Here is a 57,373-nt window from a genome sequence, read left to right as displayed (position 1 = left end):
TAAGTGGATGGAATCAAGTGCATGGGATACTTTACAAAGGAGATAATTTCTCTCCCACACTGACGTATCACTAATCTTATAGCATAGTACATATTACTTACATGTCTCGTATAAAAGGAAGCAGATGATGTCTTTTCACGCAGGATGGACCATGGGCTTTATGCGCCATCCGGCACACAGAGAAAGTATGAATTATGATCTTAACGGCAACATCCGAACCTTAAACCGTACCGGAGCTATGGCAGACGGACAGGTTTTGGATATGGACGAACTCGATTATACCTATAACGGCAATCAGCTGACCATGGTAAGAGACTATACCAACAACCCTGACGGATTTAAAGAAATCCCTTCTGAGGGTGCTGCCTATACTTATGATGGATCCGGAAACTTAATAACCGATACCAATAAACGGATTACTAAAATTACGTATAACCATCTGAATTTGTCGGTAGAAGTATTCCGGAGGAACCAGTACTTTGTCAAGAGAGTTCAAATCTAAAAAGGTGAAAAAATGAAAAAACTTAAACCATACCTTATCTTTTTCGGTATTGTAGCTTTTATTGTTCTAATGGTAAATATAATCAAAGAGGTTAGTTACAATTCTCTGATTAAAAAAGCTATTGAAGATAGTTATAAATCGACTATTATTGATATTTATAATCCAAGAGAGTGGATAAAAGAGCCTAACTATATGAAAGTCCTTAAAGATAATAACGAAGTATTAGATGTTTATCTTACGGAAGAATTGATTAAATACATTTCAGTAGGAGATAGTTTAATTAAAATAAAAGATGAAAATATCTGTCATGTAAAGAAGCCAAATGGAGATAAGAAAGAGTTTTATTATATAAGAATTCCTTTGGAAAATAGAAACCATTGGACATTTCCTAAAGAGTGGAAAAATAAGTGGATGGAATCAAGTGCATGGGATACTATACAAAGGAGATAATTTCTCTCCCACACTGACGTATCACTGATCTTATAGCATAGTACATATTTATTCCGGAGGAACCAGTACTTTGTCAAGAGAGTTCAAATCTAAAAAGGTGAAAAAATGAAAGCACTTAAACCATATCTTATCTTTTTCGGCATTATCTTTTTTATTTTTATGATAGTAACTATAATCCGAGAAGTGAATTATAACTCGTTAATAGAAAACGATATTAAAGATAATTATAGAGCTATTATAATTGAAAAATATAATAGGAGAAAAAGTATGGATGTCATGACTTCTGTATTAATAAAAAGAAACGATGGAATTGAAGAGGGATTTCCATTGCGTTCTGAAATCATGGATTACATTTCAGTGGGAGATAGTTTAATAAAAATAAAAGATGAAAATATCTGTTATGTAAAGAAGCCAAATGGAGATAAGAAAGAGTTTTATTATATAAGAATTCCTTTGAAAAATCGAAACCATTGGACATTTCCTAAAGAGTGGAAAGATAAGTGGATGGAATCAAGTGCATGGGATACTTTACAAAGGAAATAGTCCTGATTTAACTCAACATCAAAACACTCCATAAAAAACACAGTAAAAACCACAAAAGTTAGCGCATTTAGTAATGGCACTGAAAAAACAGCACCATTTGAGACTGCATAAATAGTAAGAGTCATTTTTTGCTTAATCGTTCCATACCGACCATTTAGGCAGCAGCACGTACTTAACAGATAACTTTGGAAGACCAAGTCATTACTATGACAACCTGCCTTTTGGGGAGAGTATGGTAGAACACAACCAAAGTCAGTATTATGGCAATCAGTATAAATTCAACGGAAAAGAGTTAGACAGCACTACCGGAATGTATTATTACGGCGCACGCTATTATGAGCCAAGATTTAGTATATTTGTTAGTGTTGATCCGTTGGCGGAGAAATATACTAACTATACGCCTTATAACTATACTTTAAATAATCCAATAATGTTTGTTGATCCTGATGGACGAGAACCAGAACATATAATAATTAGAAATACTAAAAATAAGGATGGAAGTATAAATATGTACATAACCATTGTCGGAAAAGTTATAGATCTAACTTCAAATAATAGTGTAAATGTGTCTTCATACATAGCCAGTGCAAAATCTAATTTAGAAAAGACTTTAAGTGGTAATTATAAAACTTCTGATGGAATAAAAGTAAATGTTAGTGTTCAAGTACAATTAACTCAAGCAAAAGATATAAGAGACATTGGAGATGATGATCATGTGATTGGAATTGTAGATTCTTTTAATACTGTGAAACAGTTTGGAGTTAGTTCAACTAATGCAGGAATAGCTTACATGGAAGGTAATGTAACATTATTAAAGGCACAATATTTAAATGGATATAATACTTTAGAAGAACATGAATTTGGGCATCTTTTTGGATTAGATCATAAATCTGGTACGTTTATGTCTTCAACTATTTCATCGAATAAAGTTAAAACTGAAGATCAGCAAAAACAAATGTTTGAGAGATTTAGAATGTTAGAAAATAAGAAGATGAGAAACATTGATGGTAATAATGGAAGTTCAAAAAATGATTTAAAGAATTTATTAAGAGAATCTAGAGCAAAATATGAGACCAATAAATTATAAATACTTAATATTTCTATTTTTATTTTTTTCATGTGAAAAAAATAAAGTTCAAAACTTCACCCTTACAGGGATAAACGTTGAAAATTATTACTTTTTCAATGAGATATTATTTGATGAGAATACTCAAATTGTTGTTGATTTAAAAAATCAAAATGTTAAAGTAATTAATGGAGATATTTCCAAGCAATATTCTTTTTATTATTATCCTAAAGAGAGAGAAATTAGTGTAATAAAGGAAGATATGATTATTAAATTTTATGACTTTCGTCTTCAAAAAGATACTGTATATCTAAAGACAAAATGGTTACCAAAAGAGTACAGTATAAATTGGAGAGAAGAATATTGGAATTATAAAGAAAATGGAGTCCAATTAATATTTGTGAAAAATGAGTAATCTTACAACAAGATATTTAAAAGCTCAATTAGCGATCGGACAATAGTGAATTAATTAAAACGCTACAAGAATATCAAGAGTCAGGAAAGATTGGAAACATTATACGTCATGATATTGAAGGAGATTATTTAACTAATCCAAGTTCTGAATCTGATTTTATTAGAGGAGGTATACAGTCTATGCCATACGTTGGAGAAGGAGATAAAGCACCTCATTTTGATTTAGCACGACCAGGAAAAACAGCAGATAAAAAAATTGAACAATTAGGAAATAAATTAAAGCAAAATGGTGTCAAATAAAAGAATAAGCTTAATTAATTTATTGATATTTATATTAGGTATACCACCTATTATTTTAATAAATACTATATCTAAAGGTAACTTTATAGCTGGACCATTTTTAACAATTATATTTATTTTATTAATGATGATTCAATTTATTTTGATAATTACATCATGTTTTAGTGTTAAAAACTGGTTTAAGAAATTAATTTTGATATTTAATATTGGTGTCATTATTTTTATGTATTGGATGCTTTATGGTTATATATACAATTTAAGTTAAATGACACATCACTCCATAAAAACCACAAAAGTTAGCGCATTTAGTAATGGCACTCAAAAAACAGCACTTTGTAAGACTGCATAAATAGTAAGAGTCATTTTTTGCTTAATCGTTCCATACCGACCATTTAGGCAGAAGTACGTACTTAACGGATAACTTTGGAAGACCAAGCCATTACTATGACAACCTGCCTTTTGGAGAGACCATGGTTGAACACAACCAAAGTCAGTATTATGGCAATCAGTATAAATTCAACGGAAAAGAGTTAGACAGCACTACCGGAATGTATTATTATGGCGCACGCTATTATGAGCCAAGATTTAGTATATTTGTTAGTGTGGATCCTTTGGCGGAGCAAACGATGACACCTTATCAATATGTTCATAACAACCCAATAAACCTTATAGATCCTACAGGAATGAATGCAGAGCCCCCTGTAAAAGGATTACAATATTTTAGAGATGATACAGGTGAATATTTCTGGAATAAAGAGAAAGATAAATATGAACATTATGTTAATGATAAGGATGGATCAAAAAGTTTTAAAGGATATTACGATGCGAGTAGTTTTAAAGAACCTGTTGGAGATTATTTTATAGATTTTAATTCTGCAGGAAGCCAAAAAGATACTTTTGATATAAGTAAAACGATTACGAGTATATCGGACCCTTTATACTCAGTTTTAAATTTAATGGGTCAAATAAAAAATATTAGCAATCCTGAAAAATATCCAGGAGTAGAGATTTATAGTTCACCACATATGAATGGAGCTTTAACAGCTGGAAATGTTATTTTTACTAATCCTGATATGCAAGATAAAAATACATTGGATCATGAGTATGGACATTATCTTGATTATAAGCACAATTTCGAATATAAGCAAAAAGAATATTTAAAAACCATTGCTATTCCCAGTATAATAAGTGCTACAAGATCTACAGTTTCTGATAAATATAAACATGAAAAATCTCAATCAGAAAAAAGAGCTAATAGATTAGGAGGGGCTTGGACTGGAAATAAAGATTTAAAAAATATATATAGAAATTAATTATGAAGAAATTATTAATAATATTATCGGTACTTATTTGTTTTGCTTGTGATCCAATGAATGGGAAAATGAGTTTTAAGAATGAATCTGATTCAGATATCTATATTCGAATTATATTTTTCAAAGATTCTACAGTAATTGGAACAATGGTGGGATTACGAAATATAAAAGCGTATGAAAATAGAAAAATAGGCAAACTCTATAGTTGGGAATCAGAATTCGAAAATGCTAATAAAGATAGTTTAAGTATTGTTATATATGACAACTATGATTTTTTAAGTAATTCAGATGAACAAAGTAATAAAATAAAAAGTGACAGTCTTTTGAAAGTAGGGGATTTTGAGTACAAAAATTATACTTTGAAAGATTTGAATAGATTAAAATGGCAAATTACTTATCCTGATGATGGATTTAAAAAAGGAGAAAAATTAAAGGAATAATTCTTCAATAAAATAGCATTATTCAGTAAACAGACAACTGCACCACTTTTTCAAACCTCCCATGATGGCTTTTAGAAACGGGAATCCGAATTCCTTTTTCATAAACAAACGGCAAACCATAACAATCTTTTTCAACTTTTTCAGAGCTGATCTCATAGATGTGTTGCAAATCCTTTGGTTGCGTTACAGCAAGTGTATGGACGAAGCCTCCATCAATAACAGTTGAAGTAAGATACTTTCTTCCTTTACAATATACCTTTCCTGAAAGGATAGTAGTATTGGTACTGATTTCACATTCCAACAAATGGGGAAAGAACCCTTTGTCAAGGGTTTGCCTGTTATAAATTTTATATACGGCCTCTTTCATTGTCCATAAAATCCATACCATCAACCCAGGTTCAGGATGATTTAAAATTGCTTGCTGTTCATCTGGGGTAAAAAGTTTTTGCAGAAAACCTTTGCGCTGCCAGTTGCTTTGTATCCGTGCTAAAGAAAGATCTACGATATCATTTCCGATCATCTGGTATGCTGCTTAGATTCAATAATATCAATAGCAGCAGCTACATTCAGCATGCGTTCCATTTCTGTATTATCAATGACAATCTCAAACTTTTCTTCAATATCCAGTACAATATCTACCAGATTGGCTGAATTAATGTTCAGGTCTTTGATAAAATCAGTTTTTTCGTTTAGCTGCTCAAGAGCTTCTGTGTTTTCAGTATAAGGCTTTACGATATTTTTTACTTTTTCAATAATTTCTTCTCTGTTCATAACGATTGATATTTTTTTAAAATAATACAGGCATTTACATCTCCAAAACCAAAACTTGCTTTAGCAATAGTTGTTACAGGAGTATATAATATTTTTTGAGGAATTTTTGCTGCGCTGATTAGCTGTGTAATATCCGGATGCAGGTCTTCGCAATTCAGATTCGGAAAAAGAAAATCCTGTTGTAATTGTAGCACAGTAGCAACAGTCTCGATACTTCCGGCACCGCTAAGACAGTGTCCGGTCATAGATTTTAAGGAATTGATAAACGGAAAATCAGTTCCTTTCCGGTTCAGTGCCTGTGTCCAGTTTTCAATTTCCAGTGCATCTTTGCTCGTCGCAGTGAGATGTCCGTTAATGGCATCAATATCCCGTGCCGTTATGCCGGCATTGTCTATTGCCTGTTTGATACAACGTTGCACCGCAGTGCTATTGGGAGCTGTCATCGTTCCACCGTTTCGCTGACCTCCGGAATTGATATGACCTCCCAAAACTTCGGCATAGATAGTAGCTTTTCTTTCCAGAGCACTTTCCAATTCTTCTAAAACCAAAGCTCCTGCGCCACTGCCCGGAACAAATCCGGATGCTGAGGCACTCATAGGGCGTGATCCATGTTGCGGATCTTTATTGTGCTTAAAAGTGCATACGCGCATAGCGTCAAATCCAGCCCAGATATAAGGACCGCTGTCACTGGTACTTCCGGCTAACATGCGTTTTGCCAAACCGTGTTTGATACGCTCGTAGGCCATTAAGATACTTTCTGTTCCGGTGACACAAGCAGAAGAATTTGTAGTTACCTGATTACCCAATCCTAATTTTCCGCCGAGATAGGCACTGATACCACTGTTCATCGTTTGTACGACTACATTGCTTCCGAGTCGCCGGGTTTGCAAATCATCGATCTTATAAATACTTTCCCGGAACTTATCTATGCCTGAGGTTCCCGAACCAAAAATAGTACCGCTGTCCCAATCCGTATCTGCATTTAGATCAACAGGTAAACCGGCATCTTTCCAGGCTTCCATTCCGGCAACGACACCATATAATATGCCACTGCTGTCAAAGCCACGTAACTCCAGATCTGTAAAACACGCTGTTTTCACAGCATTACTAATGTTTGGAGTGCCCGAAATCTGACAGGAAAACTGTAAATCAGCCAGGTGCTGATCATATTGAATCCCTGAAATGCCCTTTTGTAAGGCAGTAGTAAATTCCGGAATTCCCACTCCGTTTGGAGCAGCAACTCCCATTCCGGTAATCACAACGCGTCTGTTCATTTTTTTATAAGTATCATTCCGGCAATAGTACCTTTGCAAACCGTTTCGTCTGCGGTGTTCTTCATCAAAACCTTGCATTTGAGTTTTCCGAACCGAAAATATATTTTCTCCGATTCGATAAATACTTTTTCTGAAGGATAAACAGGTTTTAAAAATTCTATTTCCGTTGAGGTTAGGGCAATTTCTGGTGTTGTCTTCAGGCTGTCTCTCAACAAATAAATTCCGAGACAAACCAATCCGGCCTGAGCCATAGTCTCGGTAAGAATCACTCCGGGTGTAACAGGATGATTTTCAAAATGGCCTCTGTAAAAATCAAGATCTGCCGTATAGGTATAACTTGCTTTTGTGCCGTTTTCATCAACACTAAGCAATTCGTCAACAAACAGAAATGGTTTTTTATAGGGCAAAAGAGCCAGTATGTTTTTTGTTTCCATCGTTACCATTGTAATAAAATCGTCTGAGCAGAAAATCCGGGACCAAAACTCAGCATAAGTCCTTTTTCTCCTGATTCGGGATGCTCATTCATAATTTTTTCAAGAACGTATAATACAGTAGCACTGGACATATTTCCATATTGTTTCAATATTTCTTTCGTAGCATCTATATTCTTATTCAGACTACTAAAAATACCTTCTACCGTCTGTACAATCTTTTTGCCTCCAGGATGAAAGATGAGGTGATCCAGATCTTCGACAGCTATATTATTTTTTTCAAGAAAAGGAAAAATAATCTTTTCAAAGTTTGCCGAGATGGTATCGGGGACGGCTATATCCAGAATCATCTGTAAACCGTTATTGGTAAGTTTAAATCCCATAAGATGCGTAGCCTCATAAAAATGATACATCTGGTCATCGATAATTTCAGGTCCCATATCCTGTTCACACGAAGATAGCAGACAACAGGCAGCTCCATCACCAAAAATAGCGGCGCTCACAATATTAGGCATTGAAAAATCATCGAGCTGAAAAGTAGCGGTAGGCGATTCTACCGCAATAATGGCAGCTCTTTTTCCGGGATTGGCTTTCAGAAAATTACGGGCATAAATAATTCCTGATATCCCGGCAGCACAGCCCATTTCCGTTACGGGAAGTCTAATAATATCCTGACGTAAATGTAAGCGGTTAATGAGATAAGCATCCAGAGAGGGAATCATGATTCCGGTACAGCTCACTGTAATGATATAATCTAATGTCTGCGGATCCCACTGGGCTTTCTTCAAAGCCTTATCCAGTACTTTTTCACCTAAATCGGTAACTTCTCTTATGTATATATCGTTTTTATCTTCAAAAGAAGTAGCGGTAAAAACGTCTGTAGGTTCCATTATGGAATACCGTCTGTCCACCATGGCACCTTCAAAAATCTTTTTGACTTTACGTGCGAAACGTGCTTCCTGTCCCTGTAACCAATCATCCAGTAAAGGCATGATTTCCTCCGTTGATCTCGAATAGGGAGGTAGTTGTTTGACGGCAGTGATGATCTTTACATTCATTTTTTAAAAATTATCCATTCATATCTAAAAGCCCATTTCCAGGTAACATTGTATTTTCTGAATCCCAGTTTTTGAGAAAAATGTATAAGCTCTTGTTTTTTAAATCCTCTTAATATCGACAGTAATCCGTCTTCTCTAGACATGTGGTTCAATCCGAAAATAGTACACAATAGCTGAAAAAGGCGGTAAGCTGTTTTGCTTCTTTCCAAATCATTAATCACAATGCCTATGGTACTGTTTTTATAGAATGACCGCATTATTTCCAATATTTCTTCATCTTTAAAATGATGCAGCGTAAGCGTGCTCAATACCACATCATATTTTAGTTTTTTAAAGTCATCTTCAAAAAGATCCATACACTTATAGGAAATATTAGGATACGCTTCAGATAATTTTGCAGCATAGTCCACCGTATAGGCATTGGCATCAATACCAATGAGCAGAAACTTATAATGCTCTTTTTTGGCGTAGTCAGCCAACATTCTGAGCATATCACCATTTCCGCAACCGGCATCCACAATTGTAAAAGTGTGATTTTTATTTTCCTGCTTCAAAAGCCGTTTCAATCCGCTTAGTGTAACTTTATTACCACCTAATAGCCTGTTGATAGCAGCAATTTTATCCAAAGCATTGCGAAGTTCTTCACCCTTCAATAAAAAATCATCCATGATCTCCTGCTCTTCGCTTCTTTTCTCGGTTTGTATTTTTCTCATACTTTTACAAAAATCGGTTTACCATGTGTCTTTCTGATGATATGGCTGAGCAAGCCAGGAAATACATTTATCAATGAAAATAAAAAACGGGTAATATATTTATTCTGAAGGTTCAGTGCCAGAAAGCGACCTGTTTTTATCCGTTTGCCAAAATGTGATTTCCATTGTTTGGCATACTTCTTTTCCATTGTCGTCCTTGTTAAGTCTTCGTTTATATAATCTGTAATCAGTTCAGCCGCAATTTTGGCACTGTGTATGGCCATTGCCATTCCGTTACCGCATAGCGGATGTATAAGACCTGCAGTATCTCCGATCATAAGGATATGGTTGACTACAGGCTTTTTGGCTTCAAAACTGATCTGACTAATCGTGAGGGGCGCATTAAAAATCATATCGCTCTCATTTAGCACTTTTCCTAACAACGGATTTTTACTCAGCACATACTCCTGATATTCTTTAATGTTTTTATATTGTTTAAAACTACTGTAATCGGCGAGATAGCAGATGTTTATGGTATTGTTTTCAATGTTAGACACTCCGCAATACCCTCCGGGAAAATGATATAGTCCTACCATATCAGAGGGAAAGTCTCCTTTATAATGTGCTTTTACCGCGAGCCATGGTGATTTTTTACGAATAAATGTCCTGGACAGATACTGATCGATTCCTGATCGTTTTCCATAAGCTCCCAAAACAAGATCAGTCGTATACGTCTCCGTGTCTGTTTTTATCGTAAATTTTTCATTTTTAAAATCAACCTGTTTAACAGTTTCGAAAATAAATCTGCAACCATATGCCAATGCCGTTTCATAAAGCATATGATCCAGTTTGTACCGGCTGATTCCATAACCGCCGAGTGGCAGCTCAGCCTCTTTGTGATTTCCTGTAATCCCAGTAAAACGAAACCGACGGATAGGTATAGCACCATCTGTAAAATTAACACCGAGAAAAGCAAGGTAGGGGAATATTTCTGCTGAAAGATATTCACCACATACTTTATGTCTGGGATAGACCGATTTTTCAATTACCGTCGTGTGAATACCGTTTTTGCCTAAATGTATGGCACAGCATAAACCGGCAAGGCCGCCACCAATGATTATGATATCAGTCTGTTTTTGATGCATATAAATAAAATCTCCTTTTTCGCGAAACTTAATAAGCGTTTTTATTTAAAGATATTATTTATTTATCAATAATCAGCTTTTATTTTAACGTAAGTTGAAAAAAGATAACAAAAAAATATGAATTTTTTTATGATCACTTAGGGTAAAACTATTATGGTTAGTATTTATGTAATTACTTGATATAGTACTCATTTTGTGTGATATATTTTAATTTGAGTGTTAAAAAATTATTTTTATTACGAATAAGTATTGTTGTTTGTTTATAAATTCCTAAATTAGGGTAAATTTAAGTCATCAATTATGAATGACTTTGTTTGTTTGTTGTTTACTTGATTTTAAAAGCTACCGATTGGTAGCTTTTATTTTTTAGTACCTTTATAAAAAAATTATAAAATGGCAGATAATTCTTTTGGGACACGTTTTATATTGACTACGTTTGGAGAATCGCACGGAGAGAAAATAGGGGGTATTATTGACGGTTGTCCGCCTGATATTCTTCTCGATTTAGAAAAAATACAGGCTGAGTTAGACAGACGCAGACCCGGACAATCCGCTATAGTAAGTCAGCGTAAGGAAAAAGACCAGGTCATTTTTTTATCGGGAATATTTGAGGGACGAACCACTGGAACTCCTATTGCCTTTTTTATTGATAATGAAAATAAAAAATCTAAAGACTATGATCATCTGAAAGATTATTTCAGGCCGAGTCATGCAGATTATACGTACTTTAAAAAATATGGAAACCGAGATTACAGAGGTGGTGGCAGAAGCTCAGCAAGAGAAACGGCTTGTCGCGTAGTTGGCGGTGCTTTGGCTAAACAGCTTATCCGTCCTGTTGAAATATATGCGTATGTTTCTTCGGTTGGAGATATTGTTTTAGAAAAAAACTATAAAGAATTAGATTTATCTTCTATAGATGCCAATATAGTTCGTTGTCCTGATGAACCAACGGCAATAAGAATGCAGGAGCTTATCAAAGAAGTAAAAAAAGAAGGTGATACCATTGGAGGGGTGGTGAGCTGCGTCATCAAAAATGTACCTGTTGGTATAGGCAGCCCCGTTTTTAACCGTTTGGAAGCGCAATTGGCAAAAGCAATGCTCTCTATACCGGCAGTTAAAGGATTCGAGTTTGGTAGCGGATTTGAAGGCTCAAAAATGAGAGGCAGTGACCATAATGATTATTTCAACGAAGACGGTAGCACAAAAACGAATTATTCAGGAGGTATTCAGGGAGGTATCAGCAATGGAATGGATATTTATTTTCGAGTAGCTTTTAAGCCGGTTGCAACTTTACTAAAGCCTCAGGAAATGCTATCCGTTGATGGAACGCTCAAAATAGTAGAAGGCAGAGGACGGCATGATGCCTGTGTGCTGCCACGGGCAGTTCCGGTTGTAGATGCAATGGCAGCATTAGTGCTGGCAGACTTTATGCTTTAATCATTGCATTCCATCATCAGTAAATACCCTTTTTCATACCGTATGCTTACCGTACCGTCTTTGGTAACAGCATTACTGCTACCCGTTCGGAAGCCCAGTGTCAGAGATTCATTACAGAGAGGGTAATCGAGGTTCTCAGTATAAATGTTCTCCACATGCCCTATGGGTATCAGCGAAATAGTAGTACCGGCAGGATACCATTTTTTATAGTGCTTTGGCAAGAGAAACACTTTTGAATAATCATCCAGTAATACCACTTTGAGTTGTCCGGCATACTTTACCATATTGGTAAGATTGGTAAAAGTATGGTCCATTCTCCTTCCAGTAGCCCAAACAACATTTACAGCTGGAATTCCTTTCTCTATCAGGTAATTATATGCCTTATCCAGATCGGTAGAATTCTGATCTTCTATTTTAATAATTTCGATCGGGTATTGAAGCTCTTTATATCTATTATAATCAAAACCACGATCAAAATCTCCGATAAGCACATCAATTTTAATTCCTAATTCAAGGACGCGATCTACAGCAGAATCCAATACTACGACCAGAGGTGACCATTCCAGCAGCTGGTTGAGAAGTTCCCTGTTACAGCTTTCTCCGTTGGCAATGATTAAAGCGGGTTCCTGATCATCGCGTACGATATGATGTGAAGACATTTTTTATTTTCAAAAGTAAAAAAAATATCAGAATAGAAAAGATACATTTTTAAAGAATTGGATTAATGTTTATATTTGGAGCTATTAAAAAACAATACAATGGATTTACAACAGGACCAATGGTGGGAAAACTACCAAAAAGATGAAAATGCTGTTTTATTAGATGTTCGTTCTGAAGAAGAAGTAGAAGAAATAGCAATTCCGCAGGCAATTAATATTGATTTTTATAAAGGACAGGAGTTTCTAAATGAACTGGAGCAATTAGATAAAAATAAAAACTATTATGTGTACTGTCGTTCCGGAAACAGAAGCGGACAAACCTGTATGCTGATGAAGCAATTAGGCTTTGAAAACACGTTTAACCTGATCGGAGGAATGAACGAATGGGAGGGACCAACAAAATAGTAAAAGGCGCAAGCCTTTTTTTTATGTATGTGCTAAAAAGTGAAAAGCAATGATGGAACTAATAGATTTTATACTGCATGTAGACCAGCATTTGGTTGAATTTATAAATGATTACGGTATTTGGGTATATGCCATTTTATTCTTAATTATATTTGTTGAAACAGGTGTTGTGGTAATGCCTTTTTTACCGGGTGATTCTCTGTTATTTGCAGCAGGAATGCTTGCCGCTCAGCCCAATGAACTAAATGTTATACTCTTAATTGGTTTATTGCTCATTGCTGCTATTTTAGGTGATTCCTTAAACTATTCTATTGGTAAAAGGTTTGGAATGAAACTTACAAAAGTAAAACTGTTTGGTAAACAGCCTGTACAGGAAAAGCACATAGAAAAAACACATGATTTTTATGTGAAATACGGCAGTAAGACCATTGTTATTGCACGGTTTGTACCGATAATCAGAACCTTAGCTCCGTTTGTGGCAGGTATAGGAAAAATGCGTTATGCTACTTTTATTACCTATAATATAGTAGGGGCAGTTTTTTGGGTGGTAGGAATTACACTTGCCGGCTTTTTCCTTGGAAATATTCCCATTATAAGAGACAATTTTTCTAAAGTAGTTTTACTGATTATCATACTTTCGGTATTACCTATTATTTTTTCTGTAATTAAAGAGAAATACACTTCTAAAAAGAATTAAAAACTAAAATTTTATTAAAATAAGATTTTCTTATAATTAGTTTCTGTATTTTTTTTACTTTTGCTACATCAAAATTAAAATATGAATCACACCATGTGCTATACTACTAATTGCTTTTGCTGGATATCCGGACAGAGATTTCATGTAGTGTAACATTTTATAACCGCATAACAATACCATTGAGTCTCTGTAAAAATATTACAGAGACTTTTTTATTTAATACTTATGATAAACGATATTTTAACCAGAAACCAGTCATTAAACCGCCTTTCTATCAATAGAAAGGAGATCATACAATGGATAGATGAGATGTATCAATGGCTTTTTGCCACGGAAGAATCTCTGGCTGATGAAGAAGCATTTTCAAAAGCCTATACCCACTTGTATAAAAAATTAGATATAATTTTACAACAGTTGCCTGAGCAGGAAAGAGTATCAGTAGCTTTTTTTAGTGAATTGAATGAAACGCATAAAATACTTTTTTTAGATCTCGAAGCTATTTATGAATTTGATCCGGCTGCTAAGTCACGCGATGAAATCATCTTATCTTATCCCGGGTTTTATGCTATTGCAGTATATCGGTTGGCGCATATATTGTGGCAATTGAATGTTCCGGTTATTCCACGCATTATTTCAGAATATATACATGGGAAAACGGGAATTGATATTCATCCCGGAGCCACAATCGGTCATTCGTTTTTTATTGACCACGGAACCGGTATTGTCATCGGGCAAACGGCTATCATTGGTAACCATGTAAAAATCTATCAGGGAGTCACGCTGGGAGCACTTAATGTAAAGAAAGAAGAAGCAGAAACAAAAAGACATCCTACTATTAAAGATAATGTGATCATTTATGCCAATGCTACCATTCTGGGAGGAAAGACAGTTATAGGAACAGATACTGTGATAGGAGGTAATGTATGGATATCATCTTCTGTACCTGCAAATTCTCTGGTTTTTAATAAAAGCGAGATCGTTATTAAAAGCAATAAAATATTTCCCGAACCATTAAATTTTGTCATTTAACCTAAAACCATTATAAAATGAAAGCAAATAACATTCTGGAGTTAATAGGAAAAACGCCTATTGTCAAGATCAATACATTATATGCAGCACCGGATAAAGAAATCTGGATAAAACTGGAACGAACTAATCCGGGAGGAAGTATTAAAGACCGTATTGCATTAGCAATGATAGAAGATGCCGAGAAAAAAGGAATATTAAAACCGGGCAGCGTTATCATTGAACCAACATCGGGAAATACAGGAATCGGATTATCATTGGTAGGTGCTGTAAAAGGATATAAAGTGATTTTAGTAATGCCGGAATCCATGAGTATAGAACGTAGAAAACTGATGGAGGTTTATGGAGCAGAATTTGAACTGACTCCTCGTGAAAAAGGTATGAAAGGAGCTATTGAAAAAGCTCAGGAGTTAGTGAATACCATTGAAAATGCATGGACACCACAACAATTTGAAAATGAAGCCAATCCTGAAATACACAGTCATACTACTGCTCAGGAAATTTTAGCTGATTTTCCGGACGGATTAGATTATGTGATTACAGGTGTAGGAACAGGCGGACATATATCGGGTATTGCAGCCGTATTAAAACAAAAATACCCGGATATTAAGATCATAGCTGTTGAACCTGAACTATCGCCAGTATTAAGCGGTGGTGAACCCGGACCGCATCCTATTCAGGGAATCGGTGCAGGGTTTGTTCCTAAGGTTTTTAAAAAAGACCTTATTGATGAAATAATCACAGTAGGAAAAGAAGAAGCTTTTGACTTCACCAGAAAACTGGCACGAAATGAGGGGATTCTTACAGGAATTTCTACGGGAGCTTCACTTGCTGCTATTGCAAAAAAAATAGATCAACTACCATCGGGAAGTAAAGTACTCACCATTAATTATGACACAGGAGAACGTTATTTATCAGTAGAAGGTTTATTTTAGGGGTAAAAAATAAATTAATCCTTGAAATTTTGTTATTTTTATAAAAAACTGAAAAGAATGAGATATTTTAAAGGAATAGCAACGCTGATTTTATTGGGTACCCTGACACTTTCAGCATGTTCATCTGATAATGAAGCAGCTGATTGTGAAAGAGACCAGCATGCCTTAATTGCATCTGTAGAAAGTGAAACATTGACAGTTGCTGTTAATTATGATTTACCGTTAGACGTCATTTACGGAATAGAAAATTCCTGCGGTGCTTTTAAGAAATTTGAAATCGAAAAAAATGGATTTGACTGGAATATTAAAGTCATCAACCATTATACAGGATGCGAATGTTCTGAAGTATATAGAAATGAAACGCAAAAACTGTATTTCAGAGTTACTCAGCCCGGGACCTATACACTCACCTTTAACAGTCCGGATGGTTCTGCTATTCAAAAAGTAATCATTGTAACATAAAAAAGAGGTTTTCAACAAAACCTCTTTTTTAATGAGCTAAAAATTCTTTTAACCTGTTTTTTCCTTCATTTAGTAATGAATCGTGAGGATATTTTTCATTGATTTCAGCTGTATTGAGCAATGTATCCACATCATAAAAGTAGATTGCCTGCTCTTCAAGACGATCCTTATTATCTTTATTATTTATTATTTCTACAATCGCTGCAACTACTTTGTTTTTCTTGTAATAAAAAATTTTATTGGTAGATATCTCATCGTATTCCTGATAGATAACAGAAAAGAGTTGAGTGGCGTCAAAGGCAAAATAGCTGATGCTGTAATCAATATCTTTATTGTTTTTTTTCAGTGTTCCATTAATGTTTTCAACTTCAAACTGTTCATTCTCATTGATGTCTTCAATATACGTATTGATTTCACTAATCTTAAATTCAGTGTCGGGAATAGTCTGACTATATGCCGTAACCGACATAAATGTAATCAGTATAAAAAGGGTTTGTTTCATCTGTAATGATTGTTAATTATTTCGTTTAATAGGTTTGTTACTATTTGCTAATTCCCAAAGGGTTGCAAAAATGAGTTGTACACGGGGTAGCATTGCATCATACATGATCTTGTCTGAAGTATCAGTAGGTTTGTGATAATCTGCATGTGTACCGTTATAATAGAAAATAGCAGGTACATTGTTTTTTGCAAAATTGTAGTGATCGGATCGGTAATAAATCATCTCCCGATCGTTAGGATCATTATAGGTATAATCCAATATAAGATTGGTGTATTTTTTGTTGGTAGCCTCTGATAGGTTATGAAGATCTTTGCTAAGCCTGTCAGCACCTACCAGATATATATAATCACCAGTACCAATATGTTTATCATCAATGCGCCCAATCATATCAACATTGAGATTGGCAATTGTTTGCTCGAGAGGGTATAGGGGATATTGGGTATAAAATCTGGAACCGTGTAATCCGTATTCTTCTCCGGTACAATGCAGAAAAATAACAGAGCGCTTTGGACCTTTACCTTCCTTTACAGCTTTTTGAAACACACGTGCGATTTCCAATACCGCTGTTGTTCCAGAAGCATTATCATCAGCTCCGTTATATATTTCTCCGTTTGCCATGCCAATATGATCATAATGGGCAGATAATACAATGTATTGATCGGGAAACTCACTTCCTTTAATAAAGGCAATCACATTTTCACTGTCTGAGAGTGTAGGGCTAAATGGCCGTTGCATAAATTCTGACGGTACTTTTTGATAATAATTAGATGTTCCTTTGGCTGCAGAAATATTTTGTAACTCATAAAAATCACGGATATAGGCTGCTGCTTTTTTCTGACCTGTTTCTCCTGTTCTACGGCCTTCCATTTCATCAGCTGCAAGTGTGGTAACATGAGTTATTAGGTTTTCTTTCTCAATTTGTTTAAGATAATGAGTAAGATCGGTATTTTTTACGTTCTGGTTATTTTTTTGTCCAAAAGAACTTATTATGAAAAAGAAACTGATAAATATGTATATATTAGAATGTTTCATAATTATTTTTAATTCCAAATGTACATTTTTAAGCAATACAAAAAGAATTTTTAGGATCTTTTAAATTTTTGTTTATTTTTTTTATCAAATTTATATTGTAGTATTAAAAATATTAGTATATTCGTACTAAGTAGTGTTTTTATTATGTTTTATAAGAATTGGCTTGCCAAGAAATTGGCAGGCTTTTTTATTGTATTTTCTCACCTAAACAGGACACACTTTTCTTAAATATCATTTTTTAGTTGTCTGCATACTATTTTAAAGATATAAATTAGAAAGCTATTGTTATATTTGTGTGCAAATCATACAAATGAAAAAAGTAGTTTTGGTCACGGGAGGCTCATCGGGTATCGGAAAGTCAATCGGAGAATTCTTACAGGAAAAAGGCTTTATCGTCTATGGTACCAGTCGTAATCCGCAACAAATAACAACTTCTAAAATACAGTTACTTGCCTTGGATGTACGGCAGACAGATACAATTAAAAAAGCGGTAGAAACTATCATTGCAAAAGAAGGCAGACTGGATGTTGTAATTAATAATGCAGGTGTTGGCATCACGGGGCCAATTGAAGAAATCCCGGCAGAGGAAATAAAAAACAACTTTGAAACCAATGTATTCGGTCCGATTGAGGTTATGAAAGCTGTTCTGCCTCAGATGCGATTGCAAAAAGACGGATTGATCATTAATGTTACCTCTATTGCGGGATATATGGGATTACCGTTCCGGGGAATATATTCCTCTTCAAAAGGCGCATTAGAACTGATAACAGAATCTATTCGTATGGAAGTAAAACCTTTTGGTATTGATGTCGTGAACATAGCTCCTGGTGATTTTGCTACGGATATCGCTACCCGTAGATTTCATGCTCCGCTCATAAAAGGATCTCCTTATGAGAAAGTATATTCAGAACAATTGGCTACAATAAATACACATGTTGATGACGGATTAAATCCTAAAGAAATGGCTTTGGCTATTTATAAAATCATGCATACAGATCAGCCTCGGATCCATTACAAGGTGGGCGCTTTTATGCAGAAATTTTCAATTGTCTTGAAAAAGATTCTTCCGGACAGGATGTATGAAAAAATACTTATGAACCATTATAAATTAAAATAACCTTATTAAAACATGAAAAAAACTACTTTACTTTTATTATTTTTCGCAACCTTTAAAGGTTTTTCACAGATTATTGAACATCAGAGATTTATTGTTTCAGCTAATGTAGGGGTCGGTTTCACCCTTACAGATAACACTGATAACGATATTTCAGAGTATCTTCGGGCTTATAAAACGTATGAACTCAATGCCGGATATCGTTTGGCTTTTGATGGTAGGATTTTTATGGGTCTTACCTATAAGAAGATAGATTTCAATAAAAGGAACTATAACTCATATGAAAACATTTCCAGTCCTGTTGGTTTTGATGCAATTCCGAATCAATTAAAAAAAGACATCACTTTTACAGGAGTGAGTTTTATGTATAAAAGTAAATCATTCTTTAAAACAGCCGATGCAACGTTTGTACTGACCCCATCATATGCAACCCTGACGATGAAAAATTCTTCGCCTTTCAGAGAGCAAAAACTTACGTCAAATACGTTTGGAGTAATCGCAAGTGTGCAGAATAATTATTATCTTACAGAAAATCTTAGCATAGGACCTAAAATCAGCATTTCTTATGCTAAATTTGATGAACTGGAAAAGAATAATTCCGGAATAACAAAGTATACACATTTGGGAGCTGAAATTAATTTTAATGCATCATATCAATTTTAAAATACAACACAAATGAAGTTTTTTATAGACACGGCAAATTTAGAGCAAATTAAAGAGGCTCAGGCATTAGGCGTTTTGGATGGAGTAACCACCAATCCGTCTTTAATGGCTAAAGAAGGGATTACAGGTAAAAATAACATACTAAAGCATTATATCGATATTTGTAATATTGTAGATGGAGATGTTTCTGCAGAAGTAATTGCCATAGATTATGACGGAATGATTAAAGAAGGTGAGGAGCTTGCAGAATTGCATGAACAGATCGTGGTAAAAATTCCAATGACAAAAGAAGGGATCAAAGCGTGTAAATATTTTTCTGACAAAGGAATCAGAACAAATGTAACTCTCGTTTTTTCTGCAGGGCAGGCATTACTGGCTGCAAAAGCAGGAGCAACCTATGTTTCTCCTTTTTTGGGACGCCTTGATGATATCTCTACTGATGGTCTCAACCTTATTGATGAGATTCGTATGATTTATGATAATTATGCTTTTGAAACTCAAATTCTGGCAGCATCAATTCGGCATACCATGCATGTGGTCAATTGTGCTAAAATCGGAGCTGATGTTATGACAGGACCATTGTCTTCTATTTTAGGACTGCTCAAACATCCTTTAACCGACATTGGGTTGCAACAATTTCTCGATGATTATGCCAAAGGAAATAGTTAATAATAACTTAAAAAGCCAGTTGTCCGCTACGTGATATCTGGCTTTTTTTATTTTTTTTCTTATCTTTACAAACCACCGTATAATATAATATAAAGAGGATAAGGAAAAAATACTAAAAACATATATGCTTTTACCGATTATTTTAATTTTTGTAGTTGCCTTTGGAACATTGCTTTTAGGGCGATATACGCGTTCAAAATTTTTTAAATTAATCACCTTTGTCCCCTTTCTGTTATTTACTTATTTCCTGAGCTTTCTTATTAATGTAAGTGACGGTACCCATAGCATTTTATTTTCAAACGAATGGATTCCGTCATTGGGGATTTCACTTGATTTTAAGGTTGACGGCTTGTCACTGTTATTCAGTCTCATGATTACGGGTATTGGTACTTTAGTGTATCTGTATGCTTCCTCATATTTAAGGGGACATCAGTATCTGCACCGTTTTTATTGTTATCTCACACTGTTTATGGGAGCCATGTTAGGTCTGGTGCTGTCTGATAATCTGATTACTTTATTTGTGTTTTGGGAGCTTACCAGTATCAGTTCGTTTTTTCTTATCGGATTCAAAAATGAAGATGAAGCTTCCCGAAAAAGTTCACTTTGGGCTTTATCATTGACAGGATTAGGCGGATTTTTTCTTCTGGCTTCATTTGTGATAATAGGCTCATTGTCAGGAACCTATTCTATTCATGAACTTTTGACAAAATCGGATGTACTTGTTGACAGTACATTTTATTATATCATTATTTTTTTCATGTTTGCTGCTGCTTTTACAAAATCAGCACAGTTTCCGTTTCATTTTTGGCTTCCGGGCGCTATGAAGGCACCGACTCCTGTTTCTGCATATCTGCACTCTGCAACCATGGTAAAAGCAGGTATATATATTATTGCCAGATTTACGCCTATATTAAGTGATGGAAATGTATGGAATATGACCTTGATGATTGTTGGTGGTACTACTATGTTTTTTGGCGCTTTTAACAGCATCTTTAAAACAGACATGAAAAGTGTATTGGCTTACTCAACCATATCAGCTCTGGGAGTTTTGGTTTTCTTACTGGGTATGGGATCAGATATGGCGCTTTATGCAGCATGTACTTTCATGCTGGTTCATGCACTATATAAAGCAGCCTTGTTTTTGATTACTGGAATTGTGGACCATGAAACGCATACAAGAGATCTTACAGTACTTAGCGGTCTTAAAAAAGTGATGCCTATTATTGCTTTTGCGGGTATTATTGCTTCATTTTCAAGCGCGGGTATTCCGCTGACGTTTGGTTTTATAAGCAAAGAACTTATTTATGGCGCTACTATGGATGATAATATATGGACTCAGGGTTCCGTTATTTTTCTTACTTCGTTGGCAGTCCTTACTAATATTTTATTAGCGGCGTCAGGTTTTTTGGTAGGTATAAAACCTTTCTTTGGCAAATTACCGGCAAAACTTGAAAAAGCACATATGCCGGGTTTCTTGTTATGGCTACCTCCGGTATTATTGAGTATGGCAAGTTTGCTTTTCGGATTGCTGCCTGCTATCGCTGATAATACGGTTATTAAATCGGCCTCGCAAGCCGTAAGAGGCACATTTATAGATATGCCTTTAGAAGTTTGGCACGGGTTCAGTATAGTATTGCTATTGAGTATGGCAACTATTGTATTGGGAGTTTTACTTTATATGGTGATGAAACCGACAAAAGGAGCAGAGGTATTTATAGAAGAATTTGACAAAATATCATCTAAACGATTGGTTATTTTTGTTGTTCAGAATATAAAAACATTTGCTTTTAAATATACGCGTATCATGCACAATGGGTATTTACGCATTTATCTTCTTTTTATCATTGTTTTTTTTATCGGTATTGTCGGGTATAAGCTTTTTGCAGATGTACCGCTGAGAATTAATACAGAACAACTATCTCCGATTCGTATATATGAACTCGCCGTATTTATAATGATTATTGTGGCGATATTTTTTATCACATACACCTCTTCCAGATTAACCGCCATTGCAGCACTGGGTGTGGTGGGATATTCAATCTGTTTGATTTTTGTATTTTATGGAGCGCCGGATTTAGCAATGACGCAATTTGCTATTGATACATTGACAGTAGTTTTATTTGTACTCGTATTGTTTCGATTACCATCCTTTTTGAAATTCAGCAACCGAAAAATACAAATCCGTGATGCTATCATTGCTACAATTTTTGGAATTCTTATTTCATTAATTACTTTACAGGCACTTGTATATCCATCTGATAAAGAGGTGAGTAAATTTTATGCAGACAGTGCATACACACTCGCAAAAGGGAAGAATGTAGTAAATGTAATTTTGGTAGATTTCCGTGGTTTCGATACACTGATTGAAACTATTGTATTGTCTATAGCTGCCATTGGAGTTTACAGTATTTTAAAATATAAAACTAAAGATGGAGAAAAAACAGAATAATACGCATAGAAATATAGACTCAACCATATTGAGAACGGCAACAAACTATTTATTGCCTTTATTAATTTTGTTTTCAATATTTGTTTTATTAAGAGGCCATTACTTATCCGGAGGAGGATTTGTTGGCGGACTTATTGCTTCTATTGCTTTTGTACTTCATTCGTTTGCTTACAACACCCGTCGTACAATTGCTTTATTTAAATTTCCGCCTATGTTTCTCATTCCGCTCGGCTTGTTATTAGCATTTTGCAGCGGTTATTTACCTACTCTCTTTGGAGATCCTTTCATGACTGGTGTTTGGTTTGCAGATTCTGTAGTGGTAATCGGAGCGTTTGGTACAGCCCTGATATTTGATTTAGGAGTGTATTTAGTCGTAATTGGTGTGGTTTTGACAATTTTGTTTACCATATCAGAAAATGTGTAATAGAAAAATATAATGGAATTATTATTAGTAATATTAGTAGGAGTACTCTATTCATCAGGAATATACATGATGTTTAGAAGAAGTATGGTAAAATTGCTTTTGGGATTATTACTGTTAGGAAACGGAGCCAACATACTCATTTTTCTGATGGGAGGACTCACCAAAGGAAAAGCGCCGATTATTGACGCCAATCAGACTGAGTTTTTGGATGTGTATGCAGATCCTGTACCTCAGGCTTTAATATTAACGGCTATTGTCATCAGTTTTGCATTGACAGCCTTTGCGATTGTTTTATTAAATAAAGTTTACAGTACTACCGGGTCTGATGATCTGGATTCGCTAAACATCCAAGATTTAGATATATGACAACAAATTTTATACTTGCTCCAATTTTGATGCACATGCTTACGGCAATTATGCTGCTGTTTTTCTGGCAACGGGTACAGGCGCAAAAAGTCATAAGTATAATTGGAAACAGTGTAGCTTTTTTAATGTGCATACGTCTTTTCAATCTCACTATGGAGCATGGCCATTTGGTTCTACAGGTAGGAAACTGGCAGGCGCCATTCGGCATTACTTTTGTTTCCGATACTCTTAGTGCCGTTATGGTTCTTCTAACAGCGATCGTCTCTCTTGGAGTAGGTATTTATTCAACGGCAGGTATTAATGTCAGCAGAATAAAATTTGGCTATTTCTTTATTTATCATTTCCTTATTATGGGATTGTTGGGTTCATTTCTCACAGGTGATATTTTTAACCTTTATGTATGGTTTGAAGTAGTTATTATTTCTTCTTTTATTTTACTAACTGTAGGAGGGAAGAAGATGCAAATGGAAGGAGCGATCAAATATGTCACAATGAATATGTTGGCATCGGTTATTTTTCTTACTGCTATAGGAATTTTATATGGTATTACGGGAAGTTTGAATATTGCAGATCTTGCCGGAAAAGTTGCTGCTATAGAAAACAGAGGACTGGTAACAGTAACTTCATTACTCTTTTTTGTAGGATTCGGGATTAAGTCATCTGTGTTTCCATTGTACTTCTGGCTGCCGTCTTCTTATCACACACCGCCGTCTGCTATCGCGGCAATTTTTGGAGGATTGTTGACTAAAATGGGGGTATATGCGTTATTCAGAGTATTTACGGTAATTTTTCAACCCGATTATTTCACTCTTGTACTTTTTTCTGTAATTGCTATTCTTACGATGTTTACTGGAGCTTTGGGAACCATCAATAAAAGAAATATCAGACGTATTTTGTCATATCTTATAGTGTGCCATATTGGTTATCTTATTGCCGGATTAGGATTATATACAGAGCTGGCTTTTGCAGGAGTGGTATTCTATCTCATTCATGATGTAATTGTAAAGAGTAATGTATTTATGATTACAGGCGTTCTTTTCAAAATAAGAGAAACAGTAGATATGCAGCGTTTGGGTGGATTGTATAAAGACTATCCCAAACTCTCATTTGTGATTGCCATTGTGTTGTTTTCTCTGGTGGGTATACCGCCTTTGTCAGGATTCTGGCCTAAAATACTTCTTTTTCAGGAAGCATTTAAAGACGGACAATTTATTATGTTAGGCGCTCTTATCTTTGCAAGTTTTGTAACTTTATATGTGATTGCGAGATTGTGGGCAGAAATTTTCTGGAAAGATTCTCCTAAACCGTTGACAGAAGAGATCGATCATTTTGCACCTTTTTCTCTGAGCGGAAAAATTGCTTTAGTGCTGCCAATTGTAGCACTGGCCGGTGTTTCTCTTTTTATCGGATTAAATGCCAATGCTATAATGGAAGTGTCTAACCGAGCTGCCCATGAAATGATGAATCCGACTGTTTATATTAATGCGGTTTTAGGAACCAACAAATAAGAAACTTATGATACAGTATTTTTTACTAAATTTATTATTGACATTTGTATGGGTAGCCCTTACTGGGCAACTTAATTATGTCAATTTTATATTTGGGTTCATCTTAGGATTCTTGATTTTATGGATGCTCAAGAGAACTTCAAAACAGGATAAAGATTATTTTTTCAGAGTACCGAAAATCATATCTTTTATTTTGTATTTTTTTTACGATATGCTCAAAGCTAACTTTGAAGTAGCTATGGATGTTTTAACACCAAAATTTGACATGAAACCGGGTATTATCAAATATGAAATGGATGCACAAACCGATTTTGAGATTACCATGCTGGCGAACATGATTGCTCTGACGCCCGGAACTTTGGTCATTGATATTTCTAAAGACAAAAAATGCATTTATATCCATGGAATGTATCTGAGAGACAAAGAAAAATTTATCAAAAGACTTAAAGAAAGAACAGAAACTAAATTATTAGAAATATTGCGATAAGATGACAGTAGAAGAATATTTGATTTATGTAGTAATGCCTATTATCTGTCTATCACTGGCTTTTATATTTATACGATTTCTCAAAGGTCCTCAGGTAGTAGACCGTGTAGTGGCACTTGATTTATTGATTACGGTAGGGGTAGGATTTATTGGTTTATTCAGTATTATTACCAGCAATGCTATCTTTTTAGATGTGGCGATGATCCTTGCGCTTATTGCCTTTCTGAGTACCGTAGCTTTCTCATATTATATATACAGAAGAAAAAATGATGACTGATATTTTTATAATGGCTCTGAGTACAATAGGTGCTCTTTTTATATTAATTGCATCGTATGGAATTTACAGAATGCCTGATTTTTATGCCCGTTTATCTGTAACGATAAAAGCAGCAACTATGGGTATAGGTTGTATACTGGCTGCAGCTGCGTTGCATTTTTCTGAATTTTCAGTAACCACCAAAGCACTTGCCATTGTTTTCTTTTTGTTTCTTACTTCACCTGTAGCCGGTTTTCTTATCGGACGTGTGGCCTATTTTACGGGAACAAAATTGTGGAAGCACAGTATTATAGATGAAATGCGAAATGATCCGGAAAGTTCTTGTGCTGTTCATGAGAAAAAGAAAGAAGAACCTGTGAAAAAGCCACTACCTGAAAAGGAAGAATAAAAAGTGTTTTTCTATATGTGTGTAGTGACATCAATCGGTTTAGATGAAAATAGTACCAACAATATTATTGCACACCGCGGAGCATGGAAAGAGTTTAACCTTCCGCAGAACTCAATAGCAGCTTTGCAAAAAGCTATGGCACTTCATTGTTATGGAGTAGAGTGTGATGTACATATCACAAAAGACAGTATACTCGTGGTACATCATGATGATGATTTTTTTGATATGCCTATTATATCAGCTACCTACAGTGAGCTGAAACAGAAATCTTCAATAAGTCTTTCCGTTTTACCGTTATTATCAGAATTTTTAGAACTCATAAAACACCATTTACAAACCCATCTCATTATAGAACTTAAGATTCCTGAAATTTGTACTTCTGCTGATAAAAAACGATTTGTAATGGCACTTTCAGCATTAATGAAAGATTACCAACAACCATTTTTATTCTCTTTTATTACATTTGACTGGTATACAGCAATTCAACTAAAAAAAGAATTGCCACACTTTAAAATATCATACCTAAATGGAGATAAGACTCCTGAAGAAATAAAAGCAAGTGGCTTGGACGGTGTTGACTACCATTTTACAAGATTTTTGGAACACCCGGACTGGCTTGAAAAGAGTAGGCAATTGGAACTGATTACAAATACCTGGACACTAAATGATCCTTTGGTGTTTCAAGCATTCCAGCAACAGACAATTGACTATATTACCACTGATTATCCTGCTTTATTTTTAGAATTATAAACTTACTTTGTATTATCTTTTTCAGAAAGCAATATGGGATATAAGATGCGCAGACCTTCAGAAGCACTTTTTGCAATAACACTAAGATTTTTGAAATGGACTGCTTCTTTAGAAGGATTTTTATCAATATAAAATTTAGTTGCATGATCCGGAGCATAGTCAATAAGTCCGGCAGCCGGATACACCTGTAGTGAAGTGCCAATTACCAATACATAATCAGCATTTTTAAGTTCTGTAATGGCATTTTCTATCTTAGGAACCGCTTCGCCAAACCATACAATTGCGGGACGCATCTGGTGATTATCAGGACAGGTATGCTGAAGTGTAATGTCAGAAGACCATTCCACTTCATACGATTCATTCCCACTGCTTTTTGCTTTCAGTAGTTCTCCATGCAGATGAATAACTTTTGAACTGCCACTTCTTTCATGTAAATCATCTACATTCTGCGTAATGATTACTACATCAAAATTCTCTTCAAGCTTCTTTAAAATATGGTGAGCAGTATTAGGTTGGACTTCCTGTAACTGTTTTCTCCGTAAGTTATAAAAATCTAATACAAGCTTCGGGTTTCTCGCAAAACCCTCAGGAGTGGCAACTTCTGTTATATCATGTCCTTCCCATAATCCGTCTGAATCTCTGAATGTTTTAATACCGCTTTCTGCACTTATGCCGGCACCGGACAACACAACCAATTTTTTCATTATTTTTCTTTTTTTGTAAGTAATAGTATCTTTGCATAATAATAATTACGCCTTACATGAATCCTAATATACCTTCCCATCTTTTTAAAGATATTAATTATTTGAATTATTTGGAAAATATTCTTACCGAGAATCGTAAAAATAATTTCTTACAGGTTTTGCAAAACAGAACCAAACATTTTACCATTGCAGTAGAAGATATCTTTCAGTTGCACAATACCAGCGCTGTGATGCGCAGTTGTGAGGTCTTCGGAATACAGGAATTACATGTGATTGAACAAAAATATGGAAAAACAATTGATAAAGAGATTGCATTAGGAGCTGAGAAATGGGTAGATATTCACAGGTATAATTCTAATCAGTCCTGTGTAGATGAACTAAGAAAAAAAGGCTATCAGATTGTAGCTACAACTCCTCATACCGATGCACATTTTTTAGAAGATTTTGATATTACCAAACCTTCTGCTTTGTTTTTTGGAACGGAACGCTTAGGGTTATCAGAAGATATTATGAAGCAGGCAGATACTTTTATAAAAATTCCGATGGTAGGATTTACGGAAAGTCTTAATATATCAGTGTCAGCTGCTATCATCATTCAGGATCTTACAAATCGTTTGAGACGTTCAGATATTGCATGGCAATTATCAGAAGAGGAAAAAATTGAAAAAAGAATAGACTGGGCACGAAAATCTATAAAGGATATTGATTTTATTACGGATCGCTATATAAACCGTTGAGTTATTGTTTTTCATTTAAATATTTCCAATACCGTTTTGGTACATGTTGGATGTGCAATTTCATGTTTTTACGTTCTGTAATATTGGTACTTTTAAAATAATCTTTCCAGAGTTGATCAAAAAGGGATTCTTTTTCATCAGCTACTTCCAATGCTGGTAGAAGACTGTTGATCTCCTGTGGCATAAGCTCAATTTCATGTACCTGAATACCGTCATAAAAGATTCCGTATTTTCTTTGTTCGTCATATATAAGCCATTGCTGATCTGCATAACGGTTTTTAAAATGATGCTGAATTAGAGGGAGTACATTAAAATCAGGTTTTATAACAGTATAAAATAGTCCGTTTTGGGCTTTTTTAAAACGGATAAAAGCTTCCATCCGATGTTTCTCACGCGATACATTTTTAGCAATTTTTGAAACGCCCATAACATCAAAATTTCCATAGTCTCCAGAGATATCGGTTTTGGCTGTAAAAGCATAAACAGCCGCATTGAAAATGTGTTGAAAAGCCACAGGTTTTTCAGATAAGTACGCTTTGTATAAGCTATTTATGAATGTTTTGTTCAATTGTTTGTTTAAGCCTTTTAAAACCCGCTTTGCTTTTTCTTCATCTGAAAAAATAGTACTGCTTTCATCAAAAGCAGACGGTTGATGATAGATTGAAGATACAATTTCTACTTGTGAGTCTTTCATTTCAAACCGTTCAAAAATACAGCACATAAGACCTGTAAAACTTCCGTCAAAAACGTAAATCTTCATTAAAATAAAAGGCTTAACTGATCAGGATTATTTTTCAGGTATTTGGACTGGCTTTTTTCAAGAATCCTTTTTTTAATATACATAGGCTCCGGATCGTTTAGCTGAAACCTGCTGTCAGAACAGCGCATAAAATATTTTGCCCGGTTAAAGGCTACTCCTAAATTTTTGAGTTGATATTCATGTATTCTTCCAAATTGGCGTGCCTGAACTATCTTCTTAGCTGATTTAACGCCGATTCCTGGAATTCTTAAAATCATTTTATAATCAGCGGTATTAATATCTACAGGAAAATACTGCGGATTTCGTAATGCCCAGCTCAGTTTGGGATCTACCTGTATGTCGAGATTCGGATTTTCATCATTTAGGATTTCCTGAACTTCAAAACCGTAAAAGCGCATGAGCCAATCTGTCTGATACAGCCTGTTTTCACGTAATAATGGTGGCTGTGTACCGATAACAGGCATACGGCTATCTTCTGATATCGGGATGTATCCGGAGTAATAAACCCTTTTGAGTTGAAATTCTTTGTAATAATTACGGGCAGTATACATGATGTCTTTATCGGATTCATCTGAAGCTCCGATTACCATTTGTGTACTCTGACCTGCAGGAACAAATTTGGGTGTGCTTTTTATGATACTGCGTTCGTTATTAAATTTTACAAGGTTATCTCTGACTACACCTAAATCTCTTTTTACTTCTTCATGTGATTTTTCCGGTGCGAGCAGCTTCAGGCCTGTTTCAGTAGGCATTTCTAAATTAATGCTCATTCTGTCAGCATACAGACCGGCTTCTTTTATCAGTTCTTCACTTGCTCCGGGAATTGTTTTTAAATGGATATACCCATTGTAGCGCTGCTCAAGACGAAGCTTTTTAGCAATCCTTACCATACGCTCCATAGTATAATCTGCATTTTTAAAAATACCGGAACTTAAAAATAAACCTTCTATATAATTTCTGCGATAAAAGTTCATGGTTAATTCTACAACTTCATCTACTGTAAAAGCTGCTCTTTGTACATCATTACTTCTGCGTGAAACACAAAAAGCACAGTCAAAAATGCATACATTGGTCAAAAGTATTTTAAGCAGAGAAACGCATCTGCCATCCTCAGTATAGGTATGACAAATTCCTGCACCGGTATCTCCAACACCGTCTTTAGTATTTTTTCGGTTGCTTCCGCTTGATGAGCAGGAAACATCATATTTTGCCGCATCGGCAAGTATTTTTAATTTCTCTCTTATTCTTTCTGACATAATTCCTTGACAATTAGAGCTAAAAAAAGTAGTCTTTAAAGAAGACTACTTTCTGTAAAGATATTTATTTTTCGGTATTAATTTGACATGTTGTGTCCTTTTTGGTCATCATCTACAAAAGACTGTACCATTCTTACCACATTTCTCAACAATGTTTCTTTGTTTTTTGCATAGTCTTGTTGGTACAATGACATTTTATTGGCCAATGTTGAAGAATCGTCTGTTAATTGCTTATCACCAATATTAATTCTGATACCAATAACAGCATTATCCGGTACATCTTTAAATACAGATGTAAGATTACCTCTCCAGTCAAAATCTTTCAGATCGTTAAAACGATCCGCATTAATTGTCATCACCACTGTTCTCACAGTATCAACAATTTCAATTTCAGATTTTACTTCCTGCGCCTGTAGGCTTGAAAAGCCAAGAACTGCAAAAAAACATAGTACAAATTTTTTCATAATTAAATTTTTTAATGTTCTATTAAAGTTACGAATTTCTCTGTAAAAAAGAATGTGTTTTAGTTGCTTTTTTTCCGCATTTTCATATTTAAAAACTCTACCGCCAATGAAAATGCAATGGCAAAATAGAGATACCCTTTAGGTACAGCTCCTACTTTCTGTCCTGCTAATTCAGCCCCGGAGAGATGCATACTTTCTGTAGTAAGCATAAACCCGATCAGGATAAGAAAAGAAAGTGCAAGAATTTGTATGGAAGGATTTTTATTTACAAAGTTTCCTACAGGAACCGCAAATAGCATCATAACTCCAACCGATATGATTACAGCAGCAATCATGATATAAAGAGCTCCTTCAATACCATTGGTCATACCTACGGCAGTAAGAATACTGTCTACAGAAAAAATCAAATCAATCAATAAGATTTGCATGATGATGGAGCTAAATGATTTTACCGCTGTCTTTTTAGCATTGGTAGATTCTGTAACATGGTCAATATGGTTGACTTTTTCATGAATTTCTTTGGTGGATTTATAAATCAGAAAAATTCCTCCGGCAAGTAATATTATTGCTTGTCCATTGAAATCAGCTTTAAACCAGCTCCAGTCAACACTAAACCAGGGCGCTTTCATAGCAATAAGGAATGAAATTCCGAATAACATGGCAATTCTCATAAACATGGCCAGGAATAAACCTATTCTGGTTGCTTTTTTTCTTTGTTCTTCGGGTAATTTTCCTGTAACAATAGAAATGAAAATGATATTGTCTATTCCTAAAATAATTTCAAGAAAGGTGAGAGTCAAAAATGCAATCAGAGCATCAGCCGTTAATAAAGCTTCCATAGGTCAGATATTAGTCAATTTTTTTGATAGTGCCTTTTTGTTTGTTTACATCGCCTACAATGCCATACTCAAAGGTATACTCATTGTCTTTAGTGGTCAATATTCTCATAGAAACTCCTTTTTGCTCTGCACGGTTTTTCGGATGTAATTTTTGTAATACATATTCGCAATCATTTACCCATCGTATAGAAGCCGTGTCTGTTTTTCCATTATAGGTTTCTATCTCAATATTTTCTTTTCTGATAAAAGTTGAAGTATGTTTTACACCTTCAATCTCCTGTTCAAAAACAAAAGTACCGGTTCTGAAATCCTGACATTTTTTTTCCTGATTGTAACAGGAAACCAATACTATAGCTACAGGTAATAGTAAAAACTTTTTCATTATTTATTCGTATTAGGGTCGTTAAAAAATCCACTTACCATAGTAGTAAGTCCTTTAAAGAAAAAGAACATGGAAAACAAACAAATCAGAATTCCTAAAATTAATACCGGGTAGTAAAGTGGGTGTTCTGAATTCTTGAAAGAAGAATTGATGATTACCGGGCCAACAAACATTAACGGAATGGCAAAACCTATTTTTTGCAGGCCTTTGAATAATTTTGATCTGTTGGTATTATTTGTTGTCATGACTGTTGTATTTATCAATGGCATTACGGACATTTCCGTATGAGGTTATTAATTGTTCTGCTGTTGTAAAATCAACTTTTAGCTCTTGTTGTACCATTTTGATGGCTCTGTTTACTAATTTGTCATTAGATAGTTTCATATCTACCATTTTGTTTCCTTTTACATGACCAAGCTGAATCATGGTAGCGGTAGAAATCATATTGAGGATTAGTTTTTGTGCTGTCCCTGCTTTCATGCGTGAGCTCCCGGTTACAAATTCGGGACCTACAATTACTTCAACCGGAAAATCAGCTGTAATAGCAATCGGACTCCCTGCATTACATACAATACATCCGGTAGGAATTTGTTGCTTTTTACAGAATTCAAGTCCACCCAAGACGTAAGGTGTAGTTCCGGATGCTGCTATACCGATTACAAAATCTTTGGAAGTGATATGATGGTTTTCTAAATCTGTCTGTGCTTGTGCGGTATTATCCTCTGCATTTTCCACTGCTTTTCGGATGGCCTGATCGCCACCTGCTATAAGTCCGTTTACTAAATCAAAAGGAACTCCAAAAGTAGGCGGGCATTCAGAGGCATCTACAATCCCCAGTCTACCGGAAGTTCCTGCTCCTATATAAAAAAGACGTCCTCCGCTACGAAGCTGATTGATTACCTGCTCAGTAAGACGTTCGATTTGTGGAATCACTTTCTCTACAGCCAAAGGTACGGTCTGATCTTCCCGGTTGATGTTTGACAATAATTCGCCTATTGTCATTTTCTCCAAACCGTCATAATAAGAAGAGGATTCTGTTGTTTTTATAAAACTCATAGAAACATTAATTTGTAAACAAATTTAGTGAATTTTTGAGGTCTTTTTATATTAATTTTAGGGGCTTGATTACTTTTATTTACCTAACTTTGCGCTCATAGTAGACCGCCTTATCGCTGGTTTTAGATCAGAGGAAAGTCCGGGCACCACAGAGCAGTATAGCGGGTAACACCCGTCCGTCGGAAGATGAGGACAAGTGCAACAGAAAGTATGTACAGTTCGGCTGTAGTGAAACCAGGTAAACTCTATACGGTGAAATGCCATGTAAACTGATGTTTGAGAGCTGCTCGCTCAAGTCAGAGGGTAGGCAGATAGAACTCCCGGGTAATCGGGAGTGTAGATAAATGATAAGGGGAATTTTTCGTATGAATTATTTTACAGAACCCGGCTTACAGGTCTACTATTTTTATTCCTCTTCATTTGTATCTTCTTCTTCAGTAAATTCAAAAAATGAAAAAATAGAAGAACCGTATTTTCTACTGGATGAAAAATAGGGCAGATGTTCGAGTTTTGTCTGTGGTGAATGTTCTATAATCAGCATTCCTTCCTCATTTAGTAAGTCATTTTGAAAAACAAGTTCTGCAATTTTTTCAAATTGCTCCTGAGAAAAATCATACGGCGGATCGGCAAAAATAACATCATAAGAAGTTTTTGCTTTTTCAAGAAATTTATAAACATCAGATTTAACAGGGTTGATGTTCATATCAAATTCTTTAGCCGTTTGTTTGATAAAGTTGACACAGCCAAAATCAGTATCAACCGATGTAATTTCTTCTGAACCTCTGGAAGCAAATTCATAACTGATGTTTCCAGTTCCTGAAAATAGGTCAAGAATAGTCAATTCTGAAAAGTTGAAATGGTGGTTTAATATATTGAATAAAGATTCTTTACTCAAATCTGTTGTTGGACGTACAGGTAGTTTTTTGGGTGCAGTAATTCTGCGGCCTTTATATTTTCCGGAAATTATTCTCATGAGTTTAATAAAATAAAGTGTTTTTTGAGCTCATCTTCTGTAATGTTAAAGACACTCGCCTGTGTTTTATGATCGTATACAACAATATTTTTTATATAGGTATATGCCAAAGTGAATAATTCTGATCCGCTATCAATTTGTCCGAAAAGATGTAAAGTATGCTGATGAGTGTCGAGCTTAAGCTGTTCAAAAACAAACAGAATATAGTATATAAAATCCTGTGCAGTTTGGTATTCAAAACTATTAAAAAAGATAAACTCGTTTCCTTTCATCACAATTACTTCAAAATGATGTTCTGAAATACAACTGTAAACAGAAGAAACTCCTGAAGGGAAATCGGTTTGTAAAATATATTCTAGGAAGGCTGTGTTTACATTTTTGAAAGTAAAACCTCCGAATTGGTCAATAAAAAAATTATTGAATTGTACATAAGGAATGTAAATATTCTGTAATTGATGAGAAGAAATTTCATCATAATCAAAATAATCTGTAGGAAATATCTTTACGTTATATTGTAAATAACTCCCCAGATTATCTGCGTCAAATAAAGCACTTGGGACAAATGTATTTAGGGAATTGTCATGCAAAACCAATATATCATCGTAAGAAACCTGTAGGAGCTCATTTTTGCTGAAAATAACTTCTAACTGGTTTTCCAGGGGTGCCAGTTGATTGAGACTGATACTTTTTAAATGAGAGATTTCATTGTTTAATTTATTCTTGATTCCAAATGAAAATTCATTTAAAGAAACTTTAATGATCAATCGATTATATAGCTGGGTATTCATGCCTAAACAATTTCAGCAAATGTACGCTTTTATTGATTAACATTAAAAAGACACATTTCTTATTTATGATAAAAGCCGGCATTAAACCGGCTTTCAGATAAGTAAATCAATCGAATAATTATTTGATGATTAGTTTTTTAGAAAAAGATTTTCCGTTTACATTGAATTTCAGAAGGTAGATACCTGCCTGTACCTCTGATACATTGATGGTATTTTGTCCTTCTTCCAGACTAACTGAATTTCTTATTTTTTTACCTAAGATATTATAAATTTCAAAAGTAGTAGCTTCAGATAAACCGACATTTATAGTAAAGATTTTATCAATTGTTGGATTTGGATATACAGAAATGTTATTGTTGAATTCATTTTCACTTACAGCTGCACTTCTGTCACCAATACCCACTGCCCACCATGCTTCGCCTACTTGTTTTAATTCATTTGAATTAGCGCCGTATAAATCAGCAGCAGCAATTCTTGATGCATTATAAGCATCGATATATTGTGCGTTTGGAGTCAGCATATTAAGGGTTCTGTAAGCAATTTTTTCTGCTTTTTGTATGCTAATACCAGTTACATTATATTGATTATTAATATCATTGGTTCCTGAACCACCTACGCTAAGTAAATAGAACCAGTGATTTCCTACACCACTATTGATATGCACACCACCATCATCTACCGGTGAGGTTGTTGATGCCCAGTATGTTCCCTTATAGGTGTCTGGCTGTTGCAGCCCATACATTGCACTTCCTGATTTTGGAGCAGACATACTTCTCATATACCCTGGAGATGGTGTAAACACATCTTCACCTACAGTCCAGTTTGGCGATAAATTGGTGTAAAATTCAATAGCTGTTCCAAATATATCAGCAAAACTTTCATTTAATGCACCTGATTCACCCTGATAGGTCAAATCTCCATTATCACTTCTTGAAATTACTAAGTGAGAATATTCATGTCCGGCAACATCTAATCCTACTACCGGAGTCATAAAACCAGCTTCACCGCTTCCATAAACCATTCCTACAATAAAGTCCGGCTGATCGATTGCTCCTGCATTAGAATCTGTACCCATAATTGCTCCTGCATTATAGTAATTTCTTACGATAGCACCATTACCGTCAAAACTGTTTCTGTTGTGTATGTTTTTATAATAATCATACGTTTTACCCATTCCCCAATGAACCTCTACAGCCGGTCTTGCGGAAACTGAGTTAAAAGTAGTTGAAGAACTCGTGTATTCTGAAGTTCCTGTAAAGACTCCATTGTTTATTCCGTTAATGTTTGTTCCGTTTAAGGTATGAATGTTACGTCCGGTATCCTTTAATCGGTATTGTCCGTTGTAACTGTCAACTGTAATCGGCTGTGTATTTCTGTAATATGTAGTTCCTGTTCCCTGTACATCTGCGTGTTTGATTTTACTATATTCATTAATGACAGCACCAGACTGCGCGTCAATATATAATACCATACTTTTAAGTGGAAAGGCAGAAGAAAGGGTTATTTTTTTTATGAAAACCAATTGCGCATTTCCTTCTACAGGTATTTTTGCAATGACATTTTCTACAGCATTGATGGTAGCATTTTCAATACCAAAATGTCTTACTGAAGCTGCAATGGCATCTTCATCAGTAACAGAGGCAGTTGTATTTAATTCTTTAAATTGACTGATTTGTCCGTTTACTACCTGAACGATATTATTTTTTGAATGTACCAGAATGAATTCTCCATCTATTTTATGACCATCAAAAAGATGCTGATAGCTTTGATGATTAATACCTAATGCATCTGTATACTCTTTAACGAGTTCAAAAGTATGCTTAGCATCTAATGAAAACCATTCGTTGAAACTTCCTGTTAATTCGGTGGTAGGAATGGAATAGTTTTCTAACTCTGAGACAAAAGAACCGTATGTATTCAATACTACTACTTTAGGTAGTTTGTTGTCTGAAATTATCTGATGTGTACTGTTGAAATTTCCGGGTAATTTGTTTGCATATAAGGTGTTGGAAAATGTAAAAATCGAAGAAGTACCCAATAAAAATGACAGTACTTCTCTGTTAAATAAAATGTTGTTTCTCTCCATTTTTTCGTCTTTTAATTGAAAATGATTTCCCAAATTTAGAAAAAAGAAAGTTCAATTTGTTGTATTGAGATGTTTTAAGCATTAGTTTAACAGTACTACTCATAACTATTTTATTTAAGATTTAAATGAGTTTTTGATGTTTTTTATTTTGTATTATTTTTTCTATATTGATTTTAATTGTTAAAAAAATAATTCTTATTCAATATTTTAGGAGCCATTATAGACACATTGAGTTTCAGATCAAAATAAAAAAGAGTTTAATCTATTGTTTATGAGTGTTTTATTATTTTTTATCTTAAAAAGACTTACTGTTATTTTAAAGTTTTTAAAACCTTCCACAAATCTTATTCTGATTTAAAAACATCTTATCTTTGATAACTTAATTTATTAAAAGAATTACATTGATGACTCCTTCAGAATTTTATCATTTGGTTAAAAGTAAATTCCCTTTTGAGACTACTTTGAAACAGGATATTTTCTTACAAAAGGTAGTCCAGTTTGTTACAAATGATCAGCAAGATGAAATATTTGTTTTAAAAGGATATGCAGGTACTGGTAAAACGACATTGATTTCTACTCTTATTAATCAGCTTCGTCACATCAATAAAAAATATGTAATGCTGGCACCAACCGGTAGAGCTGCTAAGGTTATTGCTAACTACTCCAGTCAACCGGCATATACCATACACAAGCGTATTTATTATCCTAAAAAAGATAAGAATACTGGAATGGCATTTACCATGCAAGCTAATAAATTTAAAAATACCATTTTTATCGTCGATGAAGCTTCCATGATTTCTGATGTGAGTACAGATACTAATATGTACACTAATGGTTCGTTATTGGATGATTTATTGTATTATGTCTATTCAGGACAAAATTGTAAATTGATTTTAGTAGGAGATACGGCACAGTTACCACCCGTGCATCAGGAAGTAAGTCCGGCGCTCAATACTGATACACTTTCTCTCAATTATCAGATGGAAGTTACTCATATTGAGTTGGATGAAGTAATGCGCCAGGAGTTAGATTCCGGTATCTTATATAATGCTACTGAGTTAAGAGAACTTTTAGATTCTTATTTTTTAGATACTTTTCAGTTTGATGTAAAACCATTTAATGATATCGTTCCTCTGCAGGATGGGTATGAGATACTGGACGCTATTCAGGATGCCTACAGTAACCATGGAGTAGAAGAAACGGTTTTCATAGTTCGTTCCAATAAAAGAGCCAACCAGTACAATCAGCAGATCCGCTATAAAATATTAGATAAAGAAAGTGAAATATCAGTTGGTGATATGGTTATGGTTGTAAAGAATAATTATTTTTGGCTCAAAGACAACCAGACTGTTACCGACTTTATTGCAAATGGAGATATCATGGAAATTCTACAGATTTATAAAATAGTAGAATTATACGGGTTTAGATTTGCTTCGGTAAAAGTCCGTATGATCGATTATCCGGCACTTCAGCCATTTGATACGATTGTATTTCTGAGTACTTTAGAATCGGAATCTGCTTCTCTGTCTTACGACGAAACCAATAAATTGTATCAGGAAGTATTATTGGATTATGAAGATGAGCGAACAGCTTATAAAAAAATGCAAAAAGTAAAAGAAAATGAATATTTTAACGCTTTACAGATTAAATTTGCTTATGCGGTAACCTGTCATAAATCTCAGGGGGGACAGTGGAATACCGTATTTATAGAACAGCCATATTTACCAGATGGCATTTCCAAAGAATATATCCGATGGCTCTACACAGCAATGACACGTGCAAAAGAAAAATTATACCTTATTGGTTTTAAAGATAGTTTTTTTCAGGAATAATATATAGAAACATGAAAGTAATAGCAGTAATACCGGCACGATACGCATCTACGCGTTTTCCTGCTAAACTGATGCAGGATCTTGGTGGTAAAACAGTAATTTTAAGAACCTACGAGGCAGCTCTTGGCACACAATTATTTGATGATGTTTTTGTTGTCACAGATTCTGATCTTATTTTTAATGAGATCGTAAACAATGGAGGTAAAGCTGTAATGAGCATTAAAGAACATGAAAGCGGAAGTGATCGTATTGCTGAAGCCATAGAAAATATTACATGTGATATTGTGATTAATGTTCAGGGCGATGAGCCTTTTATAAACAAGAGTAATATAGAAAGTCTTATTAATATCTTTAATGAAGATAGAAACCATACTGTAGACTTAGCCTCTTTAATGTTTGAAATTTCAGATCAGGCCGCAATAGAAAATCCGAATAATGTAAAAGTAGTCGTAGATCAAAATAATTTTGCACTTTATTTTTCGCGTTCAGTGATACCGTATCCGAGGGATATCAATGTTGGTGTTCGTTATTTTCAACATGTAGGGGTGTATGCTTATCGAAAACAGGCACTTATTGATTTTTCAAATCTGCCGATGAAAACACTTGAAGCTTCAGAAAAACTGGAACAGCTGCGATACCTTGAATTTGGAAAACGAATCAAAATGGCGGAAACAAATCATACGAGCATAGGAATAGATACGCGTGAAGATTTGGAACAGGCCAGGCTATTATTAAAACAAAAAGGTTCGATATAAATCGAACCTTTTTGGTATTTAATAACGGGTTTTGAGCGCTATGTTCCCGAGATTTTTTATTTCATCCTGACTGGTAAATATTGCTTTACCGTTTTTATTGATTACTTCCCATGCAATAGTACTTGTAATATCATCTATCACACCTGTTTCAGAGGCATTTTCTGCGAGATCAAAGGTGCGTTCATCTTTCATTTTTACAGGTTGTGTGAAATTTTGATGGACAATAAGTAAGTCTGCATTTCCATCAAGAGCAGCCTGATAAATTTCCTGAAGATCCGTCAGAACTTCACCTTTTGAAACCGCCTGATTCATTTTTTCAATAAGTTCACTGCGTTCTTTTTTCTGTAAGTCGGTAACAATCTCCCACGCTCCATGACTCAGGTCTTTCTTTGTAAAACTGTTGAAATTCAGGGAAAAATGTCCGGAGTATAAATTAGGCCGGTCGGCAACCAATTTTAAAGTATTGAAATTATCATGTGTGGTCGCAACAACACATCTGAGATTAGAAGATCCAATTTCAGCAATAACGGCTTTATCAACAATATTAAAAAACTCCTTTACAAGATGTTCATTACTGTTCGCTTTTTTGTTTAAATGGATAAGGTTGTACTTTTCTTCATTAAACGGGAAATCATCTGTTTCTATTTCTCGTATGAGTACATCATTATTCGCTAAATATAAATGCACATTCTTTTGTGTAAGAAACAGAATATAGTATTCTTCTTCACGATTATAGTTTTTGATAAGAGAGCGTATGGCGAATGTCTCATCAATGAGTACCCCCTCATTCGTTACCGGCCAGTTTGATCGGATAATTTCAAGGGTATCATTGGAAATAAAAATATGAATACTTTCAATATTTTTATCGACTTCAAAACCACTTTTTACTTTCTCTAAGTTTGACAAAAGAGAAGCGATTTCTTTTTTGTTAAATTCAGATTCAAGTCTTTGTTCAGCTTCTTTTATATAGTTTTTTAATCGGATTTCATCCTGAAGATTATCAGGAATCGTTCTGTGTGTATTAAAAGAAATAGTTACACATGCTTTGTTTTTCTCCTTTGCTAATTTTAATAACTGTTCTTTAATTGCCATATAATAGATTTTAAATGTTAATAAATTTTTTAAGCATTTTTAACACTTAAATATAATCATTTGAAAGTTAACGATCAATTATATAACAGGCTTTTGCATTTCTTTAGCATTTAAAAAGGGTTATGCTTTACAAGCATATATTACGTGAAATGTTCTTCTTTATCAATAGCTTTGGTTGTATTGAATAAATACTTTCGAATATTCAAATGTCAATTGATAGGTCAGAATGCTCTTTCAGTAATTATAAACAAATTTGATGAAGTATTTAGTCAAATTAAAACAGGCTCAAAAAGTTGCATTTCTATTGGTTAGGATTGGTTAATAGATTTTGTACCATAATACTAACGAAATAGGTTGTTTATAATCGAAGAGGTAATCGGATGTTTCATTTTATTTATGAAACTTAGTTTAAAAATAGTACTGATACAGGACCGGTAAGAAATGCGGTAATCATTTCAGCGTCTCAAAAAAGTAAGCATTATGAAATTGCCTTCTTTGGTACTTTGGCTGACTTTGCAAAAACATTAGGAGAAACCAAAGTAGCCAAGCTTCTTGTGGAAACTCTGAATGAAGAAAAAGAGGCTGACGAAACTCTATCTAAATCAGCTTATAATAATATCAATTTTAAAGCTTCAAAAGAAGATTAAGAAGCATTACAGAAAAAGAAATACCGCAATCATAGCGGTATTTTTTATGATATCAATTGAGAGCTTTTTCAATTATCGACTGATTCCTTATTTCTTTTGGAGTCTTACCAGTATGCTTTTTAATAAAATGCCCAAAATTTCCTTCGTCATTAAAATCCAATTCGAATGATATTTCGCCGATGCTCACCTTTGAATGTTTTAAAAGCCTGATGCTTTCTTGTAATAAACGTTCAGTTATTATTTGTTTAGGAGTTTTACCTAAAACTTGCTCAGTCATTTCAGTTAATCTTCTGGGTGTTATATTTAATTTATCAGCATAATACTTCACAATTTTGTGTTGTTTGTAATTGGTGTGAAGCATAACACGGAATCTGTTAACGATGTCAATATTTTCAAAGTTACCGCGAGTAGCTTCAAGACTGTTATCTCCAATATTTAAAAAGCCATCCAAAATCAAAGCTTCAATAGTATTGTGTGCAATAGAATTATATAGTCCGCTATCTTTATCCTGATACAGTTCAAGTCGTTCAATAGCAAATCTTTTTATATCATGTTCGGTTGTCCGGGTAGGAGATATGAAAATATCTTCTGTGAGATTGTAAAATAATTCTGAGTTAAGAAACATGCTGTCTTTAGCTGACCTTTCATAAAATGAAGCAGAAAATGCAATTAAATAAGTGTTTTCTTCTTCAGTGTTTTCCTGATAGGTAATATTATTATGCGGACCAATATACACTATATTCGGACCTTTTATTTCATATTCTATTCCTTCAACAGTAATGATTGCATAATCAAAAACAATATAAATGCAATAATAGTCAAGTGTATTAAAATTTCTTTTACCTCCATTAAAGCTAATGATTTTTTTGAGTGTATTAATACTAAACCCATTTGTCTTCAATTGCTCTGTAAGTTGAAAATTTATCATAATAATATTTTAAAAGAAAATTATTGAATCAATATTATTATATACGATATAATAATTCTAATGGATTGAAATTGTTTGCAGTAAAGATAAATAAATAAGTATAGTATAAAAGTTATAGTATTATTAAACGCAACAAAATTTCATAACAGTCTTTTCTCTTAATTCAAAATATTGAATTTATCAGTTAATTGTTCCTGGATTATCCGATTCATGAATGAAAAAAACAATATCAGTTTAATATAAATTGTTTTGAATGGTTAAAGCTGACTGAGGATATTTATATCTTTGTAAGATACACATGGAATAGTTATTGGTTTTGCTGTATCATAACTAAAATACCACAGCCAGTGTACAACATTTTGAATTTTATTTAATAAAAGATTAAATTGATGTCATTATAAACAGAACATCAAAACGAAAGTCATAACGAAATGTAAAAAATAAGTAACAACGGGAGTAATCATATAAATTGAAATAAAAGGAGTTAAATAAAAATTTTGTAACGTTTATAAGAAACAAAAACCAAATACCGTAAATAAAAAGTACATATCATCATAAATTAAAAAAATGAGCGTAAAAACATTATTATTCATTTGTTTTTTATCAATCCAGTCATTATTTGCTCAGAAAGCAAAAGTAGTAGTACTTGGAGTTGGTCATTCTTCGCAGCTGATTAACTATAATCAGCAACCAGCAGCCATAAGAGCATTTATAAATAAAGTAAATCCATCGGCAATTTGCATTGAAAGATCCCCGGAAGAATTTTCAAAAAATAATTTTTATGAATTCACGTATGAACAGCAATATTTAATAGTGCCGTATGCAAAAGCAAACAAAATCCCCTTACATCCTATTGATTGGTTGCCTACAGAACAAGATTTAGATCTCAGTTTTGGAATAAAAGATTTGGAAGTTCCTAAATTAACAAGACAAAAAACGGGATTTCTTGGTTTTACTACTTTCACAGAAAAAGAAGATTTTGAAGATGGATTATATTTTGCAGATGGTAAAAATTACAGAGACAGTATTGCTGCCTGGTATACAAATCATCCTGAAAAAACGGCATTTGATTTTCCAAGACGATTATTCCTGTATCGGACTTATCTTCAATCGAAGAGAATACAAAAAGTGCTCGAAAATCATAGAAAATCAGATACTGTATTAGTAGTAATCGGAGCTTTTCATAAAGATGACATTGAGAAAAATTTAAAAGAAAACGGATATGAAATTATCCAACCCAATACTTTTGGAGTTGTAACTGATGAAGAAATAAGAAATCATTTTATGAAAGAAGATGCTTATGCTATTCTGTCGTTTAATCTGTTAGGCAGGCAAGAGCAACTTCAAAGAGTAAATAATAAGCTTATAGAATATGCTTTTGAATATTTACAAGATGATACTTCTATTGAAAAACAGTTTTTTGCGATAAAAAACTCTTTACTTACCAATACTATTACATCTAAAGAAAGTATTGATCAATATCTATCGCTTTTGACAAAAGTAAAAGAAGAGAAATTTACGTGGACGGGTGTAAAAGATTTCTCTCGCATAGATTCCTATTTCGACCCTTTTGGAAACATGAATTTAAAGCAGCGAATCAGACTTGAATTGGCAAGAGAATACCGGAAATTATCTAAAGAGAAAGAATTTAAGCAACAAATAAGTAGTGTTTTAGATGGATTAGATGAGTATAAAACCACAATGCTGAAGCTATACATTGAAAAATATCTGCTATAATCAGAATAAAAAATTATGAGTACAAACCATCGAGTTAGGCAGCTAACGTTTATAAAAAGAGTATAGTAAGTAGCAATACAATGCTTTGGAGTATAAATCCAATATGAAGTATTTTATGGTAAATGTAGGATAATAGAGGTATTTTATATATCTCTATTTTTTTGAAATCAACCGATTTATTATTAAAGATGTGAGAACTAATATAGTAACTATTAGAGATTATAAGAATTAAAGTATAAAAATCTTAAAATGTTTTTATTTTAAATAAATAATATTAATTTGCCATATTATTAAACAAAAAGCAGATATAAATATTAAACTACTACTCTAAAATGATAATTATTACATTAATCATAATTTTGTTAATCATTGGTTTTCAGATTACTAATACTGGTATGGAAAAAATAAAACCTCCGCGCTACAAACTCATCGGATACATATATTTAGCAATTGGCATTCTTTTGATGTCTTCGTCAATTACCTTAATGATTACCAATTTTATATTTTAACCGGAATCTAATCAATAATAAATAAAGTATAAAAATCAGGAAGATAACCATAACCGTTATTTACATACAACCCACCAGGTGTGAAGTAGTTTATAACGGTTTGTTATAAATGATATTTTTCATTAGGTACAACTATAGTATTGACATATTAATTAAATATCAATGCAAAATTTTTTAAAATTTAGCGTACACTATTGTTGATAACTTCTGTTATTAATGGATTTATAGCTGCCCTGCATACTTTCCTGTGGATGCTCTTTGCATAAGATAAAGGGTTGACTTGCAGATATATCTTTATAGTATAAATGAGCGGCATGTTTGGTAAATAATATTTTTATTTGTCCTTTTAAAGAATCATTAAGCGTTTGTAAATCTGTTTCAAGATTGTTTTCTTTATTGAGTTTTGCTTTGAACTCATATGAACAGTTCAGCAGACTATCCTGTTTAATTTGGTGCTCGAAACTAATGTTGAATTGCTGCTTAGCTATATTATTTATGACAAGTTTTTTGTATTCACCGAGGGTATCACCGATAATATAGGTGCCGATTATATTTTTTACATCAAAAGGATGTGCTTTAGTCAGTATATAATCTTTTGCCAGTTTACCTTCCACCTCTTTAAAATCAGAACCTACGCGAAGAATTACATTGCCGGATTTGATCTTATAAAATAATTTTTCACGGTCAAATGTCGTTTCAAAAATAGAGTCTTTAAGTTTCCACGTTCCGATTTTTGTTTCCGGTAATTGCTCTCTGCCCTGATAATAGGCAGTTCTCGATATGGTACTGTCACGGTATATGTGCACTATTGTTTCAATTCCGGGACAATCAGGACAGGGAATAGTACCTTCATAAGCATTGTTAAAAATGGTATCCAGTAAAGCTGGTTGAATAAATACAGGCGTTTTATCTTTGCTTTTCAAAGAGCACGAAGTCAAAATGATGCCACCTGTGATTGCTAAAACGCTATATTTTAATTTCATAGTAAGTGTAAATTAATAATTCTTTGTTTTAAAGAGTGCATCAAAAATAATTCCAATTTAAAGGTTGCGCAACTTTAATAATTTAAAATTTAAAATTATTTTTAATTTTTTAAGATTTGATTACTTTTGCATATGCAACACAATGTACTTATTTTAGATTTCGGATCGCAATACACACAACTTATTGCGCGTAGAGTTCGCGAATTAAATATCTTTTGCGAAATCTTACCTTACAACCAGATACCGGAAGATTTATCTTCTTTTAAAGCGGTCATTTTATCGGGTAGTCCTTTTTCAGTTCGCTCTGAAGATGCCCTTCACCCGGATTTGTCTAATATCAAAGGAAAACTGCCTTTATTAGCGGTTTGCTATGGTGCCCAATATCTCGCTCACTTCAATGGAGGTGAGGTAGCACCTTCAGACACGCGTGAATATGGCAGAGCTAATCTTGCTTTTATAAAACAAGACGAAGTTTTCTTTCAAAACATTCCTGCTAACAGTCAGGTATGGATGAGCCATTCAGATACTATTAAATCATTACCTGTAAATGGTGTGAAATTAGCGAGCACAAAAGATGTAGAAAATGCAGCTTACAGAATTGAAGGAGAAGATACGTATGCGATTCAATTTCATCCGGAAGTATATCATTCAACAGATGGTGCCCAATTGTTGAAAAACTTTTTAGTTCACATTGCTCATGTAAATCAGGATTTTACGCCTAATGCTTTTGTTGAAGAAACAGTAGCAGACTTACAGGATAAATTGAAAAATGACAAAGTTGTTCTTGGTTTATCAGGAGGGGTTGATTCAACTGTAGCAGCTGTACTTTTGCATAAAGCTATCGGACAGAATTTGTACTGTATTTTTGTAAACAACGGATTATTGCGTAAAAACGAGTTTGAGAATGTTTTAGCTCAATATCACGGAATGGGATTAAATGTGAAAGGAGTAGATGCTTCTGAACGCTTTTTATCTGAATTGGCTGGTATTGATGATCCGGAAACCAAACGAAAAATAATAGGACGTGTCTTTATAGATGTATTTGATGATGAATCTAAACTCCTCGAAGACGTTACCTGGCTGGCACAAGGAACGATATATCCTGATGTGATCGAATCGATTTCTGTAAAAGGACCTTCAGCTACCATCAAATCGCATCACAATGTGGGAGGTTTACCGGATTATATGAAATTAAAAATAGTAGAGCCACTACGCATGCTTTTTAAAGATGAAGTGCGCCGGGTGGGAGCTACTTTAGGCATTGATCCTGAACTATTGGGACGTCATCCGTTTCCGGGACCTGGATTGTCAATTCGTATATTAGGTGATATAACTCCGGAAAAAGTTAGTATCTTGCAGGAAGTTGATGCAATTTTCATCAACGGCTTAAAAGAACACGGATTATATGATCAGGTATGGCAGGCTGGTGCAATATTGCTGCCTGTAAATTCAGTTGGTGTCATGGGAGATGAGCGTACATACGAAAAAGTAGTAGCTTTACGTGCTGTGCAATCAACCGATGGTATGACTGCTGACTGGGTACATCTTCCTTATGATTTTTTAATGGAAATTTCCAATAAAATAATCAATAGAGTAAAAGGTGTCAATAGAGTTGTATATGATATAAGCTCAAAACCACCCGCAACAATTGAGTGGGAATAAATATTTTTAAGTCGTTGTTTTATTACAGCGACTTATTTGTTTAAACATCATGATTATGAAAAAGAATCTAATAATAGCCTTATCGGCATTTTTTACTACATGGGGATCTTTTGCACAGGAGAATTCTGAAAAGCATATTGTTGCCAAAGGAGAAACCGTGACACAGATTGCTAAAAAATACCAGACTACCAGTAATGCTATTTTTTTATTAAATCCTGAAGCCGTTAACGGTATCAGTGAAAATCAGGTTTTATTAATACCAAGTTCCGGAAATACCATGTTGCAACACGAGGTACTGGCAAAAGAAACCCTGTATGGTATTTCCAAAAAATACAATATTGCCATTGAACAGCTTTATAATCTAAATCCCGGATTAAGAGAAAATGGATTGCAAATAGGGCAGTTGTTAAATCTTTCAAAAAAGACAGAAACACCTAAGAAAACTCCTGCTGCTACAAATATTTCAACTGACAGTTTTCGTCTCATTGATGTAAAACCCGGAGAAACTATCTATGGCATTGCAGTAAAAAATCAAGTAACTGTTTCAGAGATTTATGAGTTAAATCCTGAACTGGCTTCAGGCGGGATTAAAGAAAACCAGAAAATAAAAATTCCGGTTTCTGGTAATCTGATGACAGAACCTTCTAAAACAAATGATAAAAAGCAAACTTCTAAAGCAGCCAATGCGAAAACCATTATAGTAGAACCTAAAGAAACGGTTTATAATATTTCTAAAAAATACGGTATTTCTCAGGAACAGCTTTTGCAGTGGAACCCTGAATTGAAAGATGGTTTGCGAATAGGAATGGAACTCATCGTAGGAAAACCCACCATCAAAAAATTTGATCTTGTAAAAGACGAACCGGTAATTACAGGAAAAACAGATAATATTAAAATAGCAGGCTTTAGAAATGATAAAGATATAAAAGAGCTTGTATTGCTTTTGCCGTTTAATTTAGATAAAAACAATCCGGATAATAAAACAGAAATCAATAAAATACTTAATAACGATGTGTTTTTAAATATGACGTTAGACTTTTATTCCGGAGCACTTATCGCAATTGATTCTGCAAGAGCAATGAATCTTCCGTTGGAAGTGAAAATATTTGATTCAAAAGAGTCTAATCGTTCAATGAATGTGGCACAGTTAAAGCAGCAATTCGATTTTTCGAATACAGATGTGGTCATCGGACCCTTTTTTCAAGCCAATGTAGATGCTATTTCTGAAGAGTTTAAAGACACCCCTACACTTATCGTTTCTCCTTTGTCTACAGACAAGGGAAAACCATATCCGAATCAGGTACATACCATGCCAAACACCGATATCGTTCGGAATGAAATGATGGAGTATTTACGGGCTCAAAATGGAAACATAATTGCTGTTTTAAACCCAAAAGCGGCAAGTTCGAGAAACTTTTTTGAAAGCAATTTCAAAGAAGTAAAGTTATTGGATGCAGCAGCTAACGGTGCAGTTACAAAAAGCCAAATAGAAGGCATGCTTGATAAAACAGGGGTAAACTATGTTATTCTGGAGTCAACAGCCTTACAAACAGCTATTGATTTGGTCAACGCCTTAAACAGTTTAAAAAACACTTATAGTATTCGTTTGGCAGTACTTGAAAAGCATGATGTATTAGATTCTACCGAAATAAATATTCAGACATTGGCAGATTTGCAAATGTTATTCCCGTCAGTCACCAGAGAGAATGACAATGCGAAATCAGATCGTTTTGCTGCAGCCTATGAGCAAGCAAATGGCAGTACACCCAATCGGTTTGTGACAAGAGGGTTTGATGTTACTTTTGATGTAATCAAGCGTATGTTTCAGTCTGAAGATGCAAATATATTTGATTATGGGACAGAGCAGGTAGAAAACAAATTTACCTATGTAAACGAAAACGGAGGAATTTACAATAATGCAGTTTACATTATGTATTACGATAAAAATCTAACGATAAAAGAAGCAAAATAATGTTGTCAAAAGTTATCTATTTAGGAGAGTTAAGAACACAATCTGTTCATTTGGCCTCTGGTTCGGAAATTATTAGTGATGCACCTGTTGATAACAATGGCAAAGGAGAAGCTTTCTCTCCAACCGATCTGTTAGCAAATTCACTGGCTACGTGTATGTTTACCATTATGGGAATCAAGGCAGCGGGTATGGCGATTGCTTTAGAAGGATCAACAGCAGAGGTGATCAAAGAGATGCAGTCAGAGCCTCGGAAAATAAGCAAAATTAAAATTGTTTTTCAGATGAATACACAGCTGGATGAGAAACAACAAACAATACTGGAACGGGTAGCCCTTAGTTGTCCTGTTTATTTAAGTTTGCATCCGGATATCGAAAAAGATATTACTTTTAACTGGAAATAGTTTGGAAGATCAACAAAAGCAACTCATTGAGCTGGCTCATACCAAAATGCCTTTCGGAAAATACGAAGGGCGTTTTCTTATTGATTTACCTGAGCACTACATCGTCTGGTATCATCAAAAGGGATTTCCTAAAGGCAAAATAGGAAATCAGCTGCAACTTATATATGAGTTAAAGCTAAATGGCTTGGAATATTTGATCCGTACGATTAAAGAAAAATATCCAAAACCTTAAATAAGCCCTAATCTTTTAAAATCTGTACTTTCTGCTTTAGAAACACAAATTATAATTGTATTTTTGCCAAGTTTAAATAATTGCAACAACACAACACACTATACAATCAATGAAACAAACAAAATATATTTTTGTTACGGGCGGTGTTACTTCTTCTTTAGGGAAAGGAATCATTGCAGCTTCTTTAGCAAAATTATTACAGGCGAGAGGGTATCGTACCACAATTCAGAAATTTGATCCCTATATCAATGTTGATCCGGGAACCCTTAATCCTTATGAACATGGAGAATGTTTTGTTACCAATGACGGAGCGGAAACGGATCTCGATCTTGGACATTACGAACGTTTTTTAAATGTACCTACATCTCAGGCAAATAATGTAACTACAGGAAGAGTATATTTATCTGTAATTGAAAAAGAAAGAAGAGGAGAGTTTTTAGGTAAAACCGTTCAGGTGGTACCTCATATTACCAATGAAATCAAAGAACGTATGCAATTGTTGGGTAATACCGGCGATTATGATATTGTGATTACAGAAATAGGAGGTACAGTTGGTGATATAGAATCGTTGCCTTATATAGAATCAGTGCGACAGTTATTATGGGATTTAGGAGACAATAATGCCATTGTAATACATTTGACATTAGTACCTTTTCTGGCTGCAGCGGGAGAATTAAAAACAAAACCGACCCAGCACTCTGTTAAAACGTTAATGGAAAGCGGAATAAAAGCCGATATATTAGTCTGTAGAACAGAACATGAGCTGTCAACTGAAATACGTCAGAAATTAGCGGCTTTCTGTAATGTAAAACCTGAAGCTGTAATCCAGTCCATAGATGCTTCTACTATTTATGAAGTTCCTAATAATATGTTAGAAGAAGGCTTAGATAAAGTAGCTCTTAAAAAACTGGATCTGCCTGAAAAATCATTACCGGATTTAGTAAAATGGAACGACTTTTTACATCGTTTAAAAAACCCTAAGCACACGGTAAACATTGGATTAGTAGGTAAATATGTAGAATTGCAGGACTCTTACAAATCGATACTGGAAGCATTTATCCATGCTGGTGCAGAAAACTATACGAAAGTAAATGTAGTAAGTATACATTCAGAATACCTTACCATGAAGAACGCAGAAGAGAAATTGCAAAATCTTGATGCTATCCTTGTTGCTCCGGGGTTTGGTGCTCGTGGTATAGAAGGTAAAATAGAAACGGTGCGTTACGCCAGAGAAAATAAAATTCCGTTTATGGGAATTTGTTTGGGAATGCAGATGGCAGTAATCGAATATGCCCGAAATGTTCTGAAACTTGAAAACGCTAATTCTACAGAAATAAATGATAATACACCTCATCCGGTCATTACATTTATGGAAGAGCAGAAAACAATTACCGATAAAGGAGGAACCATGCGTTTAGGAGGATGGGATTGTGAAATTAAAAAAGGTACCAGAGCATACGATATATATAAAAGTACCTTGATTAATGAACGCCATCGTCACCGCTATGAATTCAACTCTTACTATCAGGAAGATTTAGAGAAAGCAGGACTTATCGCATCGGGTATCAATCCTGAAACAAAATTAGTAGAGATTATTGAACTCAAAGACCATCCGTTTTTCGTAGCAGTTCAATACCATCCGGAATATAAAAGTACTGTTGCCAATCCACACCCGCTTTTTGTGAGTCTGATTAAGGCAGCTGTTGAAAAAAAAATAAAGGCATAATAAAAACAAAGCCTTTCATTTCTAAAAATTAAGTAAAATCATAATGGGAGAAAAAAAATTAGACAAAAGTAGTTTAATTGGAATGGGAGTTATCGCTGCTCTTTTATTTTGGATGATGTACAGTAGCAAAAGTACAGATACATCAAAAGAAACAGAAGAAAAAGCAAAAACCGAAACTGCTGCTACCAACAAAACATCAGATATTGATCATCTGGTAAAAAACGCGAATGACACTGCTGTTAATCCGCAATTAAAAGCAGCTCTCGGGGCTTTTGCTTACAGTGCTACATTGCCATCTGTGAAAGGTAAGGATGTTAAAGTTACGAATGATTTAATCACGATAACTTTCTCGAATAAAGGTGGTTATATAAAAGAAATTGAAGTCAATAACGTAAAGAGAATTTCAAAACATTCAGATGAATTGGTAAAAATCATCAAGGACAACAATTCTAAATTAAACCTTCAGTTTCAGTCAAAAGACAACCGTGTATATAATACCAATGATTTGTATTTTGAACCTACTTTGGCAAAAGAAGGAGAAAATCAGATCGTTTCCATGAAATTGAAAACTTCAGAAACGGCTTATCTGGAATACCGATATGTAATCAAGCCAAAAGAATATATGCTTGATTTCAGCATCAGAACGGTTGGTTTATCAAATATCGTTGACGGTTCTAAAACTGCAGAGCTGGAGTGGCAGTTAAAAGCCTACAGAAATGAGAAAAGTATCTCTTACGAAAACCGTTATGTAGAAATTGCATATGAGCATGATTCCGGAAAAGATGATTATCTGAGTGCTACAAGCAAATTTGAGGAAAAAACCATTTCAGAGGTATCCTATGTTGCTTTTAAACAACATTTTTTCTCTTCCATATTATTGACAGATACTCCTTTTAAAACAACAAGCTTAAAATCTCAGAATCTGGTTTCGGATGAAAAATTAGATACGGTTTTTACAAAAGATTTCAATGCTAAAATGCCTTTAGAATTCAAAGGAGGCGAATTGAGCTATAATATGAATTTATACTTCGGGCCTTCAGATTATGATATCCTTAAAGGCTATAAAAGAAATCTGGAGCAAACCATGCCTTTGGGGTGGGGAATCTTCGGATGGATAAATAAATTTCTCTTCATTCCTGTATTCGGGTTTTTAGTAAAATTCATCCCTCATGGTATCGCTATTATTGTTCTTACCATACTCGTACGCCTTGTAATGTCGCCTATTACATATAAATCGTATGTTTCTCAGGCAAAAATGAAAGTGATTCGTCCTGAAGTAGCAGAAATCAATGAGAAATTCAAGAACGATCCGATGAAGAAACAGCAGGAAACAATGAAATTGTATTCCAAAGCTGGAGTGAACCCAATGGCGGGTTGTATTCCGGGCTTATTACAGATTCCTATTTTCTACGCCTTGTTTCAGTTTTTCCCTTCAGCATTTGATTTACGTCAGAAATCATTCTTGTGGGCAGATGACTTATCGTCTTATGACAATGTACTGAACCTTCCTTTCTATATTCCTTTTTATGGAAACCACGTAAGTTTATTTCCGATTCTGGCATCTATTGCTATTTTCTTCTATATGAAAATGACAACAGGTGATCAGGCGCAAATGACTACACCACAGGAGGGTATGCCGGATATGAGCAAGATCATGAAAATCATGATTTATATCTCTCCGCTTATGATGTTGTTTTTCTTTAATAATTATGCTTCAGGTTTATCATTATACTATTTTATTTCCAACCTGATTACCATTGGAATTATGTATGTGATCAAAAATAAAATTGTAAAAGAAGATAAAATCAAAGCCAAAATTGAAGAGAATAAGACCAAAGAGCGTCCAAAAAGCAAATTTCAACGCAAGATGGAAGAAATGATGGAGCAGGCACAGCAACAAAAAGCAAATCAAAATAAAAAATAATTTGTATTTATTTACTAATTTTAGCAACCCGGATAATTTATTCGGGTTGTTTTTTTAGCAATATGAAGATATCGGCTTGCAAAGAAAATACAATAATATAAATAATAACAGCGTTTTATACAACAACATTTATAACAGAGAACAGCATGAAAAAAATCATCAATTCAATTTTGGTAATGGCTTTCTTTATCTCAGTAACCGCATCGGCTCAGGAAAACCGCAAAAATGCTCAGGGACAGAGAGAAGGAAAATGGACAGGATATTATGAAGGAACCAATAACCTGAAGTATGAAGGAACTTTTTCCAATGGAGTAGAACAGGGAGAGTTTATATTTTATGCAGATGAACCCGGAAAGGTAATTATTGCAACAAGAAATTTTTCGCAGGGCAACGGAAATGCTTATACAGTTTTTTACGATGGTAAGGGAAAAAAGATGACGGAAGGGAATTTTCTCAACAAAAAGAAAGATGGAAAGTGGATTACCTATCATCAGGGAGGTAAAAACATAATGAGCGAAGAATACTATGTAAATGGAGAACTTCATGGTTTGAAAAAAGTATTTTATCCCGACGGTAAAATGTCAGAAGAAATCAATTATCAAAACGGTATTCAAAACGGATATTCATACCAATATGCTGAAAATGGTGTAAAACTCCGTGAAGAATTCTATGTAAACGGTGCACAGCATGGTAAAGCAATTTACAGAGACGGTAGTGGAAAAGTGGTTTCTGAAGGTGAGTATGACAATGGTAAAAAAATTGGTCCTTGGGCAAAAAAACAAGCTGTTAAAGCTTCTGTAAAAAAATAAATTTCTGATTTATAAAATCGTAACTTTGCATTTCAGATTAAAATGAAATGAAAAAAAGAGTAGTAGTAGGTCTTTCCGGAGGGGTAGATTCAAGTGTAGCTGCCTACCTTCTTAAAGAACAAGGATATGAAGTTATTGGACTTTTTATGAAAAACTGGCACGATGATTCGGTCACTATTTCAAATGAATGTCCATGGCTTGAAGATAGCAATGATGCCTTAATGGTTGCTGATAAATTAGGAATACCTTTTCAAACAGTTGACTTAAGTGAACAATACAAAGAACGTATTGTTGACTATATGTTCAACGAATATGAAAACGGACGTACGCCAAATCCGGATGTATTGTGTAACAGAGAGATCAAATTTGATGTCTTTATGAAAATTGCTGTAGAGCTTGGGGCAGATTATGTGGCAACAGGACATTATTGCCGTAAGGAAGTAATACAGGTTACAGAAAACGGAGAAACAAAAGAAATACACAGACTTTTGGCGGGTGTTGACAATAATAAAGATCAATCATACTTTCTGTGTCAGTTGTCTCAGGAGCAACTTGCAAAGGCTTTATTTCCGATCGGTCATCTGACCAAACCTGAAGTTCGTGAAATTGCTGCTGCCAATGATTTGATCACAGCGGATAAAAAAGACTCACAAGGGTTATGTTTTATCGGAAAAGTGCGTTTGCCTGAGTTTTTACAACAACAGCTCAAACCTAAAAAGGGAATTATTTATGAAGTTTCAAAAGAAAGTGCTTTATACCATAATGAACCTGTAACGTATCCGACAAAAGAAGCGGAACTTATCGCTGCTTCAGCATCTGTAAAATATACATCTGATGATGCAAAAAAAGTAGCTGAACACAATGGCGCTCATTATTACACTATCGGACAGCGAAAAGGACTTAATGTAGGTGGAACTGTAGAACCGTTGTTTATCATAGCAACTGATGTAGAAACCAATGCTATTTACACAGGACAGGGAAGTGAACATCCCGGATTGTTTAAAAAAGCTTTGCATGTAAAGCCGCATGAAATTCATTGGATAAGAGAAGATATGGCATTGAAAGACGGAGATACTCTGGAAGTCAAAGCCAGAATACGTTACCGCCAACCTTTACAAAACGCAGTTTTGCATAAATTTGAAAGCGGTATGTATGTTGCTTTTGAAGAACCGCAGTCCGCCATTACAGAAGGACAATTTGTATCATGGCATTTAGGAGAAGAATTAGTTGGTTCGGGAGTAATTTCATAGATTAGTGCTTTCTAATTTTTGAAAATATGAAACGATACTGCTTAGCCATCATATTATTACTATCTAATATAACCTATGCCCAGGATCTGGAAGATGCCTGGGTATATTTTTTAGATAAACCCCAAAGTTCATTTTATCTTCAAAATCCGGATCAGATGTTGTCTCCGAGAGCCATACAAAGAAGAGTTCAGCAAAACATTTCTTACGATATAAAAGATGTTCCTGTAGATGCGGCTTATCTTTCACAGATACAAGCGGCTTCCGGAATTGAGGTAAAAGCAACGTCTAAATGGCACAATGCAGTTCATATAAGGGGAACACTTGAAAACATACAGCAGCTTGGAAATTTTTCATTTGTTTCGACAATTGTTTATGCCAACCATAGTTGGAATAATCAGCAAAATACCGCTGTACTTTCAACTATAAAAAATGAAAAAAAGAAAGGAAAAAACCTGCAACAGCCACAGATAAATTATAATTACGGCAATTCATTTCTACAGTCTGAAATGCTAAACGTACCTTTTCTACATTCCAATAATTTTACAGGAGAAAATAAAGTTATAGCGATTATGGATTCCGGTTTTCTGGGGGTAAATACTACTGCACCTTTTCAATATATACAAAACCAAAATTTAATTGCGGGTACTTATGATTTTGTACACAGAACAGAAAACGTATATACCTCACATAATCATGGCACCATGGTACTTTCTGCAATTGCAGGTATGGCAGAAAACCAGCTCATAGGTACGGCTCCGAATGCTCTGTTTTATTTATTCATTACAGAAGATATTGAGTCTGAAAATCCCGTAGAGGAGAGTTACTGGGTCGAAGCTTTGGAAAAGGCAGATAGTCTTGGAGTTGATATTGTGAATACTTCTTTGGGCTATTTTTCGTATGATAATCCCTCTTATTCTTATAATAATAATCAAATCAACGGAACTTCTTTTTCATCCGTGGCTGCAGACATAGCATTCTCTAAAGGAATGATTTGTGTCGTTTCAGCCGGAAATTCTGGAAATACAGCAAATCCGACAATAGGCGTTCCTTCAGATGCAACAACAGCATTAGCCATCGGATCTGTTGACAATACCGAACAGAGAAGTTCATTCAGCTCTATTGGGCCAACATCTGACGGTCGAATAAAGCCGGATCTTATGGCAATGGGAACTGCTACTATAGTTGCGAATCAAACCGGAACAATAAGTCCGGGTAACGGAACTTCTTTTTCAGCACCTATTGTTTCCGGAGCCATAGCCTCATTATGGAGTGCTTTTCCTGAAATGACCAACGAGGAAATCATTAATATTGTAAAAGCTTCTGCTGATAGATATGCAAATCCGGATAATTATTATGGCTATGGAATACCTGATTTTATGCAGGCTTATCATCAGGTATTGAGTGTTAAGAAACAAAAAGAAAGTGTCTTCTGCCTGTATCCGAATCCTTTTTCAGAAGCATTATTTTTTTCCTGTGAAAAAGAAGTAGGAAATACTATATTTGAAATGTATAATTTGCAGGGACAAAAAGTATATGAAAATACTCAATGGATACCCGATACCGCTCTGAATTTGTCTTTTTTAGAGAAAGGAATTTATTGGTATGTTTTGAAGAACGCGACTGCAATACAACAAGGAAAATTAATTAAACAATAAAATGAACAGAATAACCCGATTATTTAATATAAAATATCCTGTTATACAAGGAGGAATGATATGGAACAGCGGCTACAAACTGGCATCAGCAGTAAGTAATGCCGGAGGTTTAGGACTCATAGGTGCCGGCTCTATGTATCCGGATGTATTAAGAGAGCACATTCAGAAATGCAAAAAAGCAACGGACAAGCCTTTTGGAGTAAATGTGCCGATGTTATACCCCAATGTAGAAGAAATCATGCAAATCATCATCGATGAAGGGGTAAAAATTGTATTTACTTCTGCTGGCAATCCTAAAACATGGACGTCTTATCTTAAAGAAAAAGGCATTACAGTAGTACATGTAGTAAGTTCTACAAAATTTGCTCTTAAAGCCCAGGAAGCAGGTGTTGATGCTGTAGTAGCAGAAGGATTTGAAGCCGGAGGACATAACGGTAGGGAAGAATCAACAACCCTGACATTAATTCCGATGGTAAAACAGCAAATCAGTATTCCTTTAATAGCAGCAGGAGGCATTGCCACAGGAAGAGGAATGCATGCAGCAATGATTTTAGGAGCAGATGCA

General features: G+C 34.5%; 64 protein-coding genes, 1 other RNA gene and 1 pseudogene (2 of these 66 cut by a window edge). 42 read left to right on the top strand and 24 right to left on the bottom strand.

Annotation, left to right across the window (positions count from 1 at the left end):
- From QW060_RS08145 to QW060_RS08110, 8 genes are all read left to right on the top strand, one after another.
- Positions 1–46: the final stretch of a hypothetical protein gene (locus tag QW060_RS08145; protein ID WP_290363142.1), read on the top strand. Its footprint begins 155 nt before the window's first position; 46 of the gene's 201 nt are visible here — the last part of the coding sequence; its start codon lies off the left edge, out of view; it ends in the stop codon at positions 44–46.
- Between the two features lie 78 nt (positions 47–124).
- The gene (locus QW060_RS08140; RefSeq protein WP_290363141.1) at positions 125–502 is read left to right on the top strand and encodes a hypothetical protein; all 378 of its coding nucleotides are present in this window, start codon (positions 125–127) and stop codon (positions 500–502) included.
- Between the two features lie 192 nt (positions 503–694).
- Positions 695–952: a hypothetical protein gene (locus QW060_RS08135; protein ID WP_290363140.1), complete on the top strand. Its 258-nt coding sequence runs from the start codon at positions 695–697 to the stop codon at positions 950–952.
- Between the two features lie 267 nt (positions 953–1,219).
- Positions 1,220–1,495: a hypothetical protein gene (locus tag QW060_RS08130; RefSeq protein ID WP_290363139.1), complete on the top strand. Its 276-nt coding sequence runs from the start codon at positions 1,220–1,222 to the stop codon at positions 1,493–1,495.
- Positions 1,496–1,709: 214 nt separating this feature from the next.
- The gene (locus QW060_RS08125) at positions 1,710–2,582 is read left to right on the top strand and encodes an RHS repeat-associated core domain-containing protein (protein WP_290364724.1); all 873 of its coding nucleotides are present in this window, start codon (positions 1,710–1,712) and stop codon (positions 2,580–2,582) included.
- Positions 2,563–2,976, top strand: a complete 414-nt coding sequence (locus QW060_RS08120) for a hypothetical protein (RefSeq protein WP_290363138.1) — start codon at positions 2,563–2,565, stop codon at positions 2,974–2,976. The genes QW060_RS08125 and QW060_RS08120 overlap by 20 nt, the downstream gene beginning before the upstream one ends.
- 769 nt (positions 2,977–3,745) lie before the next feature.
- Entirely contained in the window at positions 3,746–4,588 is an 843-nt protein-coding gene (locus QW060_RS08115) for an RHS repeat-associated core domain-containing protein (RefSeq protein WP_290363137.1), read from the top strand.
- A gap of 2 nt (positions 4,589–4,590) precedes the next feature.
- A complete protein-coding gene (locus QW060_RS08110; protein WP_290363136.1) occupies positions 4,591–5,028 on the top strand; it encodes a hypothetical protein in 438 nt (145 codons plus the stop codon).
- A gap of 22 nt (positions 5,029–5,050) precedes the next feature.
- Here the strand turns inward: QW060_RS08110 and QW060_RS08105 are convergent, their stop codons facing one another.
- Genes QW060_RS08105 through QW060_RS08075 form a run of 7 tightly spaced genes read right to left on the bottom strand, consistent with a single transcriptional unit; the run spans position 5,051 to position 10,399 of the window.
- The gene (locus tag QW060_RS08105) at positions 5,051–5,548 is read right to left on the bottom strand and encodes a 4'-phosphopantetheinyl transferase family protein (protein WP_290363135.1); all 498 of its coding nucleotides are present in this window, start codon (positions 5,546–5,548) and stop codon (positions 5,051–5,053) included.
- On the bottom strand, positions 5,545–5,799 hold the full coding sequence (locus QW060_RS08100; protein ID WP_290363134.1) for an acyl carrier protein: 255 nt from the start codon (positions 5,797–5,799) through the stop codon (positions 5,545–5,547). Before QW060_RS08100 ends, QW060_RS08105 begins: the two co-directional genes overlap by 4 nt.
- Positions 5,796–7,073 (bottom strand): beta-ketoacyl-[acyl-carrier-protein] synthase family protein, encoded by a 1,278-nt coding sequence (locus QW060_RS08095; protein WP_290364723.1) that lies wholly within the window; start codon positions 7,071–7,073, stop codon positions 5,796–5,798. The genes QW060_RS08100 and QW060_RS08095 overlap by 4 nt, the downstream gene beginning before the upstream one ends.
- The gene (locus QW060_RS08090) at positions 7,070–7,507 is read right to left on the bottom strand and encodes a 3-hydroxyacyl-ACP dehydratase FabZ family protein (RefSeq protein ID WP_290363133.1); all 438 of its coding nucleotides are present in this window, start codon (positions 7,505–7,507) and stop codon (positions 7,070–7,072) included. The genes QW060_RS08095 and QW060_RS08090 overlap by 4 nt, the downstream gene beginning before the upstream one ends.
- A gap of 2 nt (positions 7,508–7,509) precedes the next feature.
- Complete coding sequence (locus QW060_RS08085) at positions 7,510–8,562, bottom strand: type III polyketide synthase (RefSeq protein ID WP_290363132.1); 1,053 nt, start codon at positions 8,560–8,562, stop codon at positions 7,510–7,512.
- Entirely contained in the window at positions 8,559–9,275 is a 717-nt protein-coding gene (locus tag QW060_RS08080; protein WP_290363131.1) for a methyltransferase domain-containing protein, read from the bottom strand. The genes QW060_RS08085 and QW060_RS08080 overlap by 4 nt, the downstream gene beginning before the upstream one ends.
- Positions 9,272–10,399 (bottom strand): NAD(P)/FAD-dependent oxidoreductase, encoded by a 1,128-nt coding sequence (locus tag QW060_RS08075; protein WP_290363130.1) that lies wholly within the window; start codon positions 10,397–10,399, stop codon positions 9,272–9,274. Before QW060_RS08075 ends, QW060_RS08080 begins: the two co-directional genes overlap by 4 nt.
- Before the next feature lie 393 nt (positions 10,400–10,792).
- On the opposite strand from QW060_RS08075, the gene aroC reads away from it, so the two are divergent.
- A complete protein-coding gene (gene aroC / locus QW060_RS08070) occupies positions 10,793–11,836 on the top strand; it encodes a chorismate synthase (protein ID WP_290363129.1) in 1,044 nt (347 codons plus the stop codon).
- Here aroC and QW060_RS08065 read toward each other — a convergent pair.
- Positions 11,833–12,495: a thiamine diphosphokinase gene (locus QW060_RS08065; RefSeq protein WP_290363128.1), complete on the bottom strand. Its 663-nt coding sequence runs from the start codon at positions 12,493–12,495 to the stop codon at positions 11,833–11,835. The two genes, aroC and QW060_RS08065, sit on opposite strands and share 4 nt — an antisense overlap.
- A gap of 99 nt (positions 12,496–12,594) precedes the next feature.
- On the opposite strand from QW060_RS08065, the gene QW060_RS08060 reads away from it, so the two are divergent.
- The 5 genes from QW060_RS08060 to QW060_RS08040 all read left to right on the top strand — a co-directional run bounded on the left by QW060_RS08060 (position 12,595) and on the right by QW060_RS08040 (position 16,020).
- Positions 12,595–12,900, top strand: coding sequence for a rhodanese-like domain-containing protein (locus QW060_RS08060; RefSeq protein ID WP_290363127.1), 306 nt, complete (start codon positions 12,595–12,597; stop codon positions 12,898–12,900).
- 52 nt (positions 12,901–12,952) lie between these two features.
- Positions 12,953–13,597: a DedA family protein gene (locus QW060_RS08055; protein WP_290364722.1), complete on the top strand. Its 645-nt coding sequence runs from the start codon at positions 12,953–12,955 to the stop codon at positions 13,595–13,597.
- Positions 13,598–13,822: 225 nt separating this feature from the next.
- Entirely contained in the window at positions 13,823–14,626 is an 804-nt protein-coding gene (gene epsC / locus QW060_RS08050) for a serine O-acetyltransferase EpsC (RefSeq protein ID WP_290363126.1), read from the top strand.
- A 17-nt stretch (positions 14,627–14,643) separates the two neighbouring features.
- Entirely contained in the window at positions 14,644–15,558 is a 915-nt protein-coding gene (cysK, locus tag QW060_RS08045; RefSeq protein ID WP_290363125.1) for a cysteine synthase A, read from the top strand.
- 57 nt (positions 15,559–15,615) lie between these two features.
- Complete coding sequence (locus QW060_RS08040) at positions 15,616–16,020, top strand: hypothetical protein (protein ID WP_290363124.1); 405 nt, start codon at positions 15,616–15,618, stop codon at positions 16,018–16,020.
- A 28-nt stretch (positions 16,021–16,048) separates the two neighbouring features.
- On the opposite strand, the gene QW060_RS08035 is transcribed toward QW060_RS08040, so the two are convergent.
- Both QW060_RS08035 and QW060_RS08030 read right to left on the bottom strand, forming a co-directional pair.
- Positions 16,049–16,522 (bottom strand): hypothetical protein, encoded by a 474-nt coding sequence (locus QW060_RS08035; RefSeq protein ID WP_290363123.1) that lies wholly within the window; start codon positions 16,520–16,522, stop codon positions 16,049–16,051.
- A 12-nt stretch (positions 16,523–16,534) separates the two neighbouring features.
- Positions 16,535–17,554: a M28 family metallopeptidase gene (locus QW060_RS08030; protein WP_290364721.1), complete on the bottom strand. Its 1,020-nt coding sequence runs from the start codon at positions 17,552–17,554 to the stop codon at positions 16,535–16,537.
- Between the two features lie 310 nt (positions 17,555–17,864).
- Between QW060_RS08030 and QW060_RS08025 the strand changes: the two genes are divergently transcribed.
- From QW060_RS08025 to QW060_RS07975, 11 genes are all read left to right on the top strand, one after another.
- Positions 17,865–18,671, top strand: a complete 807-nt coding sequence (locus QW060_RS08025) for an SDR family oxidoreductase (RefSeq protein WP_290363122.1) — start codon at positions 17,865–17,867, stop codon at positions 18,669–18,671.
- A gap of 12 nt (positions 18,672–18,683) precedes the next feature.
- Complete coding sequence (locus QW060_RS08020) at positions 18,684–19,331, top strand: hypothetical protein (protein WP_290363121.1); 648 nt, start codon at positions 18,684–18,686, stop codon at positions 19,329–19,331.
- Positions 19,332–19,343: 12 nt separating this feature from the next.
- Entirely contained in the window at positions 19,344–20,000 is a 657-nt protein-coding gene (fsa, locus tag QW060_RS08015; RefSeq protein WP_290363120.1) for a fructose-6-phosphate aldolase, read from the top strand.
- Between the two features lie 124 nt (positions 20,001–20,124).
- Positions 20,125–22,449 carry a putative monovalent cation/H+ antiporter subunit A gene (locus QW060_RS08010; protein WP_290363119.1) on the top strand — a complete coding sequence of 775 codons (2,325 nt, stop codon included), beginning with the start codon at positions 20,125–20,127 and terminating at the stop codon, positions 22,447–22,449.
- Entirely contained in the window at positions 22,430–22,873 is a 444-nt protein-coding gene (locus QW060_RS08005; protein WP_290363118.1) for a Na+/H+ antiporter subunit B, read from the top strand. The genes QW060_RS08010 and QW060_RS08005 overlap by 20 nt, the downstream gene beginning before the upstream one ends.
- Before the next feature lie 12 nt (positions 22,874–22,885).
- On the top strand, positions 22,886–23,239 hold the full coding sequence (locus QW060_RS08000; RefSeq protein ID WP_290363117.1) for a Na+/H+ antiporter subunit C: 354 nt from the start codon (positions 22,886–22,888) through the stop codon (positions 23,237–23,239).
- Positions 23,236–24,747: a proton-conducting transporter transmembrane domain-containing protein gene (locus QW060_RS07995; protein WP_290363116.1), complete on the top strand. Its 1,512-nt coding sequence runs from the start codon at positions 23,236–23,238 to the stop codon at positions 24,745–24,747. The genes QW060_RS08000 and QW060_RS07995 overlap by 4 nt, the downstream gene beginning before the upstream one ends.
- A 7-nt stretch (positions 24,748–24,754) precedes the next feature.
- The gene (locus QW060_RS07990) at positions 24,755–25,234 is read left to right on the top strand and encodes a Na+/H+ antiporter subunit E (RefSeq protein WP_290363115.1); all 480 of its coding nucleotides are present in this window, start codon (positions 24,755–24,757) and stop codon (positions 25,232–25,234) included.
- 1 nt (position 25,235) lies between these two features.
- A complete protein-coding gene (locus QW060_RS07985; protein ID WP_290363114.1) occupies positions 25,236–25,511 on the top strand; it encodes a cation:proton antiporter in 276 nt (91 codons plus the stop codon).
- Complete coding sequence (mnhG, locus tag QW060_RS07980) at positions 25,504–25,899, top strand: monovalent cation/H(+) antiporter subunit G (protein WP_317623183.1); 396 nt, start codon at positions 25,504–25,506, stop codon at positions 25,897–25,899. The genes QW060_RS07985 and mnhG overlap by 8 nt, the downstream gene beginning before the upstream one ends.
- 15 nt (positions 25,900–25,914) lie before the next feature.
- On the top strand, positions 25,915–26,649 hold the full coding sequence (locus QW060_RS07975; protein WP_290363112.1) for a glycerophosphodiester phosphodiesterase: 735 nt from the start codon (positions 25,915–25,917) through the stop codon (positions 26,647–26,649).
- 2 nt (positions 26,650–26,651) lie between these two features.
- Here the strand turns inward: QW060_RS07975 and QW060_RS07970 are convergent, their stop codons facing one another.
- Positions 26,652–27,353 carry an SIR2 family NAD-dependent protein deacylase gene (locus QW060_RS07970; RefSeq protein WP_290363111.1) on the bottom strand — a complete coding sequence of 234 codons (702 nt, stop codon included), beginning with the start codon at positions 27,351–27,353 and terminating at the stop codon, positions 26,652–26,654.
- A 56-nt stretch (positions 27,354–27,409) separates the two neighbouring features.
- Between QW060_RS07970 and QW060_RS07965 the strand changes: the two genes are divergently transcribed.
- Positions 27,410–28,090: a TrmH family RNA methyltransferase gene (locus QW060_RS07965; RefSeq protein ID WP_290363110.1), complete on the top strand. Its 681-nt coding sequence runs from the start codon at positions 27,410–27,412 to the stop codon at positions 28,088–28,090.
- A gap of 1 nt (position 28,091) precedes the next feature.
- On the opposite strand, the gene QW060_RS07960 is transcribed toward QW060_RS07965, so the two are convergent.
- The 7 genes from QW060_RS07960 to murQ all read right to left on the bottom strand — a co-directional run bounded on the left by QW060_RS07960 (position 28,092) and on the right by murQ (position 32,847).
- On the bottom strand, positions 28,092–28,850 hold the full coding sequence (locus tag QW060_RS07960; protein ID WP_290363109.1) for a TIGR03915 family putative DNA repair protein: 759 nt from the start codon (positions 28,848–28,850) through the stop codon (positions 28,092–28,094).
- Positions 28,850–30,106 (bottom strand): putative DNA modification/repair radical SAM protein, encoded by a 1,257-nt coding sequence (locus QW060_RS07955; RefSeq protein ID WP_397385969.1) that lies wholly within the window; start codon positions 30,104–30,106, stop codon positions 28,850–28,852. The genes QW060_RS07960 and QW060_RS07955 overlap by 1 nt, the downstream gene beginning before the upstream one ends.
- 77 nt (positions 30,107–30,183) lie before the next feature.
- Positions 30,184–30,570 (bottom strand): hypothetical protein, encoded by a 387-nt coding sequence (locus QW060_RS07950; RefSeq protein ID WP_290363108.1) that lies wholly within the window; start codon positions 30,568–30,570, stop codon positions 30,184–30,186.
- A 59-nt stretch (positions 30,571–30,629) separates the two neighbouring features.
- Positions 30,630–31,409: a TerC family protein gene (locus QW060_RS07945; RefSeq protein WP_290363107.1), complete on the bottom strand. Its 780-nt coding sequence runs from the start codon at positions 31,407–31,409 to the stop codon at positions 30,630–30,632.
- A gap of 10 nt (positions 31,410–31,419) precedes the next feature.
- Positions 31,420–31,791 (bottom strand): DNA topoisomerase IV, encoded by a 372-nt coding sequence (locus tag QW060_RS07940; protein ID WP_290363106.1) that lies wholly within the window; start codon positions 31,789–31,791, stop codon positions 31,420–31,422.
- Entirely contained in the window at positions 31,791–32,036 is a 246-nt protein-coding gene (locus QW060_RS07935) for a DUF6095 family protein (protein ID WP_290363105.1), read from the bottom strand. Before QW060_RS07935 ends, QW060_RS07940 begins: the two co-directional genes overlap by 1 nt.
- Positions 32,023–32,847 (bottom strand): N-acetylmuramic acid 6-phosphate etherase, encoded by an 825-nt coding sequence (gene murQ / locus QW060_RS07930; RefSeq protein ID WP_290363104.1) that lies wholly within the window; start codon positions 32,845–32,847, stop codon positions 32,023–32,025. The genes QW060_RS07935 and murQ overlap by 14 nt, the downstream gene beginning before the upstream one ends.
- Positions 32,848–32,944: 97 nt before the next feature.
- On the opposite strand from murQ, the gene rnpB reads away from it, so the two are divergent.
- Positions 32,945–33,255, top strand: an RNA gene (gene rnpB, locus QW060_RS07925) — RNase P RNA component class A.
- Here rnpB and rsmD read toward each other — a convergent pair.
- From rsmD to QW060_RS07910, 3 genes are all read right to left on the bottom strand, one after another.
- A complete protein-coding gene (rsmD, locus tag QW060_RS07920) occupies positions 33,254–33,820 on the bottom strand; it encodes a 16S rRNA (guanine(966)-N(2))-methyltransferase RsmD (protein ID WP_290363103.1) in 567 nt (188 codons plus the stop codon). The genes rnpB and rsmD overlap by 2 nt on opposite strands.
- Positions 33,817–34,608: a DUF3822 family protein gene (locus QW060_RS07915; RefSeq protein WP_290363102.1), complete on the bottom strand. Its 792-nt coding sequence runs from the start codon at positions 34,606–34,608 to the stop codon at positions 33,817–33,819. The genes rsmD and QW060_RS07915 overlap by 4 nt, the downstream gene beginning before the upstream one ends.
- A gap of 118 nt (positions 34,609–34,726) precedes the next feature.
- The gene (locus tag QW060_RS07910) at positions 34,727–36,694 is read right to left on the bottom strand and encodes a M4 family metallopeptidase (RefSeq protein WP_290363101.1); all 1,968 of its coding nucleotides are present in this window, start codon (positions 36,692–36,694) and stop codon (positions 34,727–34,729) included.
- 404 nt (positions 36,695–37,098) lie between these two features.
- On the opposite strand from QW060_RS07910, the gene QW060_RS07905 reads away from it, so the two are divergent.
- On the top strand, positions 37,099–38,526 hold the full coding sequence (locus tag QW060_RS07905) for an ATP-dependent DNA helicase (protein ID WP_290363100.1): 1,428 nt from the start codon (positions 37,099–37,101) through the stop codon (positions 38,524–38,526).
- A gap of 11 nt (positions 38,527–38,537) precedes the next feature.
- Positions 38,538–39,281, top strand: coding sequence for a 3-deoxy-manno-octulosonate cytidylyltransferase (kdsB, locus tag QW060_RS07900; RefSeq protein ID WP_290363099.1), 744 nt, complete (start codon positions 38,538–38,540; stop codon positions 39,279–39,281).
- An 18-nt stretch (positions 39,282–39,299) separates the two neighbouring features.
- On the opposite strand, the gene QW060_RS07895 is transcribed toward kdsB, so the two are convergent.
- Complete coding sequence (locus QW060_RS07895; RefSeq protein WP_290363098.1) at positions 39,300–40,373, bottom strand: baeRF3 domain-containing protein; 1,074 nt, start codon at positions 40,371–40,373, stop codon at positions 39,300–39,302.
- A 431-nt stretch (positions 40,374–40,804) separates the two neighbouring features.
- Here QW060_RS07895 and QW060_RS07890 point away from each other — a divergent pair.
- Positions 40,805–41,020 (top strand): annotated as a pseudogene (locus QW060_RS07890) (YciE/YciF ferroxidase family protein); the annotation flags it as partial.
- 52 nt (positions 41,021–41,072) lie between these two features.
- On the opposite strand, the gene QW060_RS07885 reads toward QW060_RS07890, so the two are convergent.
- A complete protein-coding gene (locus QW060_RS07885; protein WP_290363097.1) occupies positions 41,073–41,948 on the bottom strand; it encodes a helix-turn-helix domain-containing protein in 876 nt (291 codons plus the stop codon).
- A 567-nt stretch (positions 41,949–42,515) separates the two neighbouring features.
- Between QW060_RS07885 and QW060_RS07880 the strand changes: the two genes are divergently transcribed.
- Positions 42,516–43,685 carry a hypothetical protein gene (locus QW060_RS07880; protein ID WP_290363096.1) on the top strand — a complete coding sequence of 390 codons (1,170 nt, stop codon included), beginning with the start codon at positions 42,516–42,518 and terminating at the stop codon, positions 43,683–43,685.
- A 332-nt stretch (positions 43,686–44,017) separates the two neighbouring features.
- On the top strand, positions 44,018–44,194 hold the full coding sequence (locus QW060_RS07875) for a hypothetical protein (RefSeq protein ID WP_290363095.1): 177 nt from the start codon (positions 44,018–44,020) through the stop codon (positions 44,192–44,194).
- 191 nt (positions 44,195–44,385) lie between these two features.
- Here QW060_RS07875 and QW060_RS07870 read toward each other — a convergent pair whose 3' ends face one another.
- Positions 44,386–45,177, bottom strand: coding sequence for a copper resistance protein NlpE N-terminal domain-containing protein (locus QW060_RS07870; protein WP_290363094.1), 792 nt, complete (start codon positions 45,175–45,177; stop codon positions 44,386–44,388).
- A 132-nt stretch (positions 45,178–45,309) separates the two neighbouring features.
- Between QW060_RS07870 and guaA the strand changes: the two genes are divergently transcribed.
- The 10 genes from guaA to QW060_RS07820 all read left to right on the top strand — a co-directional run.
- Positions 45,310–46,839, top strand: a complete 1,530-nt coding sequence (gene guaA / locus QW060_RS07865; RefSeq protein WP_290363093.1) for a glutamine-hydrolyzing GMP synthase — start codon at positions 45,310–45,312, stop codon at positions 46,837–46,839.
- Between the two features lie 55 nt (positions 46,840–46,894).
- The gene (locus QW060_RS07860) at positions 46,895–48,811 is read left to right on the top strand and encodes a PBP1 and LysM peptidoglycan-binding domain-containing protein (RefSeq protein WP_290363092.1); all 1,917 of its coding nucleotides are present in this window, start codon (positions 46,895–46,897) and stop codon (positions 48,809–48,811) included.
- Entirely contained in the window at positions 48,811–49,212 is a 402-nt protein-coding gene (locus QW060_RS07855) for an OsmC family protein (RefSeq protein ID WP_290363091.1), read from the top strand. The genes QW060_RS07860 and QW060_RS07855 overlap by 1 nt, the downstream gene beginning before the upstream one ends.
- A 1-nt stretch (position 49,213) precedes the next feature.
- Entirely contained in the window at positions 49,214–49,444 is a 231-nt protein-coding gene (locus QW060_RS07850; RefSeq protein ID WP_290363090.1) for a DUF3820 family protein, read from the top strand.
- Positions 49,445–49,553: 109 nt separating this feature from the next.
- Positions 49,554–51,170: a CTP synthase gene (locus QW060_RS07845; RefSeq protein ID WP_290363089.1), complete on the top strand. Its 1,617-nt coding sequence runs from the start codon at positions 49,554–49,556 to the stop codon at positions 51,168–51,170.
- Positions 51,171–51,213: 43 nt separating this feature from the next.
- Entirely contained in the window at positions 51,214–53,094 is a 1,881-nt protein-coding gene (gene yidC / locus QW060_RS07840) for a membrane protein insertase YidC (protein ID WP_290363088.1), read from the top strand.
- Between the two features lie 146 nt (positions 53,095–53,240).
- Entirely contained in the window at positions 53,241–53,903 is a 663-nt protein-coding gene (locus tag QW060_RS07835) for a toxin-antitoxin system YwqK family antitoxin (RefSeq protein ID WP_290363087.1), read from the top strand.
- A 47-nt stretch (positions 53,904–53,950) separates the two neighbouring features.
- Complete coding sequence (gene mnmA, locus QW060_RS07830) at positions 53,951–55,153, top strand: tRNA 2-thiouridine(34) synthase MnmA (RefSeq protein WP_290363086.1); 1,203 nt, start codon at positions 53,951–53,953, stop codon at positions 55,151–55,153.
- A 26-nt stretch (positions 55,154–55,179) separates the two neighbouring features.
- On the top strand, positions 55,180–56,808 hold the full coding sequence (locus QW060_RS07825; RefSeq protein ID WP_290363085.1) for a S8 family serine peptidase: 1,629 nt from the start codon (positions 55,180–55,182) through the stop codon (positions 56,806–56,808).
- A 1-nt stretch (position 56,809) separates the two neighbouring features.
- Positions 56,810–57,373: the 5' portion of an NAD(P)H-dependent flavin oxidoreductase gene (locus QW060_RS07820; protein ID WP_290363084.1), read on the top strand. The gene runs 375 nt beyond the window's last position; 564 of the gene's 939 nt are visible here — the first part of the coding sequence; the start codon lies at positions 56,810–56,812; the stop codon falls past the right edge of the window.

The sequence above is a fragment of the Paenimyroides ceti genome (genome assembly GCF_030409925.1).
Note: the sequence above shows the minus strand (reverse complement) of the source record. Positions and strands in the feature narration are given on the sequence as shown.

Excerpts from the sequence above, each read along its gene's own strand:
- mnhG (WP_317623183.1), top strand. The coding sequence starts at position 25,504 with ATGACTGATATTTTTATAATGGCTCTGAGTACAATAGGTGCTCTTTTT.
- QW060_RS08115 (WP_290363137.1), top strand. The coding sequence starts at position 3,746 with ATGGTTGAACACAACCAAAGTCAGTATTATGGCAATCAGTATAAATTC.
- fsa (WP_290363120.1), top strand. The coding sequence starts at position 19,344 with ATGAAGTTTTTTATAGACACGGCAAATTTAGAGCAAATTAAAGAGGCT.
- guaA (WP_290363093.1), top strand. The coding sequence starts at position 45,310 with ATGCAACACAATGTACTTATTTTAGATTTCGGATCGCAATACACACAA.
- QW060_RS07970 (WP_290363111.1), bottom strand. The coding sequence starts at position 27,353 with ATGAAAAAATTGGTTGTGTTGTCCGGTGCCGGCATAAGTGCAGAAAGC.
- QW060_RS08130 (WP_290363139.1), top strand. The coding sequence starts at position 1,220 with ATGGATGTCATGACTTCTGTATTAATAAAAAGAAACGATGGAATTGAA.
- QW060_RS08135 (WP_290363140.1), top strand. The coding sequence starts at position 695 with ATGAAAGTCCTTAAAGATAATAACGAAGTATTAGATGTTTATCTTACG.
- QW060_RS08120 (WP_290363138.1), top strand. The coding sequence starts at position 2,563 with ATGAGACCAATAAATTATAAATACTTAATATTTCTATTTTTATTTTTT.
- QW060_RS08140 (WP_290363141.1), top strand. The coding sequence starts at position 125 with ATGATGTCTTTTCACGCAGGATGGACCATGGGCTTTATGCGCCATCCG.
- QW060_RS08080 (WP_290363131.1), bottom strand. The coding sequence starts at position 9,275 with ATGAGAAAAATACAAACCGAGAAAAGAAGCGAAGAGCAGGAGATCATG.
- QW060_RS07905 (WP_290363100.1), top strand. The coding sequence starts at position 37,099 with ATGACTCCTTCAGAATTTTATCATTTGGTTAAAAGTAAATTCCCTTTT.
- QW060_RS08090 (WP_290363133.1), bottom strand. The coding sequence starts at position 7,507 with ATGGAAACAAAAAACATACTGGCTCTTTTGCCCTATAAAAAACCATTT.
- QW060_RS07835 (WP_290363087.1), top strand. The coding sequence starts at position 53,241 with ATGAAAAAAATCATCAATTCAATTTTGGTAATGGCTTTCTTTATCTCA.
- QW060_RS08025 (WP_290363122.1), top strand. The coding sequence starts at position 17,865 with ATGAAAAAAGTAGTTTTGGTCACGGGAGGCTCATCGGGTATCGGAAAG.
- QW060_RS07910 (WP_290363101.1), bottom strand. The coding sequence starts at position 36,694 with ATGGAGAGAAACAACATTTTATTTAACAGAGAAGTACTGTCATTTTTA.
- QW060_RS08040 (WP_290363124.1), top strand. The coding sequence starts at position 15,616 with ATGAGATATTTTAAAGGAATAGCAACGCTGATTTTATTGGGTACCCTG.
- QW060_RS08085 (WP_290363132.1), bottom strand. The coding sequence starts at position 8,562 with ATGAATGTAAAGATCATCACTGCCGTCAAACAACTACCTCCCTATTCG.
- QW060_RS07955 (WP_397385969.1), bottom strand. The coding sequence starts at position 30,106 with ATGTCAGAAAGAATAAGAGAGAAATTAAAAATACTTGCCGATGCGGCA.
- kdsB (WP_290363099.1), top strand. The coding sequence starts at position 38,538 with ATGAAAGTAATAGCAGTAATACCGGCACGATACGCATCTACGCGTTTT.
- QW060_RS07940 (WP_290363106.1), bottom strand. The coding sequence starts at position 31,791 with ATGAAAAAGTTTTTACTATTACCTGTAGCTATAGTATTGGTTTCCTGT.
- QW060_RS07990 (WP_290363115.1), top strand. The coding sequence starts at position 24,755 with ATGATACAGTATTTTTTACTAAATTTATTATTGACATTTGTATGGGTA.
- QW060_RS07880 (WP_290363096.1), top strand. The coding sequence starts at position 42,516 with ATGAGCGTAAAAACATTATTATTCATTTGTTTTTTATCAATCCAGTCA.
- QW060_RS07975 (WP_290363112.1), top strand. The coding sequence starts at position 25,915 with ATGTGTGTAGTGACATCAATCGGTTTAGATGAAAATAGTACCAACAAT.
- QW060_RS07845 (WP_290363089.1), top strand. The coding sequence starts at position 49,554 with ATGAAACAAACAAAATATATTTTTGTTACGGGCGGTGTTACTTCTTCT.
- QW060_RS07965 (WP_290363110.1), top strand. The coding sequence starts at position 27,410 with ATGAATCCTAATATACCTTCCCATCTTTTTAAAGATATTAATTATTTG.
- QW060_RS07950 (WP_290363108.1), bottom strand. The coding sequence starts at position 30,570 with ATGAAAAAATTTGTACTATGTTTTTTTGCAGTTCTTGGCTTTTCAAGC.
- QW060_RS08060 (WP_290363127.1), top strand. The coding sequence starts at position 12,595 with ATGGATTTACAACAGGACCAATGGTGGGAAAACTACCAAAAAGATGAA.
- QW060_RS08010 (WP_290363119.1), top strand. The coding sequence starts at position 20,125 with ATGCTTTTACCGATTATTTTAATTTTTGTAGTTGCCTTTGGAACATTG.
- aroC (WP_290363129.1), top strand. The coding sequence starts at position 10,793 with ATGGCAGATAATTCTTTTGGGACACGTTTTATATTGACTACGTTTGGA.
- QW060_RS08005 (WP_290363118.1), top strand. The coding sequence starts at position 22,430 with ATGGAGAAAAAACAGAATAATACGCATAGAAATATAGACTCAACCATA.
- QW060_RS07935 (WP_290363105.1), bottom strand. The coding sequence starts at position 32,036 with ATGACAACAAATAATACCAACAGATCAAAATTATTCAAAGGCCTGCAA.
- murQ (WP_290363104.1), bottom strand. The coding sequence starts at position 32,847 with ATGAGTTTTATAAAAACAACAGAATCCTCTTCTTATTATGACGGTTTG.
- QW060_RS08020 (WP_290363121.1), top strand. The coding sequence starts at position 18,684 with ATGAAAAAAACTACTTTACTTTTATTATTTTTCGCAACCTTTAAAGGT.
- QW060_RS07825 (WP_290363085.1), top strand. The coding sequence starts at position 55,180 with ATGAAACGATACTGCTTAGCCATCATATTATTACTATCTAATATAACC.
- QW060_RS08035 (WP_290363123.1), bottom strand. The coding sequence starts at position 16,522 with ATGAAACAAACCCTTTTTATACTGATTACATTTATGTCGGTTACGGCA.
- QW060_RS07945 (WP_290363107.1), bottom strand. The coding sequence starts at position 31,409 with ATGGAAGCTTTATTAACGGCTGATGCTCTGATTGCATTTTTGACTCTC.
- QW060_RS07885 (WP_290363097.1), bottom strand. The coding sequence starts at position 41,948 with ATGATAAATTTTCAACTTACAGAGCAATTGAAGACAAATGGGTTTAGT.
- yidC (WP_290363088.1), top strand. The coding sequence starts at position 51,214 with ATGGGAGAAAAAAAATTAGACAAAAGTAGTTTAATTGGAATGGGAGTT.
- QW060_RS08110 (WP_290363136.1), top strand. The coding sequence starts at position 4,591 with ATGAAGAAATTATTAATAATATTATCGGTACTTATTTGTTTTGCTTGT.
- QW060_RS08055 (WP_290364722.1), top strand. The coding sequence starts at position 12,953 with ATGGAACTAATAGATTTTATACTGCATGTAGACCAGCATTTGGTTGAA.
- QW060_RS08030 (WP_290364721.1), bottom strand. The coding sequence starts at position 17,554 with ATGAAACATTCTAATATATACATATTTATCAGTTTCTTTTTCATAATA.
- mnmA (WP_290363086.1), top strand. The coding sequence starts at position 53,951 with ATGAAAAAAAGAGTAGTAGTAGGTCTTTCCGGAGGGGTAGATTCAAGT.
- QW060_RS07860 (WP_290363092.1), top strand. The coding sequence starts at position 46,895 with ATGAAAAAGAATCTAATAATAGCCTTATCGGCATTTTTTACTACATGG.
- QW060_RS07960 (WP_290363109.1), bottom strand. The coding sequence starts at position 28,850 with ATGAAGATTTACGTTTTTGACGGAAGTTTTACAGGTCTTATGTGCTGT.
- QW060_RS08100 (WP_290363134.1), bottom strand. The coding sequence starts at position 5,799 with ATGAACAGAGAAGAAATTATTGAAAAAGTAAAAAATATCGTAAAGCCT.
- QW060_RS07995 (WP_290363116.1), top strand. The coding sequence starts at position 23,236 with ATGACAACAAATTTTATACTTGCTCCAATTTTGATGCACATGCTTACG.
- QW060_RS08095 (WP_290364723.1), bottom strand. The coding sequence starts at position 7,073 with ATGAACAGACGCGTTGTGATTACCGGAATGGGAGTTGCTGCTCCAAAC.
- QW060_RS07855 (WP_290363091.1), top strand. The coding sequence starts at position 48,811 with ATGTTGTCAAAAGTTATCTATTTAGGAGAGTTAAGAACACAATCTGTT.
- QW060_RS07895 (WP_290363098.1), bottom strand. The coding sequence starts at position 40,373 with ATGGCAATTAAAGAACAGTTATTAAAATTAGCAAAGGAGAAAAACAAA.
- epsC (WP_290363126.1), top strand. The coding sequence starts at position 13,823 with ATGATAAACGATATTTTAACCAGAAACCAGTCATTAAACCGCCTTTCT.
- QW060_RS07875 (WP_290363095.1), top strand. The coding sequence starts at position 44,018 with ATGATAATTATTACATTAATCATAATTTTGTTAATCATTGGTTTTCAG.
- QW060_RS08000 (WP_290363117.1), top strand. The coding sequence starts at position 22,886 with ATGGAATTATTATTAGTAATATTAGTAGGAGTACTCTATTCATCAGGA.
- QW060_RS08065 (WP_290363128.1), bottom strand. The coding sequence starts at position 12,495 with ATGTCTTCACATCATATCGTACGCGATGATCAGGAACCCGCTTTAATC.
- QW060_RS07870 (WP_290363094.1), bottom strand. The coding sequence starts at position 45,177 with ATGAAATTAAAATATAGCGTTTTAGCAATCACAGGTGGCATCATTTTG.
- QW060_RS08105 (WP_290363135.1), bottom strand. The coding sequence starts at position 5,548 with ATGATCGGAAATGATATCGTAGATCTTTCTTTAGCACGGATACAAAGC.
- QW060_RS07915 (WP_290363102.1), bottom strand. The coding sequence starts at position 34,608 with ATGAATACCCAGCTATATAATCGATTGATCATTAAAGTTTCTTTAAAT.
- rsmD (WP_290363103.1), bottom strand. The coding sequence starts at position 33,820 with ATGAGAATAATTTCCGGAAAATATAAAGGCCGCAGAATTACTGCACCC.
- QW060_RS07985 (WP_290363114.1), top strand. The coding sequence starts at position 25,236 with ATGACAGTAGAAGAATATTTGATTTATGTAGTAATGCCTATTATCTGT.
- QW060_RS08075 (WP_290363130.1), bottom strand. The coding sequence starts at position 10,399 with ATGCATCAAAAACAGACTGATATCATAATCATTGGTGGCGGCCTTGCC.
- cysK (WP_290363125.1), top strand. The coding sequence starts at position 14,644 with ATGAAAGCAAATAACATTCTGGAGTTAATAGGAAAAACGCCTATTGTC.